Genomic DNA, 57,671 nt, shown 5'->3' with positions numbered 1-57,671 from the left:
GAACCCGACCCGCCCATCTGTGTGGATGACCAGCCGGTGCTGCTCGCCTCCACCGCCGACAAGATCGTCGCGCTGACCTCGCTGCTGCGGCGGGCGCGGATCACCGGGGACGTGACTGGTTTCTTCGCCCGCCGGCCGGTGCTGTGCGGGCTGCTGCCGCACTTCCGGGCCTTTCAGCGGGCGGCGCATCTGCGGGTGCCGGCGAGCATGTCGGCGCATCTGCACGCCGTCCTCGCCCGGCTCGAACAGGTCACCGCCGCCATCGGCGCATCGGGGCCACGGTGAACGCACCCAGGCTCGACGAGCGCCTCGTCGCGCAGCTGCGATGTGACCTGCTGACCGCCGCGCGGCGGGTACCGGCCGGGCGGCAGGGCATCGGGCAGTGGGAGCTGTCCGCTGTGGAGCGGCTGTTCTTCGCTGACGGCAGCAGCGTGGTCTGCAAGGTCGCCGTCGCGCCGTTCACCGGCGAGGCGAGCGTGCTGCGGGCGCTCAACGACCAGGAAGCCGCCGTTCCGGTGCTGCACGGTTACGCGATGCGCCCCCAGACGCTGGGCATGCTGATGGACGACCTCGACGCCCCGGTCCGGGCAGCGACCGCGGCGGAGGCCGCCGCCGCGGCCCGCTGGGTCCACACCGTTGCCGGCATCACCGGCCTGCCAACGTTCGACCAGGCGGGCCTGGCGCGGCTGCCCGGACAGGCACTCGACGCCCTTTACGCGCTGCGCCGGCAGGAACGCTTCCCCGACTCCAGGCCGATCGAGGAGTCGCTACAGCGGCTGGCCGCCGTCGCACAACGCCGGGCCGACGGCGCCGAACGGCCACCCTTCGGGCTGTGCCACGGCGAGTTCCACCGCAGCTCGCTGCACGTCAGCAGTACCGGATGCCGGCTCGTCGACTGGGCCAAAGCGTTCACCGGACCGGGCCTGCTCGACCTGGCGACCTGGTTCGGCACCCGCACACCACCCGAACCCCGACTGCTCACCCGACTCATCCGCGCCTACGTCGCCGCGGGCGGGCACCCAGACGCGGAAGCCGACCGGGACGGCCTGCCCGCCGCCCGGTGGGCGCTGGGCTGGCACCGGGTCTGGGCGGCCTGGTGGTTCCTGACCACCGCCGCCGCCAGCCACCACCGGCCCGACACCGACCGCCGTCACACCCAGGTCGTGCTCCGGCAGCTCCACGGGGCCACACAGCTGCTCGGAGCAGCACCACCTGCCAGCCCAGCCCGCCTACCAGTGGAAGCGGGAAGCCCATCGTGAAACGGCTCATCGTCGACACCCACGCCTCGTCCGCAAAGCGTTAGTGCAGATCACCGAGCGGTGGTACCAGGCCATCCCCGGCAATGTATCAACGTCAGCCATGCAGGCGAATGTGGACCTTGCCCGGATTCTTCATGCCGGCGTTGTCGATCTGGACTTCGACCTCGCGGCCGGCTGTGGAGCCGTCTCCGTGGAGGGGTACCACGATCTGTATCCGTTGGTCGCCTTCCTCGATGCTGATCGTGGCCTCGTCCCCGGCGCTTTCGGTCAGTTGTCGTTCGCGGTGTCGGCGCAGTGCCGTCCAGAACTGCACGACCACGACGGACACGGCCCCGGCGGTCGCTCCGTTCACGACGCCGCCGATGAGAAGGTCGGCTGCGAGGCCCCGGTTCCCGTTCGGGGCGTCGACCGCGGTCACCGGCCCGGGCAGGAAACCGTCCAGGTCGGCCGGGTCGAGTTGGCTGTTCTCGATCTCGAACTGCAGATAGTCGTCGGACATGCCTTCGCTTTCTCGGTGGTGATGGTCGGGTTGACCCGGCGTGTCGGCTAGGCGTGCATGATCCATGGGCCGGGTCCTTCACCGGCAGGTGTGCGGGCGTTGAGTGCCCGTGCGAGTGCGGCGTAGGTTCGTTCGGTCTTGGCCACCTCGCGGAGGGCGTCGACTACGAGTGGTCCCCAGGTCCGGTCGTGGATGGGGCGTATCGACGAGAGGACGAGGCTCGCGCCAGCGTCGAGCAGGCTGACCGCCAGGGGCGGTTCGGTCATGTTCCGTTCCGTGGGCCGCTGCTGCTTGCCGCACACGGCGAGTACCACGACGAGGCTCGGGTCGACCTGCAGCGTGGCGAGTTCGGACGGCAGGATCCAGCGTTCGTGCATCAGCAGGGCGGACATGCGGCCCAGCTCAGCGATCGGGTCGCCGTGCGTGGAGATCCATAGGAGGTCGGCGAACCGTGCCCCGGCCGCTAACCGCCCCCAGGCGCAGTCGGGGCCGATATGGGCTGCGGCGCCGAGCAGGCGGGCCACTTCCCGGGCCTCGTCTGCGGCGCCGGGCAGTCCCAGTCTCGTATCGCCGCTGCGGGGGTCGCCGAAGACCTGTACCCGCTCACCAAATGTCGCGGTCGCGGCGCGGAATCCCGGCCGTCGGCGGTGCCGCCGGACCACCACGGCACGCTGCGCCAGCGTCTGTCCGGTGGGGCCGGGGATGTTCTCGATCGGCATCGCCTCCCAGGGTGCCCGGAGCCGCAGCGCGATCTGTGTGGCGTCACCGGCGGTGTCGGCCAGCGCCGCCGCGAACTGGTCGGCCGTTGCCGAGCCGGCGGATCCGGGAGTGGACTCCGCCTCTTTCCGTGAGATGTCGACCCGGGTCATCTCGACCGCCACGGTGCCTGTGCGGTGGACGGTGATTAGATGTGCGGCCTCCGCGCCCTGCACGACGTCGATGATTTGCTGACGGTCGTGGTCGAACCAGTCGGCGGCTTCGGTTCGCAGCTTGTTCGTGTGTGTGACCAGGATGTCGGCGGCCTGTGGCCGCAGGGCGTACACCCGCCGGAGCGCGTCGGCGTCGGCGGTGGAGAGCCGGGACAACTGGTTGTCGAGGAATCGGCGCACGTCCGGGATCCCGGTGGCGGCGGCCAGGTTCCGTTCCTGAGCGAAGGACGCCATGGCCATCTGCAAATGGAGCGGCAGTCGCGTCACGGCGGCAAGATGCTCCTGTTGCCGGCGCTGGAACTCCTCACCTTGGGGCCGCAACGGCTGGGCCCGCACCGCGAACGGGAGGCGTCGGCCGTGTTCGGCCAGCGTCCGCACCGCCCAGCGGCGCAGTTTCCGTTCGGCTGCCTGATCGCCGAGCTCGGCGTCCGGACGCGAGGCCGCGAAACGCAACGCGAGCATGTGATCGGTCTTCGCGACCAGTTCGCGGAGCATTGTGCCGTTGACCGTTGCGCCGTTCGGAGCGGGATCGATGATCAGTTCCCGGTGCTCCCCGCGTCGGTCGCCGACTGCTAGATCGAGTGCGAACTCCACCCGGGCCCGGGTCGGGTTGTCAGAGGAGAGAACCCAGGCGGTGAGTGCCCATTCCGGGATGCCCCTGTTGCGGGACATGTAGCCGAGGAAGCCGTCGCGAGCGAGCATTCCGTACAGCATGCCCTTGATCTGGTCGAACCCTGCTCCATCCGCGGGCGAACGGGGAGCCACGCCGAGCAGGGCCTCCAACGCCGGAGCCTGCTCAGGCAACGGGCCTACCGAGTAGAGAAGCAGATCGCCCCAGCGATCCACTTCCGCCGGGTCGCTGCGGAGCAGTTGCGCCGTGGCCCGCCATCCTGCGGCGGAGTACCTCTCTCGAAGCGACCTGGTGTCGGCCCGCTCGTCCGGCGTCAGAGCGGAACCGTCCTGGTCGCCGATCAACTGGAAAACGGTATCCCGTTGGGCCTGCACCAGCTCGGATGCCGATGCCGTAAGGCTTGCGTCATACAGTTTGCAGGCGAGGTTCACCGCTCCATCACGGAAAAGGACGTAGCCGATATTGGCCTTGATGTCGGCGTCGAACAGCGGCATCGGTACCGCGTCGCGCCCCCATCGGGCCAGGTTGCGGGCGGCGAGGTACAGACCGCACTCCGACAGGCGCTTGGCGTAGACGGTGAGACGGGCACCGAGTTCCCGGACGCTGCCGGTCAGCAGGTCCGCACACAGAGCCAGATAGGTGTGCCACAGCACCAGTTCCGCCCGGCCCCCTAGGCTGTGGGCCAGATCAGCGGCTTCGCCGTGCAGTGGGGCAAGGGTCCAGAAGTCGTACGTCGGGACGGCCTCCGTCAACCTGCCGAGAATGTCGCGGGCCTCCGCTGGATCATTCCGCGCCCGCGCTTCCTGCACCGACGTCAGAAGAACCGACAGCACCTCCCGGGAATGCCCGCCCGTTTCCGTCTCGACAGAGCCGACCCCCGACGCGGAGACCGGCTCCGGTAATCCGGCACCGATCCGCGGGTCAACGCCCTCGGCCCCCACCATCGAGCCATCGCCCCCGAGCCCGGCGAACACGGAAACGTCCTCGGAGTCGGGCCGATGCCCGGGTTTGCCGCTGTATCCGAACAACCGGAACTGCCGCACGACCAGATCAAGCCGCAGCCGGAGAAAAGCCGGATCCGGTGTGGGATTCTCGCGCAACACCCGATCCACCACCGCAGCCGCCGCCCGGTAGTGCTCGTCGCTACGGTCGAAGTCGGCCAGTTCGAGATACGTGTTGCCGGTTGCGGCATGGTATGCCGCATTCATCAGATCCGGCAACGTCGGCGCCGACTCGCTCAACGTGTGCAGCAGCGCAAGTGCCTCCCGAAGGTTCCCGACCTCACGCGCGACCGACGACGCCTGGTAAAGACCGGTGGCCCTTTCGACCGGATCGTCGATATGAACAAGTACAGCCCGATAGTCACTCACGGGTCGGGGCGCAAGGTGCCACAGCTCCAGCGGAACGACAACGGCGAGAAGCAGCGCCAGCGCCTGCCCGACCTCGCGCCTGTCGCCGTCAGGGCAGTCACTGAACGGCACGGACCCACACACAACGACAGCGGCCTTCCCGACGGAAGCCGGATCGAAATCACCACTACCCACGCCAGCCCTGATGGACAGACTCAGGTCGGGCGGTGATTCCGCCTCGCCGAGGTCGACCGCGGCGATCAGATCAGCAAGGCTTCCGTACTCCTGATTACTTCCGGCCGCCACGGCAAGAACAGCCGAACCCACACGTTCTACCCGACCGGGAGACGTCATACACCGAGACTAGATTCGACAGCCGCCAAAGACGAACACCCGATCAGGCGGAAAATCTCGGCCATGGCGTAGCCGATGACCTCGCGGTTGAACAGGTCGATGGTGGCCATGTACAGCCAGCCCGGGCCGTGCAGGAGCGTCTGGACAGCCTTATTCGCTCGCTCGGGTGCCGGCGATGCGCACAACGGACACGTACGACTCATCGCTGAGGAGCGCGGCGGTAGCTGGTTAGAACGGCGGCGTGGCGTCGAGTCCCAGCACCTTACCCAAGGTGGTTGTGTCCCGTCGGTGTGCGTCTCTAGGCTGCCACGGTCCGCTGTGGATGCGAGGCGTTGAGCGGGGGCGGTGAAGTGTCGCTGACCGACAGCATTGGTGTCGACGTGCAGTCGATGACGGCGGGCGTGGCTCGGGCGCAGCAGGAGGCAGCAGCGGCCGACCATGGTGTCGAGCAGATCGCCGCTCGGGCGGTGGCCTCCGGTTTCGTCGGTATCACGGCGGGTCTGGCCCGGGTACGGCAGTCGATCGGGCAGGCCCGGTCCCGGCTGGCAGAGGCCACGGATGTTCTGGGTGAAGCGTCCCGGGCGGTGGGCTCGGTGGGGCGGCAGCCCTCACCGCAGGAGACCACCGCCGCCCTCACACCGGTGATCGCGGCGCTGACAACAGCCGAGGGCAGCGTGACGGCAGCGGCGTCCGCGGTCGACGACGCGCGGCGGATGGCCACGACGGCGCTGCAGGGCGGGCAGCCGGGCCCGACGCTGGCGCGCCTGCAGCAGATACTGCAGATCCTGGCCGCCGTCCGCGCCCGGGGGACTACGGCCCGGCAACATGTCGACGCGGCCCTGGCACAGGCCAGACAGGTCGGTGACCTGGGAAACTAGCGATGGGCGGCGGAAGCAACGACCGACCGCCCGCCGTATCCGCAGCAGCCGACGATGCGACACGACCCCAGCACGATCCCGGTGGCGACGCGGGTGGACCGAGCGGGAAACCGACGGCGGGTGTCCCACGGCCGGTCGGCCCCGACTGGGTTCCAGCCGATCCGGCGACCCTGCCCGAACGCGTACGGCACGCCGTCGACCATTTCCAGCCTCGCCCCGCCGGCGCGACCCGGCCCACCCTCGGCTTGTTCAACGGCGAGGAGATCTACTCAGGAGGCGGCGACAGGTCCCTGGCCGCCGACCTGGACCACGATCCGCTACGCGGACCACCAGTCACCTTCTACGACCACGCAGAGTCCAAAGCCGCCGCGAGAATGCGCCGCACCCACGCCCAAGAGGCCGACCTCGCGATCGACAATACCGTCTGCGGCAGCAACGACCGGGACCAGAGCTACCCCTGGACCTGCGACAAGATGCTTCCCGCCATCCTTCCGGCGGGTAGCCGCCTACGCGTGTGGGTCACTCGCGACGGCGGAACCACATGGTGGCACCGTGTCTATACCGGCACCGGAGAAAGGATCACCCCGTGACACTGCTGCTACGCGACTACCACGGTCACGCCTACGACGCGACCAGCCCCGCCGACGCCGGACACTGGTTCGACGAACAGATTCAGACGGTCATGCCCCACGGAGGATGTGGACAGACACTCACGATCGGCACCGACGACAAGCCGGTCCTCCGCATCGACATCGACATCGACGCCGACCGCGCAGCAGTGCAGTGGCTACCCGACGGCAGCCACGCCACCGAACACGAACCCGACACACCAATCACCGTCTACGAATCACCCGACACCGGCCTGATAGACATCTCCCCCGAACTCGCCCGAGTGACCACCGCAACAGCCCGAGCAGCCCTCCTCGAATACGCCGCCACACGCCAACGACCCACCACCATCGACTGGAGCCACTGAGACCGGTCCCCTTCATGACCCGCCGCGTTGCTGGACGAATTGGCACACCGACGGCGGTGCGTAGACGAGCAGCGTGGCCACGCCCGCACGGTAGTGTGACTGCCACCATACGGCGGGGTCCCTTACGTTCGGATTTCCCTCAGGTCAGCGGGAGGGCGATCCGGGGAGGCTGCGATGGCAGACCCACATGAGCTGAGCGAGATGTGGCGCACGCTCGGACAGCAGTTGGCCACCTTCCGCAAGGCAGCCGGTCATACCCAACACGAGCTGGCACCCATGATCAGCTACGGGCGCAGCACGATCGCGAACGTGGAGGTCGGCCGCCAGCATGCGCCCAGATCCTTCTGGGATCGCTGCGATCAGGTTCTGGGTACGGATGGGCACTTGACCAGGGCCTACGATCGTCTCCAGATGCTGCGGCATGCGCTCAGTCCCTCAGATCGCATGGCCCCTCACCATCAGGTGATGCCAGGTGGGCAGTTCGACATCGAGCCCCCGCAGGAGCCAGACATGCAACGTCGAGATCTTCTCACCGCCATCGTGGCGATCGCTTCCACCGGCGCCATTCCCGCACCCACCAGCCCGGGATCGCTTCTCGGTGATATGGATGTGCAAGGGATGGCGCGACGAACCGCGCGGCTACGGCGACTCGACAACTACCTCGGCGGCACGGATACTCTGCCGCTCTACGAGGCCGAGATCCGCAGCACCATCACCGCGCTACGCACTGGCACGTTCAGCGGCTCAACCGGCAGAGCGCTGCTGTCGCTGCTGGCAGAACAAGCCCAACTCGCAGGCTGGGCAGCCTTCGACGGAGGAAACGAGCACTACGCGGCCACGCTCTTTACCAGGAGTCGGTCGATCGCGATGGAGATCGGCAACCAACTGTTGGCCGCCAACGCGCTGGCCTTGCTGGCCTACCAACGGGCGAGCCTCGGCCAGCCTGGCCTATCCGCTGCCGAAGCGTCCCGACTGCCGGCAGATGCGAGATTCCATCCTACCGTCCGGGCGCTGCTGCTTGAGCGGCTGGCATTCACCTACGCCGTCGCAGGTCTCGAACGCCAGGCAGGCCATGCTCTCGACGAGGCACGCGAGGCCCTCGACCAACCCATCGATGGTCCTGCCCCTGACTGGGCGGCATGGGTTGACCGAGACGAACTCCGGATCATGACAGGCCGGGTCTGGTCCGAACTACGAAGGCCATTGCGCGCGGTACCAGAACTGGAAGAGACCTTGAACCGGTTCGACGATATGTACGCACGGGACAAAGCTCTGTACTCCACCTGGCTCGCGAGCGCATACCTCGACGCAGGGGAAGCCGAGCAAGCTGCCCATGTACTGATGCGGTCAAAGCGGCTATGCGAAGGGATCGCCTCCCCCCGCCCCACTGCCCGCATCAATGCCCTCCGACAGCGGCTCCTGCCCTACCGGGACGTCGTTCCGATCGCAGAAGCCCTCGCGTAGACGGTCATCGCCCCTCAGCGTCACCACCGGCGCCGATGACGCCCTGTACCCACTGCAGATAAGACGGCGCACCTGCGAGCACCTCTACCGCGACAATCTCCGGATTGGACCACTCGTGGTGTTCTCTCAGGTGGCACTCCAGCCGGGGATAGACCTCGGCACTGGTCCTGAGCACGACCTGCCATTCCTGGCCGGTGCCGAACGATCCCTCGTGCCAGAACACCGACTCGACCGGCCCAACGACCTGGCCACCCGCTGCCAGCCGCTCCCGCACCGCACCCTGCGCTAACCGCCGTGCGACCTCCAGGCTGCCGGCAGCCGTGTACACATACAGCACCCCACTCATGAAGCAAACACTACGCATCAGCAGCGGGGCGTCCGATCCTCGGCGCGTTAAGCGCAACGTCCGGCCGACCTTCCGTAAGGCGCGACTGCGACGGTAGCACCAGCCACGCACGGACAGGTACGACAACCGATGCTGACCGTGTCACCGGGGGGCTTAGCTGCCAGCAGCGCCGCCGGCCGGCCTACCGCCACCCCAGCCCCAGCCCCAGCCCCAGCCCCAGCCCCAGCGACGAGCTGATGTCACGCGGCCAAGGGCACTGTCGCGACGGTCCTCCATCGGTAGGTGCGGTCCTCTCGTCGGAGCGCGATCAGCGGCACCTGCCTGATTGTCACCTGCACCGGGGGCTGTTCACGGAGTTCGGCCAGCCGGGCGCGTATGGGTTCGGTTGATGCTGGTGCGCCGCTGTAGGCGATGGTGACGTGCGGCCGGAATCCCTGCGCAGGCTCGGGGACGCTGGGCCACACCGCGCCGACGGCGCCCCGAATGGTGGCGCGGAGGTGTTCCACGCGGTCCCAGGGCCGCACGAGCAGGCCGACTCCTTCGGCGTCGGCGTCGACCGGGCCGAGGGACAGTTCCAGCGGCGGCAGATTGGAGCCGCGTTGCCGGGTCTCGGCGACGATCGCCTCGATGTCGCCGTCGCTGACCTCGTCGGTGAAACCGAGTCCTTGCATGGTGAGGTGCAGGCCGTCGAGCGGCACCAAGTCCAATCCGGGCAGCGCCAGTTGGCGTTGTAGGTCGGTGACGAGGTGGTGGAGTTGGGGCTGGCTTTCGAAGGTGAGGTGCCACGTGTAGAACTGGCGGTCGGCTCGCCAGCCGGGGCGCCAGTACCAGTGGTTGGTGAGTTGGGGCAGGTCCTGGTAGGCGGTCCAGCGTTGGTGGAGGCTGGCCAGTTCCCGGCTACTCATGGCGGTGATGGTAGAGCGGGTGGTGTCGTGGCATCGAGCTGTGTGCGGTCGGCGAGCATGTCAGCGACGTGCCGCAGCTGCGGGTGGCGGGCGAAGGGCTGGGCGCTGGCGAGGAATTGGCGGGCGCGTTGGTGGACCGATTCGAACCGCTGGTCTGCGGTGAGGGTGAGCGCTTCCGCCGCCAGCGTGGCTGCCTGTTCGGGGTCGGGGTTGTCGGTGTGCAGGTGCGCGGTGGCCAGGTCGAGGCGGCTCAGTGCGCGCGGGCCAGCCAGCGCCGCTGCGTCGAAGGCGGTGATGGCGGTGGTGAGGTGGTCGGTGACGCCTGCGGTGCGGCCGAGGGCCAGGTAGGCGGTTGCCGTGTTGGCCGCGGTCCTGACCGGGCAGTACGGGCCGAGGGCGAGGCTCGCGCTGACCGGGCCACCAGGTGGCTGGCCGGGCAGCATGGTGAACGCGCGGTCGACGGCGCGGTCGACGCCATAGTGGTCGCCGAGCCGGGCGAGCGCGCGGGCTTCCCCGTTGATGGTGAGGCGGAGGCGGTGCGGGCTGGCGCTGGCGCGGCGCAAGCCGTCCTGGGCGTAGGCGAGCGCGTCGTGGTAGTCGCCGGTGTAGAACGCGATCAAGCTTTGCGTGGCGCGGGCCCATGCCTGCACGTCGGGTTGCTCGGCGGCGTCGGCGAGGTCGAACGCTTCGGCGGCGTAAGCGTGCGCCACCCGGAACGCACGCAGATCCAGGGCGAGGGCGCTGAGGATCCCGGACAGGTGCGCGGCGGCGGTGTAGAGCCGTGCCCGTTGCGGCGGATGCTGCCGGCCCGCCATGAGCTGGTCGACATAGGCGCGCAGTGGTCGCATGCGCGCCATGAGGACCGTCGGGGTGAGGCGTTCGTTGTCCGTGATCGCCTGCCGCACCTCGTGTTCCAGGTACGCCAGGCGGGCGTCATCGTCGGTGGCCGACTTCAATGTCATCCGGCGAGCATCGATACTCTCTTCGAGTTCCCAGAGAACAAAGCCACCATCCGCGCCGGGGGCGTCGGGGCTGGTGTGGGTGGGGGCCGCCGGCCGGGACCTGGGTGTGGTCCCTTGAATCGCCGACAGGCGGCGCCGCCGGCCCAGGTCGGCGATGTGGTCATACTCGGCGGCAAGCGCGCCCCCGGTCTGCAGCACCGTGTCGCAGCGGGACCAGAACGCGCGGTCGGGGTGCTGGTGGCCGGTCTCGGTGTTCGCCACCGTGCTGCGCCCGTACTGCACCAGCCGGGAGAAGCCGTGCTGCGTGTGACCGGCGGCCTTGCGTAACTGGGCGAGCCGACGGCCGAGCGCACGCCGGGCGGTCTTGATCTCGTCGCTGTCGGCCATCGCTGCTAACCCCCGATCACCTGCGTGCGTCACCGGTCACGATGCGCGCACACCATAGCTGCGACCGGTGACGTTCCCGACCGGCCGGAACGCTGCCAGGCGTTGGCGCGGCCGACGGGCGCGTCCCGGGCTCACGCGACCCTGCGCACTGTTTCATCGGCTGTCATTGTCGGGATCGATGGCAAGCGACAGCCGGATTGCGTTGTCAAAGTTTTGTCGGAGTTGGTGTCGGCATCTGCCGACAATGTCGGGGTACGACGCTGCGGGCGTGTCGACCCGGAGGCGGCATACCGTCCCTGCATGGCCTCCGAACGCTGCGACTTCACGCCCGAATAGCCAAGGGGCCATGAGCAAGCCGACAAAGACCTCGGGTTCCTCGACCGGAACGGCACACTGACCCGCGACCTGTGCGGCGTGCTGACCCACCACGTCCTGTTCCTGTTCAACCGGCTCGCCACTCGGCCACTGATACCTGGCTGCTGGCCCCGGCCGCCGAACACATCACCTTCCACCACCCGTCCAACTCCCACCCGCTGATCAACCTGCCGAGGCGACCGACAGCAGGGTAAAAGCGGTGAACACCTCCCAAGCCACACCTGACGCCGTCGACACAGCGGCATTGCGTGAACAACTTGTCTCCACTCTCAAAAAGCGCTTCGCTCGGGACGTGCCGTTCTCGAGGTGGCCTGGCGGCAGCCGGCGTCGCAGACCGGGGCGTGTGCGATGTACGGCGGGCGCAATCGATCCACGAGCTGACCGACGTTGGCCCTCAGGTCCCTCAGCGGCCGTGAGACTGGGCGGAAGTCACGCATTGCTGCACGTCATGTCGGCCTGGCGTGCCGCGCGGTCCTCCCCGGGATGCAACGTGTTGATCAACGCATGCCTCCGAGCGTCTGATGCATGCGCATCGACGGAACCACTATCCTACGGTCGTGACCTACACTGTGGCCGCCAGTCAGTCCTTCGCCGCCTTTGATCCGCTAGAGGTAAAGGGCAAGCTAGAAAACAGCCTGGCAGCGCGGCGCGCCTTGAGGCGCGAGATCGAGAACATCCTAAGCTCGTACGTCGGATGGTACGACCCTTTCTGCGAGCTAGTCCAAAATGGGCTAGACGCCTTGGAGAAGCGGGCACGCGATGAAGAACTAGCGGGAACAAGCGGCAGCTATTCACAACAGCTGCGCGTTATTGTTGATCTGGACGAGAATCAGCTGACAGTCTCCGACAACGGATGCGGCATGACCTATGATGAGTTCCAGCGCTTCCTAGCGCCGAACTTCTCATTCAAAGAGGAAGCCACATCGCGTGGCCATAAAGGTGTCGGAGCGACATACCTTGCCTACGGGTTCAACTATCTCCGAGTGCACACCCGAGGGCTCGGAAATGAATCTTGCGGACGAATTCTAGGCGGCCGCGCATGGCTTAGAGGTCCGGGAGACAGCGATGCTCCGCTCGTTGAACCCGATCCAAATCCCGACATCGATGACAAATTCGAAGAGATGGATCGAGGGACATCTGTAACCGTTCGCTTCGACGGGCAAACGCAGCCGAGGAAACTAAGTTGGCTGTCTGCAAGAAACGCCGAAACATGGCTTACGATCCTAAGAGTGAAGACTGGGATCGGCTCTGTAGAGCCGGCGTCGGATAAGAAGGTCGAAGTGGTTTGCATCGCCGGCGGGGAAATCTCGACTTCAACCACTGACAGCATTTCTTATCTCTGGTTACATGAGGAGAAGAGCAAATCCGCTCGCATCAGGGATGTAGAGCAGAAGGCATCCGAATTCTTCGAGAAATACGGGCCTTCAAAGCCGTTGCCAAACGCCTATCGGCAGCTTGACTTCATATATGACGAGTATGGCCCAATCGACTGCAAGAGTATTCTGACCCCCGAAGTGTTTACAGAGCACCAGGAGATCATTGAAACACACGAGCCGAGCATACGGGTTGAATATGGCTACACCACCAAGCTCTGGAAGGTGTTCAACGAGAAGTTGGGCGTCCGAGGCAACATGCAGGTGCTGAGAGCAGGAATTCAGCTTGCCGCCAACGGGATGCCCCAGGGCGACGTAATTCAGGTTCCGTTAACCAGGTATACCGGTCGACAAAATCAGGTCCACCTACTCATCCATTTTCAAAACTACACCCCGGACCTTGGCAGAAAGGGCTTCGCAAAACCGCTTGTTGATTTCGCCACCGACGTCGCCGTTGCCATTGTCCAAGGGCCAATCACGCGACTTCGTTCCAGCATGAAGCGCGACTCCGGCATCGCACCCGATCTCGATCGGGAGCTCAAGCTTGACGACTGGAAGGAGGAAATGATCAGACATGAAGCAGCTTCACCACTCCTTCTTTCTTCCAATCACTTCTTCGCCCCAACGAAGCGGATTAGCATCACCTCCACCCCTACGCGTGAACAGGATGCCATCGCCCTGTTCCACGAGATCATTTCTGGCGGAGTGGTGCGCGGCCTATCCATCATGTCGACGAACGAGCGGTTCAAGTACGACAGCCTCTTCCGGATCAATTTTCAGCACGATCGCGAATTACTTGAATTCGATGAGGAGAGCAATCCGCTGGGCATCGACGCCCAGGTGCTCGATGGACTTCACGGCAAGATCACGCAGCCCAAGGTATTGGAATACAAATATTCTGTCGACGGTCTAATCAACGACCTAGACGCACAGGAAAAGAATCTCAAGGACATTGATCTGTGCGTGGCATGGAAGATGGGCGAGCAGTGGCGGGAGAGATTTGCAGTTACTTCTCTCTTACTTCCGGAGAACGTATCCCAGCGTGAATACCACGGAGTGACCCACGTTCTTCAAGATCCTGATTCTGGCGCCCGTCACTGCGACCTCATTATCCTCGAAGAGCTCGTGTCACTTCTCATGGACGCGCCAGGAACGCACGAGGTGCAAAGAGCGAACTACGAGTAAGTGGCTCTTGAGACGGGACGTTCACCGGCTCTTCGATCAGGGGACATCGCTGTGCACTCGGGCACCCTTACGATCAGCCTCCGGGAGGAACTGGCCAGATACCCGGCCTACACGCCTCTGCAGGGCCGACTGCGCGCGATCAGGCTGGATCGCGGGCAGATCGGCTGGATGGAGAAGCACTGGCGGCAGCACCGGTCCGACTCCTGAACAACCGCCGCCCGCACAGGGTGGATCGAGGTAGACGGTGCCGGTGCACAGCTCTCCTCGCCTCGGGCCGTCCGAGACGCAGACAGGCCGCGGCCACCAACACTCAGGGCCTGTACTGCGACAGGTCCAGCAGATGCTTCGGTAAGGCGTCCACGAGTGCCGGCTCACCCACTCCCGAATACATGAAAGTGAGGTGGCGCCGCGCCCGGGTGACGAGTACGTAGAGGTTCATCCCCATGCTGTCGCTGGCGACGTCGCCGGGGACGGTCTGGAGTTCCGGGACCACCACCGAGTCGAATTCGAGGCCCTTCACGCTCTGCCAGGTGATCAGCTTTATCCCGGGGCCGTTAAAGGCGGGATCGGACAGAGTTCCGGCACTGCGTCCGCTGACGTAACCCTGCAGCGGATTGATGGTGCGATAGTTCAACTGGTGGTGGTAGTAGAACAGGTCCCTGCTGCGGTGGGACACCACGCCGATGGTCTCGTTCGGGTGCTGCTTCTCGTGCAGGAGGAGGTGGTCAGCCACGTCGGCCTTGTGCGGCACCCTGATCAGGCGAGGTGCAGGACCGTCCGGCAGCAGGTCCGTGCTGCTGCCGCCGGGGCAGAAGTGGTCGGCGAGGTCGCGGACTGGACGGCTGTTGCGCACGGTGCGTGGGAGCGCCACAGGCGGCTTGGTTCCTAGAGCGGCGACGATCTCTCGGAGGGTGCTCTGACGGGGCCCGATGCGTTGGTTCTCGTCGGCGAACACGGTCACGGACGAGGACAGGGCTCCGAGGGCGAGGTAGAAGTCGGCCGGCATGTCCTGACCTTCGTCGACGACGAGGTACGGCCGTTGCTCCATGACCGGTGGATCGCTGATGATCTTCTTCAGACAGGCCATCCAGTCGATGTCGTACCGGTCGAGCTTCGGCGGGCTCCGGCGGTAGTGCTTCTGCCAGAAGGCATGGAGCCATTTGTGGTAGGTGGTCGCGATATCAGCCGCTCCGATCTGTGCCACTGCGGCGCGCGTGTAGGCGGACAGCACCTTGCTGTACATGAGCATGACGGTCGGTCTGCCCGATCGGTGCAGGGCGGCTGCCCGGTAGATCGCCGTGATGGTCTTGCCGGCCCCGGGGCTACCGGTGACGAGGTGTGACTCCTCGAACGGCAGAGCGAGAACCTCCCGTTGAGCGGGACTAAGGTCCAGCAGCGGCGGCAGTAGCAGAGTCACGTTGTGGCCGCCTGCACGGCGATGAGCTCGGCGAGGGGGTCACGCATGAAGCCGTACTCGTCGTCGATCACGAGAGTCCGGTCCAGGAGCACGTTGCCCATGGTGCAACTGGTCTCGGGGACAAGCGCGCAGGCGTGGCAGGCCGCCATCGAGAGCCCGGCAGGGCCCTGGGCTTTCGACTCCCGGCACACCGGATCGAGTGAGCACCATCGGGCGGCGGCGAGAGTGGCGGCGATGGTGGTGACGAGCCTCTCTGCCTGGCCGGATCGGGCGAGCCCACCGAGAGTGCCTTCGGCATCGCCGGCAGCGGTGTAGATCAGTACTCCGGCCATCGGTGTGTCGGCATCCGGAGGGCTTGCATAGATGCGTTCGCGCAGCGACGAGGAGGGGTAGCCGGCGTCAAACGTCAGCTGCCGCATCAGAAGGTGGGCGATGGTGTGCAGAAGGATGAGTCGCGGTGTGGGTGTGCTCTCGATCCACCTGGCGTGCATGCTGCCGGCGAACCGCTTGTGGAGTGTGGCCGCGTTCCGCACCACCGGGGTCTGCAGTTCCCACCGCCGGAGGTTGTCCTCGTCGAAGACGATGAAGATGCCCTCGCCGTACACCTCTACGGCGGGTAGAGAGGCACTGCGTGTTCCGAGGTCGGCCGGAATACGGGCATCCATGGTGTGACGGCGGAAGCCCCGCAGGACCCGGACCTCGCGTAGGCGGTCGACCAGGACGATGTCGGAGATGGCCGATCTCATCTGGTCGACGACGGGATCCAAACGGCCGTGCCCTTGGGGTCCCGGGAACGGCGTGCGCCGGGTGATAAACCTGTCGTCCGGATGGCTTCGGACCCGGGGGTTGGTCAGTGCGTGCCACTCGCGCTCCGCCAGCTCCTCGGAGGTGCCCGAGCCGGCGTCGGCGCCGGTGACGCCGAGGCGGTCGTTCAGGATGGCGATGACCTGTTGCTCCTTCACATTCTCCTGCTCGGCGATCATCCGGATCAAGTGCCCACGGATGTCGCTCTCGGGGTCCTTGTGCAGTAGGAGGAAGTACTGGTTCTGCTCGACCCGCGCGGCCGTACCGCCCCAGGTGACCCAGTCAGAGTCAGGTGGAAGGTCGATCGCGGACGCGGTATCCGGGAAGTAGACGCTCGAGGCGCCCCTCTGCAGGACCACGGGTGTCTGATCGCAGGTCACCGCCTCGGTATCGCGCTGCCAGGGCTGCCGCCCCCGGCACCCGATGTTGATGCGTCCGAGTGCGCGGGGCGACGTGAGGTCCGCGAGGTTCCTGTCGGCCCGGCACGTGCGGCATCGGACCCGGAGTGACTCCAGTCCGCCACCCACGGTCGTCAGATGATCGAACTGCAGCTCGGCGCGTCCACACTGGCGTTGCTCCCGTCCCCGGCCGCCCCCGGAGTGGGCCCACTGCGCCCAGGGGACGTCGTCGAGGTGGCCGTTGCCGCAGACCGCGACAAACCTCATGGGTACCAGTTGAGGGCTGCGGCTGCAGTGCTGGCACCGGGGCATCATTCCTGGTCTTTCCCGGCCGACACTCCAGTGTGTCATTGAGCGGCACGTGCCGCAGAACAGCCACTGCGGGAACCGGTAGTAGGGCAACCTACCGTCACGCGGCGCCGGGGGAAGGCGTAATTCCTCGACACCGAAGTGGGCCGCGATGCGTGGTGCGGCGAGCGTCACGCGCCGCCCCTTCCACCGGGTGACGTCCTCCGCAACGAAGGATTCACCCAGCATGTCCACGATGGCTCCGACGCCGAACGGCGAGAGAGCCTGCATGCGTCGCAGCCGACGGTCCGTCACTGTCCCTCCCCCCGCACCAGCACTCGGGCGTCCGTGTCGACGTTGCGCATAGAGTCGAGTGTCGGCCATCCCGGCCCGGGCTTGTCGAATTGCCTCAACAGCTGGATACGTTCACGCCCACCGTCGGTATATCTGAGCCCTCCCAGCGGATGTGCCCGGTCGACGAGGCCGGCCCAGCGTTCCTCGAGCTGTTCCACGTGTCGGGCGACGTCGGCGGCCTCGTCCGGATCCGCTGCCTCCGCGCGTGCGATGAACTCCTCCACCAGGGCCCGCCAGGCGGGATCCTCCGGGTCGAAGGCAGCGGCCGCGCGGTCGTCACGCCAGATGTGCACATGACGGGCCAGGATCACAAGTCCCGCATGCAACGCGCGGGTGCGTGCCGGCACCGAGAACGGTGTCACGGAGGTGGGTTCGACAACCCGGTAGAGGGAGGTGTGGTACGGGATGAACGACTCGTAGTGTGAGCGGTCACGGGGTTTGGACGGCGAGTACAGGGTCACCACCAGGCCGGGGTGGCGACGCCCGACCCGGCTCGTGGCCTGGATGTACTCGGCGGTCGTCTTCGGCTGGCCGACGACCAGCATGAGGCCCAGTCGCGGGACGTCGACACCGACGGAGATCATGTTCGTGCTGGGCACGAACGACACCGCACCTGGCTGCCCGCGCTCCAGGAACAGCCGCTGAAGGTGACGGGGGATGTCCGCCGGAGGAAGGTTGCTGGTCAGTTCCATGATCTCGGCGTCGTCGAGGTCACGTCGGTCGTCCTCGGCGGGAGCGATGACGCCCAGCCGCGCGGGGATGTCGTCGTGCGCCAGGGTGACCGTCTTGCCGAGTTCCCGGAGACTGTTGTGATAGGCGACAAGGGTCCAGTAGGCATCCGCGGACTGCGGTCCGAGCGGTAGTTCGATGGGAGCGTTGAGCATCGCCGCCGAGAGGTGGACCATCGCGGTCAGAGGAGTGTGTCCCTGGGGCATGACTCCGGCGTAGAGCCGGCCGGGTCGATCATGGTCCGATCGGACGAAGTACGAGTCCTCCGCGTCGAGGCCAGAGGGCGGAAACAGGGCGATGGGGCGTCCGAAGACGCCGCGGGACTGGGCATCGGCGCGACGGATGGTGGCAGTGGAGGCGACGATCTTGGGGCGGGTGCCGTGGCGGGTCATAGCCACGTCGAAGGCAGCCTCGTAGAGCCCGACGATGGTGCCGAGCGGCCCGGAGATGAGGTGGAACTCGTCCTGGATTATCAGCGCCGGACCGGGATCGGCGCCGGCGCCGATGAACACGCCCGCCCGCGGTTCGCGGGTGAACCGGGCGAACTTGTCCACGGTGGCGACGAGCAGCGTCGGCGGATCCGCGTAGAGCGCGTCATCGACGGACGAGACAGGCAGCGATCTGTGGAAGTCGCAGTCGACGTTGGGGCAGTTGATCCGGAAGCTGTTGTTGTCAGCGTGCACTCCCCACGCGTCCTCCGGGGCATCGTCGGACGGAAGGATCTGGGTGCCGCACCAGGGACAGCGTTCGACCTGGAAGCTCTTGGTCGTCGGCTCGCGGTTCCTCACCGTCTGCAGCAGGTCGGCCGCCTCGGAGAAACTGTTCGGACTGTTGTTACCGCCGACCCAGATCCCGATCGAGACCGCCCGGCTCCCCAGTTCCTCGACGCGCTTCTGGCGGATCAGCTCACAGGCACAGATCAGGGTGGCTGCCCGTTGGAACTGCTGCGCGGTCAGTAGTCGCAGTGTGTAGCGGGTGATGACGGTGGTCCCGGCGCCGGCGTCCCCGAGCGTCAGGCGCCGGTGGAAGACGGTGAAGGCGACCAGTCCGAGATACGCCTCGGTCTTGCCACCACCAGTGGGAAACCAGATCAGGTCGACGAGTTCGCGATCATCATGCTCCGTGTTGACGATGGAGGGCAGGGACAGGAGGACGAAGGCCATCTGGAACGGTCGCCAGCGGCGCTGCGGGTCGTCGTACTCGGGCGCGGCGGGGAGACGGTCATTCCAGGCGCGGCCCGCGCCGGCGAATTCAGGCCCGCTCCGGACCATCTGCATCAGCATGGCCCTGTTCGCAAGGACGAAGGCACGCCGGGCGGTGGGATCCCGCTGGAGCAGCTCCACGCCCTCCCGCATCCGGGCCCGGGCGCGATCGACGCGTTCGAGGAGCCGGTCAGCCGCCGCAACGAGGGGCTGCGTGAGCTTGTCCCGGCGCGTGTGGTTGCTCCGGGCCCAGTTGTCGTAGCTGTCCACGAAGTTGTACAGCCTGCTGATGATTCGTTCCGTGTCCCGCTCGAGCCCGGTGAGGAGATTCAGGCTCAGTACCTCCTGGTCACCCGGCAGTTCGAACGCGACATCGGGGACGACGTGGCTGGGCACGAAGGTCGTCTGCACCGACGTGGCGAGGTCACCTTCCGCCTGCCAACTGGCGGCGGCGCCGTGACCCAGGGCGAACACAGGAACCTTGCGGTAGAGGAGAGCGAGTTCCTCTTCCTCAGGGTCCGAATGGAGTCGCAGCGTCGACGGATACGGGGTTATGGCGCCCTCGACCGGGCTGCACCGTAGCGTCACCTGCAACAGGCAGTCAGCGGGGTCGAGTTTACCCTGCTCCGACAGCTTCCGTTCATTGACGAGCGAGACCGTGACCAGTACGCCGTCGCCGAACTCCCGCCAGACGACCACAACGGAGGCGTCCCGGTCGAACAGGTGATGCTCGGTTCGCCGTCCCATTGACGGCGGCTCGACGTACAGGGCGGCGCTGCCGGTGGCAGCCAATGGCTGACGTCGCCACTTCTGCCGGTCCTCGCGGAGGTAGCGGGCGGCTGTCACCTCGATCCGGAGGGTCGACCTCTTGGAGATGACGAAGCTCAGTCCTACCGAGCTCGGCATCAGTTGCCCGGCCAGCGCCACGGGATCCTCGTCACTCTCGGCCTCGTCGTTCGATCCGACAGCTGGATTGTCGTCCGCGATGTCGTCATCGTGCGTATCGAGAGGTACTTCACCGGGAAAGAGAATGCCGGCCAGGTAACGGCGGTCGGGTCGCTCGGCGAGAACCTCGTCCTCGCCGTACCAGGGACCGACAAGCTGCCTGCGGAGGTAGTCCAGGACCGAAGCCCGGTCCTCGGAGCCACTCTGGGCGGGCGTCGTTGTCACCGGTCGTCCTCCTGCCGTTGCTCCTGCCCACCGGCAGCCATCCAGAGTCCCACTCTCGCGCGCGTCATTCCTACGTAGAGGTTGCGGATCCGGCCGGGATCGACCGGGCCGATGTCGGCCAGGAGAATGAACCGGCTTTCCAGTCCCTTGAAGTCCTCGACCCTGGCGAAGGCGATCCGTCCACGCGCAGGTTTCCGCAGCGTGTGCAGATCCAGCACGTCGATGCGGTGCCGCCAGCGGGCCGGCAGGTCAGCGAACAGGGAATCCGCCAGGGTCAGCGGTGACAACAGGATGATGTCCGTGTTCGGGATCCCGTTGTCGTGGAGCCGGTCGAGCTCGGCGGCGGCTGCCGCGGCCCGACGGGAGCGGTCCGGCTCCTCGACCACCACCACCGCGGGCCCTTCCCCGGCCGATGAGACACCGGTGTCCGCTCCGGTCATCTGCTGGGTCGACGTGACGATCTGCCGGGTGTTGCGGCAGTTGTCCTGCAGCCGTACCTGCGTGGGCCGTAGGGATCTGAGATATTCCAGTGCCTCGTCGTCGCAGGAGCCGACGAGGCCACGCTGGTTGTTGCTGTCGAGCAGCATGTACCAACTGCCATCGGCGAGGCCGCCAGCAAGCCTGCTGTCCAGGTACGACAGGTCGGCGAAGTTGATCAGGTCCTGTGCCTCGTCGACGACAACGGTATCGAAGGTCCCTTCACTGCCGGCCGCGAGGTTGGCGAAGGGCACGACATGGACGTCCTGCATTCCGGGTTGGTGCCGCACGAACCCGGCGACCACCTGGCTGCGGCAGGTGAACAGGGTCCGTTTGCCGCTCGCGGCCGATCTACGGGACACCTCGGCTGCGAGCATCGTCTTACCCGTGCCCGCGCCACCCTCGACCAGTAGCCGCGGGTTGTCTCCCACGTAGTCGAGCGTGCGGTACTGGCTCGCGGTCAGGGCGACGAGGTCGGCCTCCGCGTCGGTGACGATCTGGCGCAGCGTGGGAACGGCGTCGAAGTCCGGCCGCAGGGCCTGCAGTACCTCCCGCAGGAGAGGTTCCTCGAGCACGGCCCGACGTCCTCCGGGCTTGGCCCGCCAGTAGTCCGCCATTCGGCCCAGGCTGCGTTGCAAGCCATCGGTGCGGTCGAGCTGCCGACGGTCGATCAGGGTCTCCTCGTCCCACTCGACCGAGGTCTGCTCAGGCAGCCGGCAGTCCGGGCAGACGACGGCGAAACCGATGGGGATGTCACGCATCGTCTCGCGGCCGAGGCGGTCCTCGAGACGGCGCTGCAGGGTGAACATGGCGCCTGTCGCCTGCGCGAAAGGGCTCTCCCTCCGCCGTCGCTCCGTGCCGGTGCGGTCACGGTAGGTCCAGACACCGTTGGCGCAGCCGACGTAGCCGCCCTTGACCTCGATCACGTACACACCGCGTCGTCCCGCCACCACGAAGTCGATCTCGCTGACGCGCTTCCAACCGTGTTCGGGGAGATTGAGGCTATGCAGAGCGAAGCTCCATCCAGCATCCACGAGTTTGAGACGTCTGTAGATCTCGGCCTCGGCGGCACTCTTCATCGACGGGGAGATCGGCTCAGGAACCATCCGCACCCGCAGGATTGTGCACGATGACGGGGTCTCCCGCCGAGCCTCTCTGTTGTCGCCGAGGGCCACAATGGCCGATGTGACGTCTTCAGCCGATCAGGAGGTTGTCGACACGTGTGTGCAACTGCTAATGGCGCACGTACGGGACGGATCGGTCGGAGACTGGGAGGTCGACAGCGTTCTCGAGCTGGTCGGCGACCCCCGGGCGGCGGTACGGCAGCAGGTCGCCGAAAGGATGGTCGGGCTCGGTGTGGTCGTCGTTCCTCCGGACGGCGATGGACGTGGGGGCCGTGGGCCGGCGCGGGTGGTCGACCCGAACCATAGGGAACGCTGCATCGCCGACGCCCGGAGGCTGCTGCGCAGGGACAGGGCCACGTCGCGGCCCTGGGACCGAATCCTGACTGCGTCCGAGGAAGTCGGCCTGGCGCTCCTGCTGCGCGGGGAACAGTACCGGCCGCACGAAGAGGTTCCGCACGGCTACCGCGCAGGTCTCGACGTCTCGGACGAGCGGGCGCGGGCCTTCGACGCGATGGTGCTGCACAACCGGCGGCTCGTTGTTTCGGTCGCCGGCAGCTATCTGGGACACGGGTTGGAGAGTGAGGATCTGGACCAGCACGGCGTTGTCGGCCTGATGCGGGCGGTCGAGAGGTTCGATCCCACCCGCGGTCTCAAGTTCTCCACCTTCGCGGTCTGGTGGATCCGCCAGGCCGTGACGAGAGCGATCGCCAATGAGAGCCGGTTGATCCGTCTTCCGGTCCACAAATCGGATCAGGTACGTCGGGTGGTGGCGGGCCGGAACCGGCTGTTGGCCCGGTCGGGTACTGCGACCGTGTCGGAAATCTGTCACGAGCTCGGCTTGGAGCCGGGGACAGTACTCGAATGTCTCAGATTGCATGCCGGCGTAGTGTCGCTAGATCTGCTCATCGGGGACGGCAACGCGCCGCTGGCCGAGTTCGTAACCCCGGGCCAGGACACCCTGAGACCTGATGTGCTCACGCAACGTCAGGGGACGCTGACGCTTCTCCGCGCGTCACTGAGAGATCTGCCTGAACGCTCGGCGGCGATCCTGATCTGGCGGGCCGGCATCGGCACCGGTGTACCCCTGACTCTCGATGAGATCGGACGACGGCTGGGAGTCACCCGCGAGCGTGTCCGTCAATTGGAGAAGAAGGCACTGCCGCAACTACGCGAACGGATGAGAGCACGTCTGGACGGCGAAGCGCCAGGGAACGACGTCCTATTGCAATGATTGTCCAGATTTGCACGGACGCCGAGGCAGGACACGCCCACGACACCGGCTCGTCGTTCACGCACCGCCCCGTCCGACGAGCCGTCGGAGCTCGGACGGGTCACCACCGCCTGCCGCAAGCCATCCTTCTCGCCCTGCATACCAGGACAGAGCCGACGAACCTTCGCGATCGAGGTGGAGCGGAGCAAAAGGGCGGCCACCTTATCCTGAAGGCCCTCCGGGCCTGGGAACCGCCACCCCCCGGCGACGCGGGTTGGGGTAACTTGTCGGCAATGATGCGACGCCCCACCGCTCTCAACGCCGTCGTGTCGGCGCAGATGAGCCGGATGCCGCGGTCGCGAACGAAGCCTGAGATGTCGGTGCGACGTGAACTGCACCGGCGAGGGCTACGGTTCAGGGTGAACCATCCGGGCCTGCCCGGCCGGCCGGACATCGCTTTCACGCGGGCCCGGTTGGCAGTGTTCGTCGACGGCTGTTTCTGGCACCTGTGCCCTGAGCATGCGGTGCTGCCGAAGAACAACGCCACGTGGTGGCGGGAGAAACTGCAACGTAACGTGCAGCGTGACCGTGAGAAGGACGAGGCATTGGCAGCACTTGGCTGGCAGGTGCTGCACGTCTGGGAGCACGAGGATCCCGTGGCTGTGGCGGATATCGTCGAACAACTGTGGCGGGCACGGCGCCGATCCGGAACCACAGCGTGGCCGGTCAAGTGACGCAGGGTGGGTGTGGCATCCTGGTCCTCACGGACGACGTGAGCGGAGGTGCCAATGCCGGTTAGAGCGTGGTACGACGTGGCGCCCTCAGCCGCACGGCTGACCGGATCACTGCGGGACATCGGATACGAGTTCCCGGCAGCGGTGGCAGACATCGTCGACAACAGCGTTGCGGCGGGGGCCACCCGCATCGACGTCACCGTCGAGTTCGACGGGGAGGACTCCCGTGTCGTGATCGCCGACGACGGTCACGGCATGTCAGCTGGCCAGCTGACAGAGGCTCTCCGGTTCGGCACAAGACGTTCGTACCGTCGCGGCGAGCTGGGTCGGTACGGCCTCGGCCTCAAGACCGCGTCACTGTCCCAATGCCGGACGCTCACCGTGATCAGTCGCAGCAGCCGATCGGTTGCGCGGACGAGCGCGCGGCAGTTGGACCTCGACCTCGTGGAGGAGTGGGACCAGTGGGTCATTGTGGATCCATCCCCGCAGGATCCGGTGGTCCGCAGCGCACGGCAGTGGCTGGCCGAAGGTACCGGCACCGTGGTTGTCTGGCAGGCGCTCGATCGCGTACTGCCCGAGAAGCGCCCGTCGGGGGGCTGGGCCCGACGACGTCTGGAGTCCCTGGCGGCGCGGACGTCGGACCACCTCAGCATGGTTTTCCACCGATTTCTGGAGGGATCCGACGGACTCACGCCACTGGTGATCTCGGTAAATGGGCAGAAACTGCGCCCGTGGAACCCGTTTGCTCTGCAGGAGCCGCACACCTCTGAGCTGCCACGGCAGCAGTTCGAGATCGAAATGGCAGGCACAACGGGACTGGTTCAACTCAGACGGTTCGTTCTACCGCCTCGTGACTGCTTCACGTCAGCTGCAGAATTCGAACGGCACTCGGGCCCCTTGAACTGGAACCGGCAGCAGGGTCTGTACGTGTACCGGGCCAACCGACTGGTGCAGTGGGGCGGATGGGGTGGGATCCGCGGTATTGACGAGCACACCAAACTGGCCCGGGCAGCGCTGGATTTCGACAACGACCTCGATAGCGCATTCAACATCAACGTCGCCAAGATGCGCGTCAGTCTGCCGGCCCAGTTACGCCAGATCCTGGAAGCCCCGGTCAACGAACTCTGTGTCCTCGCCAACGACGCCTACCGCAGGACCTCACGGGGTTCGGCACGACCGTTCCCGACGGACGTGGATGCATCACCTGAGGTGCGTGCAGCCACCCAGGCGGCCGCCACCGCCGGCCTCGCTCTACGGATGGCCGCTATGCAGGCAGACCAGTGGGTGGCATGGCAACGCATCGAGGAGACCCTGCGTGCCCAGTCGCCGGAGATGGCGCAGCTCCTCGGACTGGACGGCTGACCCGGACCGACGCGGTCAGAACAGCTGAGGCCGGTCGATACGTGCCCCGACGCACTTCTTGACGAGCGGACATTCCTGGCACAACGGCTCCACCGGCCGGCACAGTGTGTTCGCGAGTTCGATCAGGCCCAAGTGGGCACCGCGAGCATCGCTGTCGATACCGATCATGCGGGCGACCTCCAACCGGCCGTCCGTGAGGCGGTTACGCCGGTCGACGGGATGACCGCTGAAGCGGGCGGCCACTCGCAACACACCCTTGGTTACGAGTACAGGCTCCTCCGATTCGTCCTCGGTGCCCGTCGGAACGACCAGAACGGCCAGGTCGGCGATGGACTCGTTGAGACCAGGGACCCGCCGTAAGGCGTCGTCGTCCCGCAGTACCCGAGGAGCATCAGCGAGTCGCTGGGCGAGCTCCACGACCGTCCCGGCCCGGTTCGCCCGGGAGATGAATCCACCGGTACGGCGTAGGTTCTCCTCCGCGGCCACCGTGTCCTGTGGCTGGCGCCATGTCCGTAGCAGGGTCCACACCTGGCGCATCACGTCCGGGTGGGCGCGGTCGAGCAGTATCTCCGCCTGGATGACCTGCCACCGTGTCTCCGCGCGCAGCCATGGAATGCCGCTGACCTGGCCGGAGGCGAACCAAGCTGCAAGCGTCGAGGCGACCTCCCGCGTCGAGACGTGTGCCGGTCGGGGGAGGTCGAGCGCGCCGCGCACGGCTCGGGACAGGTGTTCACCGAGCAGCGGGGGTACAGCGTTGCCGATCTGTTTGAACGCGGCCGACGGCGGGCCGGCGAAGCGGAACCAGTCGGGGAAGGTCTGCAGACGGGCCGCCTCACGAACGGTGATCGTGCGGTTCTGCCGCGGGTGGATGTACCAGTAGCCGTCCTTGGCGATGTGCGCCGTGATGGTCCGTGACAGGTCGTTCTCGTCCAGGCGTTTGTACTTGTCGTCGAAGATGTCGTCGCGGTACCGCTTGACTTCGTCCGGTAGATCGGAATACCGGGTCGTCGGATCCATCATCTCGAACGCACGCAGATCGTCGTCGCGTACCGGACGGGTGATGTGGTCGAAGACCCGGTGCGCATCCGGTTCAGGTACGCCCTCCCGCATGCGCTTCTGGAAGCCCGTCACGGGGACGTCGTACGGGGTCCAACCCTCGGCACCCCCTTCCGGGCGCCAGCCGCCCTCGACCTCCGGCAGGTCCCCGATCGCGTTCCACACGGTGACCCGCTCCGGCTGCTCCCCGGGCCAGTCGAAGGCGAGACCGTCCCGTAGGCCGACCAGGATGAGCCGTTGGCGGAACTGCGGGACGCCGTACCGGAAGGTGTCGACTGCCTTCTCCTCCACCGCGTAGCCGAGGGATTCGAGCTCGTGCACCATCGTCCGGAGGATGAACATCTCTTTGTCGAGAGCCATGTCCGTCACGTTCTCCATCAGCACTGCCGGCGGCCGGGCAAGCCGGATGACCTCGAGGAACGATCGCCAGAGGTCCCGCCGTTCGTCATAGGGATCGCGCAGACCGTGGCGCACCTTGTGGCGGATCATCGACCGGCCGGCCTTGGAGAACGGCTGACAGGGAGGCCCGCCGGCCAGCAACTCGACGCCTGCCTGCCGGACGAGTTCGGCGACCTCCCGGATGCGCGCGGGGTCACCCAGGTCCCAGTCCACGCTCAGACCACCGTGGTGGTGGCGGTGGGTCTCGACCGCCTCCGGGTAGTGGTCCACCGCGAGGACGACCCGGTAGCCGGCGTTCTGCATGCCGAGACTCAGACCGCCCGCCCCGCTAAACAGGTCGGCCGCCAACCGGTGCCCTCCCCTACGGGACGCCTCTGCGTACCGCAGCAGTTGATCGCCGTCGGTGACGGCGTCCGGATGGGGTGCCAGCTGCACGAAGGGCCCACGTACCAGTCTGACCTTGTACTTGCCGCGACGGGCGGTGGGATCGGGTGCGTTGGGCTCGGCGGCGCGGTCGGTCACGTGCACGAACGTTACCGGTGACGGCGCCCGCAGCCCAGCATGCCCCGGCGCCGGAATGCGGCCCTTTCCCTGGGTTGGACAGCGCGGAACCGACGACCGGTGGGGGATCAGATCGCTTCGGCGCGATCTTGCTGGCCGGCCGGACGACCGGACGGACCCGGGGGAGGGTGACCTGCGACACCCATGCTGTATACGTGGTTAACGGACAACGCTCCGCCGGGTGTCCCACTGAACCACCCCGATCGGCACCACGACGACGGAAGGGCACGGATGCACCGGATCAGCGACGAGGACCTCAACGACCTAGTCGAACAGATCGCCAGTGCCGTGTACGGCAACAGCACGATCCCGGCGATCCGTCGCCAGTTGGGCAGATTCGTTCCGGCCGATATCCTCGACGCCGCCATCACGGAGTACCAGGCCCGGGCCGGGCGCCCCCGTGACCTGCACGAGCCCCGCTCCCTGACGGATCCATCGACACAACTGGAACCGTGGTACATCCCCCGGTCCGACGACGTCTTCTGGCCGTCGGTGAGGCGTCGCCTGGAGGCCACGGGTCTCGACGACGACCCGATCAGACTCATCAACGACTCGTCGAGCAAGATCGTCTCGTTTGTTCCGCCGCCCGGGACGGAGCGGTTCAGCAGTCGCGGACTGGTTCTCGGACACGTCCAGAGCGGGAAGACGACCAACTTCATGTCCGTGGCGGCGAAGCTGTGCGACGCGCGCTACCGGTTGGTCGTGGTGCTGTCCGGCATCACCGACAACCTGCGGTCACAGACGCAACAGCGACTGGAACAGATTCTCGTCGGTGACGACCGCGGCCGTTGGCATCTGCTGACCGATGGCGAAACGGACTTCGACGACAGGCAGGCCCGCAATGCTGCAAACCTGCTCAGCAATCCCGACCAGCGGCTCCTCGCTGTGGTCAAGAAGAACCCTTACCGCCTCCGTAAACTGGCCCGTTTCCTGGAGGCCGCCGGCACCATCCTGCAGGACTGTCCCATCCTCGTCATCGACGACGAGGCCGACCAGGCGAGTATCGACGTGGGCAACAGGGGGCGGCAGTCGACCATCAACTCCCTGATCCGTCGCATCCTGAGCAAACCGAAGGTCGCCTACGTCGCCTACACCGCGACACCGTTCGCGAACCTGCTCGTGGATCCGACCGTGCCGGACGATCTCTACCCCGCCGATTTCATCGTCGACCTTCCCCCTTCCGACGATTATTTCGGTGCCGAGCGGATCTTCGGACGCGACCTGCTGACCTACGAGGCCGGGCCGGTCGACCGGGGCCTGGATGTCGTACGGACGGTCCCTGACGACGAGGTCCCCTCGGTCCGGCCACCCGGCGCCCGTGCCGGCTTCGGCGATTGGAGGCCGACCGTCACCGACAGCCTCGGCGACGCTGTCCGCTGGTTCATCCTGGCCACCGCCGCCCGCCGCTGCCGCGACGGGGCACCGGCCGATTCAACCATGCTCATCCACACGTCGATGCGCGCCATCGCACACCAGCGGACGGCCGAGGTCGTGCAGGCGTACCTGGAAACGCTCCGCGGCGGCTGGTCGACCGCCACCCTCCGGGACCTGTTCCGCCAGCAGTGGGAACGGGAGACGGGCCGCGTGCCCGCCGCCGATCTGGGACTTCCGCCCGTACCGTGGCCGCAGGTCTGTGACCGAATCCCCGACGTCATGGCCGACGTCCGCGTGGTGGTTGACAACTACCAGTCCGATGTCCGACTCAGCTACGGAGAGGAGCCGGTCACCGCCATCGCGATCGGGGGCAACACCCTTTCCCGTGGGTTGACCCTCGCCGGCCTGGTGTGCAGTTACTTCGTCCGGGCGGCCTCCGCCTATGACACGTTGTTGCAGATGGGTCGCTGGTTCGGCTACCGCCGCGGCTACGAGGACCTGCCCCGGATATGGATGACAGGCGAGCTCGCAGCATGGTTCGTGGACCTGGCGACCGTGGAGGCCGAGATCCGGCAGCAGATCCGCCGCTACGAGACGGAGCACAAGACGCCACGACAGTTGGCGGTGATGATCCGTAAACACCCGGCCATGGCAGTGACGTCGGCCGCCAAGATGCGCGCGGGCGTCACGGTCCGCTACAGCTTCGGTTCCCAGGTCATGCAGACGATCAAATTCCACCACCGCGACGAGGGGTGGCTGCGGCGCAACATCGACGCCGGCGACCGTCTCCTCACCACCGCCCGTAACCTGCCCGGGGTGCGGGAGATTCCCGTGCGGGCCGGCCGCACCGCACTGACCGAGGTGCCGGCCGCGAGAGTGATGGCCTTCCTGCGCGACTACCGCTTCCATGAGCGCAGCCCCAGCCTCCGCCCGGAAGCCCTGTGCGAGTACATCGCCAAGCAGAACGACTACGACGCGCTGCGCACCTGGAACATCGTCGTGATCGACCAGGGCAGCGACCGCCTGGGTGGAATGGAACTGGCGGGCCGGAAGTACCACATGATCAACCGCAGCCGACTCACTGTGCCGGAGGACTATGCCGACATCAAGGCACTGGTTTCAACCCTGGACCGCGTCGCCGACCTACCGGCCTCCATCAGGATCAGCGACATGATCGACGGAGACCCCACCGACCGGAGGTTACGGGAGCTGCGTGACGGGCAGCTGGGGGGCACAGGCCTCCTGTGTCTCTACCCCGTGAGCAGGAGGTCCACGGTCGAGCGCAACAGTGGCAAACGCGGCTATCCGAGAACAGAACTCGCGGCCGTGGAGGACATACTCGGTGTGGGTCTGTTCTTTCCCGAGGCCCGGGGACCCGAGGACCGTGACTACGTCTCGGTCGACCTGTCCAGCCTCGCGCCGGTCGACGAGGAGCTCGAGACCGTCGACATCGACGAGATCGACGCCGCCGACGAACGGGCGGGCGAAGCCATGACCGATGGTGCCGCGTCATGACAGGCGGCGCCGAGGAGATGTTCCGCCGCCTGGAGGCGACCGATCCGCCACGGGAGATGCGCGTGCTGGACAGTGCGGTCGAGGTGGCCGCCGGGCCGGTCGCTGTCGGCATCGACGCCTCCGGGCGCCGGCATCTGCTCATCCCGCTGACCGACCGGCACCCCACCGTGCAGGACACCACCAGCCGCGGCGTCACCGTCACCACCCGGAGCCTGGAGGACGACTCCGGTCACCCGGGACGGTACACGGATGTGGTCTGCCAGCTACCTGAGCTCAACGACATCTTCGCGGCATTCACCGATGACCTGAGCCGACAGTTGCAGCGCCGCCCCGGCGATCCCGGACGGGTCTGCCTGGAGCTCCTGCACCGGTGGCGCGAGCTGCTCTCTCCCGCACCCGGTCCGATACTCGGACCGGAGGCGCTGCTCGGCCTGCTCGCCGAGCTGCACTTCCTCGAAATGATCTGCGGGCTCGGTGGCCCTGAGCCGCTTCAGCTCTGGACCGGTCCCCACAAGGCACGCGCGGACTTCACCTCCGTCACCGCTGCCGTTGAGGTCAAGGCCACAATGCACCGCGACCGTCTGGTCGTCGGCGTACACGGCGCCGACCAACTGGAGGAACGTCCAGGCACCGATCTCTACCTGTATGTCGAGCAGTTCGAACGCGACAGCGCCGGCGACAGCGTCCCCGACGTCGTCGACAGGCTCCTCGGTACGGGACTGGACAGGCGTATCCTGCTGGACGCCCTGGCCACAGTCGGTTACCGCAGCGACGACGCCGATGCGTACCGCCAGGACCGGCACCGGGTGAAACGCGCCGCTGCGTACCACGTCAACAGCCCGGGTTTCCCCCGGGTGACGTCCGGGCAGCTCGATGCATCACTGCAGCAGCACCTGGTCCGCCTGAACTACAGCATCGATCTGTCAGCTTTCGATCGACATCTCACCGCCCCCTCCACGGCAGCCGCCGCGCTTATGGAACAGCCATGACGCGCATCGCCATGTACGCCGAGCCGCTCCCACCATCAGGTGGGATCGACGCGCGGTCGGTACGCCGGACACTCGGCACCTACTCCATGGACTTTTGGGAACTGTTCCTGCGCGAGACACTGCAGAACAGCTGGGACGCCGCTACAGGGGACCGACCCGCCGAGTTCTCCGTGGACGGCTGGCCCCTCGATGCCGGGCAACTGCAGAGCCTGCATCGTCTTCTACCCGGGGCCGACCTGGACACCTCGGACCTGAGGGTCCTGACGGTCACCGACACCGGTACGAGGGGGCTCACCGGTCCCACCCGGGCGGACCGGGTGGGTGAAGACGACCCGCGGAATTTCGTCGACCTCGTCCGGAACGTCGGCCGACACCCCGACAAGGGGTTCGCCGGCGGAACCTACGGCTACGGCAAGGCCGTGCTTTTCGAGGCGAGCAGCATCGACACCGTGGTGATATTCACCCGCATCAGGACCACCGCGGGTCTCCAGTGTCGACTGATCGGCATGTCCCTCACCGACCCGTACCGGGTCGGACGACGTCAGTACACCGGACGCCACTGGTGGGGAGTTCCACACAGCGACGTCGGTGTGGAGCCGATCACCGGCCCGATGGCGGAGCACATGGCCCGGGCCATCGGACTGACACGCCTGTCCGGGGACGCAACCGGCACCTCGATCATGGTCATCGCCCCCCGGATCGGAGAGGAGCACCTGTCCGACGTGGTCGCCGTGATGGCCGACACCGCCACGAGGTATGCGTGGCCCAATACCGTCGGGCAAGGGGGGTCACCTCCCGGGCTCACGTTGCGGTTCACCTGCGACGGGTCGCGGATCGATCTTCCGGACCCGGCGACCGATGCACGACTGCGGTACTTCGTCGAGGCGCACCGGCACTGCCGCTCGGTTTTCGACGGCGCAGCAGGAGACCACCCCTGGCCCTGGACGGTCGAGGAGATCGTCGGCAGCCGCCCGGAGCAACGTCTCGGCGTACTGGCGTGGCGAACGTACAGGGCGGCAGCCTCAGGCAGCCATGCCCGACCACCCGCGGAGATCGCCCTCATACGCCGACCGGGCCTCGTCGTGGAGTACCGCAACGTCACTCCGGATCCGTTCGGACACGCCATCAGCGGCGTGTTCATCGCCGATCCCGAACTCGACGAGGATTTCGCCCGCGCCGAACCACCGACGCACGACAGGTGGCAGCCGAGGCTGGCGCAACGGCAGCGGTACGCCCGAAACCCGGTCAGCCAGGCGCTCAACCGCATCGACCGGGTCTTCAGGGAACGCCGTGCGGGCAACGCGACGGCGCCCACCACCGAGGCCGCGACAGGGGTTTCACGACTGGCGAACGTCCTCGGCACACTCCTCGACACACAGGCGGGTGGCACGGACACCCGCATTCCGACCGGGTCGGACAACGCGGTGCCCCACCCACCGACCACCCCGTCGGGAGCACCGGCGACCCACGCCGGCACGCCGACAGCGGGCAACGGGGGCAACGGACGCCAGCAGGCGAACCACGGCCGGGGGCCGCGCTCCGCACCGGGTCCGGCACTGCGTTTCCATCCCCGGCCCCGCCAGACCCTGCTGGCCGATGGTGGCCGTGCCGTCGAGTTCGACATCGACATCACCGGAAGCTCCGGCGCATCACTGGCCCTCATCGCCCAGCCACTGGTCGCGGTGGCCGACGGAGCACCGGAGCCGGCCGACGAGACCACCCCGGTCGAAGTTCTGCACTGGCGTGACCGGGACAACGGCGACCTCACACCCGGTCCGCGGCTGAACCTGACCACCGTGACGTCGGAACACTGGACCGTCACTCTCACCCAACCGGCTGACGCAGCCGTCACCGTACGGGTACGCCAGGAGGAGGTGACACCGAGGTGAGCGCCCCCATCAGCGCGGGTTACCTGACCCCGGCCGAGGAGCGCATCCGGTCCGGGACCGTGACGGTCACCGGTCCGCAGGGCACGCCCTTCCCCGAAGGGGAGCCGGTGCCGGACTGGGACTACTTCACCGATCTCACCGCGAGCTGGCCCCTGCATGTCGACCTGCCCGGGGTACTGCAGGACTGCGGCCTGTCGCCCGCCGCAGCCGTGCACTGTCTCGTCACCTGGCACAGCAGCAGTACCAACCGCCGCGACAATTCCTCTCCGGCTAGGCTGGTTGACGGCGGGAACCGACTGACGGTTGCGATCCCGGGCACCGAGATCGGCGGAATTCTCACCCTGACCGCCCGGATGGTCCTGGCTGCACCTGACCCTGCACCGATCTCGCCGCTGGCAGCCCTCCGGCCCGGCGCCATCCTCTGGCAGGCCCGACGGCGCTTCACCCTGGAAGGCAGCGGCAGCCGGTTCCCCGTGGTGGCCACGAGCTTCGCCGAGAGTGGGCTGGCCGAGGGGCGCCGATCGCTGTGGTACCTCTCCTGCGCCCCGGATCTCGACGGCTCGGACACCGGCAGCATCCGGCTGTACCTGAACACGGACCACCCTGCTATCACCGCGATGCTCAGCCAACCGGAAGCGGAGGCCTCCAGGACCCTCGCCGAAGTGCTCCGGCACGATGTCGTCCGTCAGCTCATCCAGACGGCGCTACGCTGCGAGGACCTCCAGGACGAACACGACCAAGGCGAAGGCACACTGGGAGAGCTGTTCATCAACCTGATTCGCCGGTACTTCCCCGGCCGGTCGCTCTCCGACCTACGCAGTCAACACCGCAACGACCCGAGCGAACTGGAGGCGGTCATCCAAGGTCTCGACCGGGTCCTCGCATGAATCGGCTGTACGTCTACCCGCGGTTACCGGCACACATCGCGGAGCAGCTGCTGGCCCTCCACACCGGCCGGGACCTCGTCGAGCTGCGGCGACTGTCGGCCACCGCCGACCCCCGCACCACCTGGTACCCGACCGCGCCCTACCGCGCAGCAGAGGACGACCTCCGAGCCCTGCAGCAGACCGTCCGCGGGATCGCCATGGAGGCCAACTGGCCGGCACCTCTAAGCAAGACGAACGGCACGGCCTTCGACCGGCTGCTGGCGCCGGCCCTGTACCGGCAGATGGCCATCGTGCCCGCCGATGCCGCAAGCGAAGAGGTCTGGTCATTTCTCAGCTTGGTCCTCCTGCCGGACGTCGCGCTCTGGCGATGGCCCAACCTGCTACGTCGGCCCGGATACGAACGCATCATCGGCCGTCCCCGTAACGTGTTCCGACGCCTGTGGACCCGCGTCCACAGCCTGGGCGAGGACCTCGGTGCCCAACTCTACGAGGACGAGGCCGTCGCAATCCTCGAGCGCCCGACGCTCGGTGCGCATCCACGCGTTGCCCGCGCCATAGCCCACGGCCACCTGACCACAGCCGGAGAGGCCGGCGCCGCACGTACCGACATCCTGCGGATCACCGCCCGCAGACTCCGGCGACTGGCGGTAGTAGTCAGCCTCGAGTCGCTCGACGACACTCAACTGGCACAGCTGGTGGAGAGGTACACGAAGGAAGCCATCGACCAGTTGCGGCCAGTGACAATCACCAGCACGAACAGTCATCGAGTTCCTGCTCAAGCGGAGGCGAGGTCGGGAGCCAGCCCGTAACGGCAGTAGCAACGGTGGACGCTTTCGCCGGAGCCGAGAACCATGGGACGACCTGCAGCGAGAATCGTCTACCGAGCGGCACCGCGATAATCTGCTCGCTCAGCTGATCGTCGACCCGATCACGGGCGGACTGCTCGCCGCGGGCGTGCTGATAGTAGGCGGACCGGGAGACCTTCAACAGCTCACACGCGCGCTTGACGTTGTGCTTGCCGGCCTGCTCCGCCTCGATGAACGGATACACGTTCACCGGGTCTCCCTCGCGAAGAAAGCCGTGGCCCGCTTGAGGATGTCGACGTCCTGCTGCAACCGCCGGTTCTCCGGTCGGCGACAACCCGGTGTGAAATCGTTTCTCAGCCTGTTGCAGAACAGCGTCCTGACTGGATCAAGAACATATCGCGACGTAGACCCGTTCGGGTTCAGCGGGTTTCGTCGCGGGATCGTGGCTGGTTCACCTTCATCTCCACATCGACGGACATGACGTCCGCCGAGTCGAGGCCCAGACACCGTACGCCTGCTGCATGACCGATCGGCGACCCTATCCGTCCGACCTTTCCGAGGCCCGCTGGGCTTCTGATCGCTCCCTGCCTAACCGCTTGGCGACAGGCCCGCACCGACACCGGCGTCAGCGGCCGCGCCCCCGACCCACGACCCGCGCGACATCTTCAATGCCGTCCTGTATGCCAAACGGACCGGCATCGCCTGGCACTACCTGCCCCACGGCTTCCCGCCCCACGCCACGGTCTACGGCTACTTCGCCGCCTGGAGCAAGCAAGGCATCTTCACTGACCTGAACTACCAGCTCACCGGCCTCGTCCGCGCCATCACGGCCGCACCATCGAACCCACTACGTCCATCGGAGACGAATCCAAGGCGTGACGACCTCCGGCAACGTCCCACTGGCCATCCAGGGCACCGACGCCGGCAAGAAATCGTCGGCCGCGAACGCGGCATCATCACCGACACCTTCGGCCTGCTCCTCGCCGTCATCGTCACCGCCGCCAGCGCCAGCGACAGCGCCAGCGACAGCAACCTCCCCAAGCTGACCAAAACTGGGTCGACACCGGACTAGAAAAGGCGTCGTCGAACAGGGCGCGCCACGGCATCGACGTCGAGACCGGATCGGCTGGGTGGAGCGGCCCTACACGCCAGTCCGCCTACCAGCGGCGCATGCCTTGCCGCCGCAGGTATGGCAGCGTTACGCGCGACGAACCCCGGCTTCACCTGGCACACCCTGGGCGGGCTCCCTGGCCTTCTGGGACACCATCGGCGCCGGCATTCCCGGCGGCTATCGGCCGCGCTCTGTATGCGAGCACGTCACCGCGGGCGGCTAACGGCGCGCTCACCCACCCCGCTGGCGATCCGACGCCCAGCCCCGGCCGGTCGGCCGCTTTTCGGCGCAACTAAGGCTCGCCCTATCCCGGAGGGACTGACTCAGGCCAGCACGCCCACGGCGGTCAGGGTAAGCGCCGATCGAATTGCGCTGCTGATGCGCAATGTATCGATGCGGAACTCACACCCACCGGTGCACGCCCAGCTGCCCGGTACCACCAGCCTGTAGTATCAGCGCATGCGCACTCAAAGTGCGCACCGATGCGGAAAATCTGTGTCCGAGGGGGGACTTGAACCCCCACGCCCTATACGGGCACTAGCACCTCAAGCTAGCGCGTCTGCCATTCCGCCACCCGGACCTACTTGCCCAGCCTACCGCGTCAGCCTCGGTGATCTCATCACCCGCAGGCCGCCCGGTGGGCTGCACGGGGAGTTACTGTACACGCCACAGGTGGATCATGCACATCGGCATCGGGCCCCGTCCGGCGCTGGTCGCAACGCCCGGTAGCGGCCCCTCGGCAGGTGTGTGCGCCGGGTAGCGTCAAGGTGCCCGTACCCGGCAGCATGGGCCTCGTGCCCCATGCCTCTCCCCTGGCCGTCGCTCAGCAACGGGCCCTCGCGCTGCGTGGTGCGGGTAACCTCGCCGCCGCCCGTGACCTGCTGGCCGATGCGGTCGAGTCCACTCGGCCGCCGTTCAGCAAAGATCATCCGGACGTGCTCAGCACCGCTCATCTGCTGGCCAGGTTGCATCGGGAGGCGGACGATCCGAGCGCGGCCCGGCGGGTGCTGGAGGAGGCGTTCGCCGCCGGGGAGCGCCGTTGGCCGCATGCCGATCCGCTGATGCTGGCGTTGGCCTTCGAGCTGGCGTCCGTCGCGGACGAGCTGGGCAATCGCCACGAGGCGCGCCGCAATTACACCCGGGTGGCCGCCGCCGGCCCCGCCGTGCTCGGTGCCGACCACCCGGCCGTACGCATGGCACGGGAGTATCTCGGCGACGCCGCTCCCGCCCCTCAGCCCGCTGTCCCGACCGCCCCTCAGCCTGGTCCGGCCAGTCCGCCGGGCCGGGGAGCCTTGGACGAACCCACGGTCTCCCTGGCCGTGCTCTCCACGCTGTGGAAGCCGCACGAGGCGTCGACGGCAGCACCGGCGCGGCCCGCCTCCCCCTCGGCGTCACCGCCTGCCGGCGACCAGCCCACTTCCGGCGGCCCTGGAGCGGCGACCGTCCCTCCCGTGCCCGTTGCCCCCCTGGGGGCCGCTGTGCCGGCGCCACCGGTCGTTCCCGCCGCACCGCAGACCTTGGCCGAGCCGGGGCGGCCCGCCCCGCCACAGATCCCGCCGTTGTCCACCGTGCCTCCCGCAGCAGCGCCGCAGGTCACACCAACCCCTCCCACAGCAGTGCCGCAGATACCGCCACCCCCCACCGCGGTGCCGCAGATTCCGCCGCCTCCGACTGTCGCGCCGCAGATCCCGCCGCCGCCCGCCGTGCCGCCAACCGTGGTGCCGCAGGTTCCGCGGCCCACCCCACCAGTATCCGCTGCACCGCCTGGCCCACCGCGCGTACCGCCGTCGGTGGTGCCACCGTCAGCCACGGCACCATCTGCCCCGCCGCAGGTCCCAACGCCGCCCGGCGTTCCTGCGCCGCCGGTGGTACCGCAGGCCCGGACCGCTTTTCATGATCAGTCAGCCCGTCCGGTCGCGACTCCGGTCGACCGGGCCCGATCGGCGGGGGCGCCACCCGCCCCGGTGGTTGCGGCTACCGCCGCGACCAGGCCGACAAGCGGGGTGCCGGCCCCGTCGTCGCCGGCTCCGTCACACACCGCACCGTCGGTCACGCCGTCCAGCCCGTCTCCGACCGGACCGGCTCCGCGCCAGCCGATCGAGGACGAGGAACAGACCGGCGTACTGCGGCACTCCCCCGCCGCCGACGAAGCAACATCGACGGGCGCCAAGCCTGTCTCGACCGGGCATCCCGAGTGGGCCCGGCCCACCATCCGGGTGCAGCAGATCGGTCCCCTGTTGGAGGAGGAAGCGGCTCGGGCCGGCCGTACGCCTGAGTCTCCGGCACCGGCGGAGAGTGTGCCCTCACCGGTGAGCGCGTCCCCGGCCTGGTCATCGGCGGTGACCGAGCCGCCGGCCGAGGGGCAGCCGGTCAGCGCGCCACCAGCGCTGGGACAGCCCGCCGAGGCGGCCTGGAGCCAGGCCCAACCGATCAGCGCGCCACCCGTCAGCGCACCACCGGTCAGCGCACCACCCGTGAGCGCACCACCGGTCAGCGCACCACCCGTGAGTGCGCCACCGGTCAGCGCACCACCGGGCACTCCCCCGGTGGCTCCGCAGAGCACCCCACTGGTCAGCCCGACGGCCGGCCCGCACGACCTGACCGCACCGTTACCGCAACCCGGCCCGAACAGCACACCACCCGGCTGGGCGCCGCCGACCAGCGGACCACCCGGCTACCCACCGCCGACCAGCGGAGCGCCCACCGGCGGGCCGGGCGGCTACCCGGCGACCGGCGGAGCCGCCCACCCCGTACCCCCGCCGTACGGGCCGCTGAGCGGCGGCGGCTCGGCCGAGGGCCCGGGTGGCGGAGCCAACCCGTACGGACCCGGGGTCGGTGTCCAGCAGCATGACCCCCGGCTGGCGGGGCCGGGTCGTGGCGCCCAGCCGCACGGTTCACCGGGTGCGCCGCCGGCCTATCCGGGGCCCGCCGCGCCGCCGGCCTGGGGTCCGCCCGGTGCTCAGGTTCCGGGGATCGCCGCGCCGTACCAGGGGCCGTTGGCGATGCCGACGGCGGAGCCGGCGCCGGGTCGTAACCGGGTGGCGATCGGCGTGGCGGTGGTGGCGGTCCTGGTGGCCCTGGCCGCAGTGGTCGGGGTGGGTCTGCTGGTCCTGGACCGATGGGCTGCGCCTTCGTCGGGGCCTGCGTCGGCGCCGACATCGCCACCCGGTTCGGTTGGCCCGCCTCCGGGGGACCTGACGATGCGCGACGACACCACGACGATCACGTTGACCTGGACGGATCCGTCGGACGGGTTGGTGCCGTTCATGGTGGCCGGTGGGCGGACCGGGCAGTCGCTGGGCATGATGGCCACGGTGGACCCGGGTCGGACGAGCTACACGGTCAACGGGTTGAGCACCCGGGTGAACTACTGCTTCGCGGTGCTCGCCGTCTACGACACCGACCAGTTCGCCACTTCCGACCAGGTGTGCACGTCGCGGTAGGCCGACCCGTCGGGCTGAGGGGGCCGATCGGTCCCGGACGGACAGTCGTGGCGGGACACGCCGACGACACGCCACGCTGGGTGTCCACAGCCGGACGGTGCGGGTTCCCGGGGTCGGTGGGGTGACCATATGATGGCTCCCGGCTCAGGGGAGGGGTCGCCGTACGGGGGCGCCACCTGCCGAGACGACACGGGAGGCTGCCGGCTGTGGCGAGCATCGACGAGGCCGTTCCGGCCCGCACCCCACGATCCCGGTCCCGGGTACGCGGTGGTCTCGTCACCGTGGGTACGGTGGTGGCGCTGTTGGCGGCGATGGGGCTGACCGTGCTCGGCCTGGGTTCGGCGGACAACGCGGTGGCCAACTACGACGCGAGTTCGTGGTTGTGGAGCGCGGCGCGCAGCGAGTTGGCGCGGGTCAACGGGGTCACCGCCCGGGTGGACACCCGGATGGAGGTGCCGGCGGCGCGGCGGCATCCGATGCAGGTGACACAGACGGACCGGCTGCTGGTGCTGCGGGATCTGAACACGGGTCAGATAAGCGCGCTGGACCTGGCGACGTTGCAGATCACGGCGACCACGCCGACCACCCCCGGGCTCGGAGTGAGTGTGGCGTTGCACGAGGACGCCGCGTTCGTGGTGGACGCGGTCCAGGGTGTGGTGCGGCAGTTGGATCCGCGGTCGCTGGCCCCGGTTGGCGAGCCGGTCCGCTATCCGCCGGGGATCACCGGCGGCGCGTTCGACGGCGAGGGCCGTCTGTGGGTCGCGGTGCCGGCGGAGGGCACGGTCTCGGCGATCACCCCGGCGGTGCTGCCGTCGGAGGCGGCGGACTCACCGGTGGGTTCGCCGCAGGTGGAGACGTACGACGTGGCGGAGGCCAGCCACGAGTTGGTGGTCTCCACGTTGGATGACGGTGTGGCGGTGTTGGACCGCACGGCCGGAGCGTTGGTGACCGTCGTGGACGGTACGACCCGCCGCACGGCGTTGGCGTCGACGCTGACCGGGCCCGGCATCCTGCCGGTGCGTACCAGCGGGCCGGTGGTGCCGGTGACGGTGCCCGCGCAGCGGCAGGTGCACGCGATCGGCGACGGTGGCGAGGTGCGGTCGTTCACGGTGCCGGGCGACGGTGACCGGCTCGGCCCGGCGGTGGCCTGGGCCGGGCGGTTCTACTGCGCGGACGAGGCGGCGGGCACGGTGTACGCGTTCGACGCGACGGGCCAGCTGACCGACACGATCCGGGGCCGGTGGGGTGGCCCGCTGGAGTTGGAGGTGCGGGAGAACTACCTGTTCATCAACGCGCCGGACGCGGCGACCGCGCGGGTGGTCAACGACTCGCACCAGGTGCGGGAGGTCGACAAGTACGCCAACGACGTGCTCGGTGGTGATCCGCCGCCGGAGCCTCCGCCGCCACCTCCGCCGCCGCCGAAGAAGCCTCAGGTGAGCAAGCCGGGCGCGCCGCGTAACGTCACGGCGGCGGCCGGCGACGCGCAGGCCAGGGTGAGTTGGCGACCGGCGGCGGCCAACGGCGCCGAGATCATCCGGTACGTGGTGGAGGGTGCCGGGCAGCGGTTGGAGGTCGGCGCGAACCAGCGGTCGGTGGAGGTCACGGAGCTGACCAACGGTGAGACGTACCGCTTCTCGGTGCACGCGGTGAACGCGAAAGGCGCGGGTCCAGCTCGGAACAGCAACCCGGTGACGCCGACCGCGGACGTGCCGGACGCGCCGACCGAGGTGACCGCCGAGGCACGGGCGGACGGCACGGTGGTGGTGAGCTGGCCGGAGGCGAACGGTCAGGGCAACACGATCGCCAGGTACGCGGTGTCGGCGACCTCTGCGGGCACGAACGCCCCGGTCGGTGAGGCGACCGGCACCGAGTTGGTGGTGAAGGCCGGTGAGCTGGAGTACGGCACGCAGTACGCGTTCACGGTGGTCTCGGTCAACGACAAGGGCGCGGCGTCGGAGGCGTCGCCGGTGAGCAACACGGTGGTGCCGTTCACGGTTCCCGGTGAGCCGTTGGAGTTGCGGGCGAGCACGGTGGCCGACCAGCCGGGGACGGTGGCGGTGCAGTGGACGCCGGCGGTGGCCAACGGCCGGCCGGTGACCGGTTACGTGGTCGAGGTGGGTGACAAGCGCAGCGAGGTGACCGACACCCGGGCGACCGTCGGTGGCCTGGGTGACGGGCAGAACGTGACGGTGCGGGTCCGGGCGGTCAACGAGGCCGGCGAGGGCGCGCAGGCGACGACGACGGCGCGTACGGTGGCGGCGCCCCGGGTGACGGTGACCGGTTCGTCGGCGACCGCGACGGCGGCGACTGTGACGTTCACCGTGGACGCCGGCGGCGGCCAGGCCAGTTGTACGCTGTCCCGGTCGGGTCAGCCGGCGAAGAGTGGCCCGTGTTCGAGCATCACTATGAGCGGGTTGACTCCCGGCACCAGCTACACGTTCACGGTGACGGCGACCAACGCCGCCGGCAGCGGCACCGCCACCAGGGCTCAGCGGACCGACGCCCTGTACGGCATCGCCACCTGCGAGAACGGTCCCGACGGTGACCAGCGCACCTACTGCGACCGGGACCGCGACGGCCGCAACGGCAACGAGATCTTCTCGGTGCCCCGGCAGGACAACGACCGCCAGGTCGGCTGGGCGAAGCCCGGCACCCGGTTGAAGGCGTACTGCAAGGTGCGGGGCACGGACATCGACTCCTGGATCTACAACGACAACAAGCAGAGCACCTGGTGGGTGCAGGTCGAGTACAGCGGACGGAACTACATCCCCTGGGCCTGGCTCAACCTGGAGGGCGGGGACGACATAAGCGTCCTGCCCACCTGCTGATCCACCCCAGGCGAGGAGCACCACGGTGAACAGCCAGGAACCGCTCACCCAGCAGGAGGTGCAGGGCTTCGCCGCCTTGGCCGCCCGGCTGGCCGAGAACGTCAACACGGTGGTGCTCGGCAAACCGCAGGTGGTGCGGCTGGCGTTGACCGCGTTGTTCGCCCAGGGGCACGTGTTGCTGGAGGACGTGCCCGGGGTGGGCAAGACGACCCTGGCCCGGGCGATCGCGGCGACGGTGAAGGGGCAGTGGCGGCGGATCCAGTTCACGCCGGACCTGCTGCCCTCCGACGTGTCCGGGGTGACAATTTTCAACCAGGCCACCCGGGGCTTCGAGTTCCACCCGGGCCCGGTGTTCGCCAACATCGTCATCGCCGACGAGATCAACCGGGCGTCGCCGAAGACGCAGTCGGCGCTGCTGGAGGTGATGGAGGAGCGGACGGTCACCGTGGACGGGGTGCGGCATCCGGTGCCGCAGCCGTTCCTGGTGGTGGCCACCCAGAACCCGGTGGAGATGGACGGCACGTACCGGCTGCCCGAGGCCCAACTGGACCGGTTCCTGGTGAAGTTGTCGGTGGGGTATCCGGACGAGTCGGTGGAGGTGGAGGTGCTGCGCGGGGCGACGGTCCGCTCTCCCGAGGCGCTCGCGGCGGTGACCGACACCGCCACCGTCGGCGAGATGGTCCGGATGGCCCGGCGGGTGCACATCGCCGAGCCGTTGTACGCGTACGCGGTGCGGCTGGCGGCGGCCACGCGCACCCATCCGCAGGTCCGGGTCGGGGTCAGTCCACGCGGGGTGATCGCGTTGACCCGAGCGGCGTGCGCGTACGCGTTGATCGACGGCCGGGGCTGGATCATGCCGGAGGATCTGAAGACGCTCACCGAGCCGGTCTTCGCCCACCGGCTGCTGCTCACTCCTGACGCCCAGGTACGGGGGGTGACCACTGCGGACGTGCTGCGGCAGGCGGTCGCCTCGGTGCCGGTGCCGCTGCCGTCGGGCCAGCCGGCCCCGGCGCACCACTGACCGGCGAGGTCTGGCGTGGGGATCACCGCCCGGGGCATCGGTCTGCTCGTCGCGGCCGTGCTGCTGCTGGGGGCGGGTTTCCGGTTCGGGTACCCGGAGTTGACGCTGCTCGGCGCGGCGGCGAGCACCGCGCTGGCGGTCGCTCTGGTCGCCGCGGCCCGGCGGCCCCGGCTGCGGGTGGCCCGGCAGGCCGACCCGGATCGGGTGGCCCGGGGCGAGCCGGCCACGATGACGTTGACCGTACGCAATGCGGGACGGGTGGGGGCGGCGAGCATGCTGGCCACCGACCGCTGCGGTGGCCGGATGGTGCCGGTGCCGGTGCCGGTGCTGCGGCTGCGACCCGGCGCGGACACCACTGTCAGTTATCCGGTGCCGACGAGCCGACGCGGGGTGGTGCCGGTGGGGCCGTTGCGGGTGACCCGCCGCGACCCGCTCGGCCTGGTGGTGCTGGCCCGTTCCTACGGCGATGTGGTGCCGGTGTGGGTGCACCCGCGGATCCATCCGCTGCGGGCGGTGCCCACCGGCGCGGGACGCAGTCTCGACGGGCGGGTCGACGCGGTGCCGCACGGTTCGATCACCTTCGACTCGTTGCGGGAGTACGTCGTCGGCGACGAGCTTCGTCGCGTCCACTGGCGCACCAGCGCCCGGGTCGGTGAGCTGATGGTGCGGGAGAACGTGGACACCAGTCTGCCCCGGATCGTGGTCCTGCTCGACAACCGGTCCAGCGCGCATCCGGACCGGGTCGGCGGGGTAGCGGAGTCGTTCGAATCGGCCTGTGAGGCGGCGGCGTCGGTGGTCACCGCGGCGGTCCGCGAGGACCTGCCGGTGGTACTGCTGTTCGTCGCCGCCGAGGACACCTCCGCCGGATCGGGCGGCACCGGTCCGGGCCGGACGGCGACGGGCGGTGGTGGGGCGGGCGGCACCGGGCGGGACGGCGCGGCCCCGGGTGACGGAGACGGTTGGGGCGGTAGCGCGGCGGGTGGCGGTGTCGGCGGCGACGGGTCGGAGACCGGTCCGAGTGGACCGTTGGACCGGTTGGCGGCGGTGACGCTTACCGGGGAGGGCACGCTGCAGGCTGCGGTGGCACGGCTGCGCCGCGACCGGCTCGGCGACACGCTTGTCGTCCTCACCGGACCGGGAGCGACCGAGGATCTGGGGCACGTCGGGGCGCTGCGCGGCGCGTACCCGTCGGTGGTGGTCGGGATCTTCGGGGCGACGGAGCCGACGCCGCCGGGCGCGGCCGGCCTGGTCGTCGTCGACGCGGCCGACGGGGCGGGCTTCGCCGCCGAGTGGGACGGGGTGCGCCGGTGGTGAGGCTGCTGCGGGCGGTGGCGGTGCCGGCGACGCTTGTCGTGCTGGTCACGCTGGCCGGGGTGGTGCTCGGCCGGGTGTACGCGGGATCGCTGCTGACGATGCTTGTGGCTGGCGCGGCGGTCGGGTCGGTGCTTGTCAGCGTGGTGACCCGGCGGCTGCCGTCCTGGCAGGTGGCGCCGGTGTCGGTGCTGGCCATGCTCGGGTGGACGGCGGTCTGCCTGCGGGTGGCGGCCGCTGGCGCGCAGGTGCCGGGCGGGTTCGCCGAGGTGGCTGGCGACGCCGCCCGCAACGCCATTCCCCGGCTGCTGACCGCGATGATCCCGGTGGAGGCGACGCCGGACACGATCCTGCTGCCGGTGGTCGCCGCCTGGCTGGCCGGGTTGGCCGGGGCGGAGGTGGCCCTGCGGGCCGGGCGGGTGCTGCTGGGCTACCTGCCGCCGGTGCTGCTGCACGCTGGCGCGGTGTACGTGGTCGGACCGAACGCGGAGCCGGCGATCGGCGCGACCGTGGCGTTTGTGGTGACGGCCGCGCTCGGGTTGGCGGTGTCGTCCCGACCCGCGGACGGTGACCCCGCCGACGGGCTCGCCCCGGCGGTGCGGTCCGGGGTGCGGGCCCGGCTGGCGGTGGCCTCGGCCGCCGGTACGACGGTGGTGGTGGCGCTGGCGGCGCTGCTCGGCCCGGCGGTGGCCGCCCTGGTGGACACCCGGCCGGTGGATCCGCGGCGTTATGTGCAGCCGCCGCAGGTGGAGACGCTTGACGAGAACCCGCTGATCCGGATCTCCGGTTGGGCGTTGAATCCGGAACAGGAACTGTTCCAGGTGACGACCGACTCCCCCGGCGAGCCCGGGCCGACAGGGGGCGCGGCGACGGGCAGTGCCGCGGTGCGGATCCGGCTGGCCGTGCTCAGCGACTACGACGGGGTCACCTGGCGGGTGGGCGCGACCTACCGTAACGCCGGCCGGATCCTGCCCGCCGTCGAACCGGCGCCGTACGCCACCGTCGAAACCGTCCGCCAGGAGATCACCGTCGGTGACCTCAGTGGACGGCTGCTGCCCGCGGTACCCACCCCACGTGAGGTGAGCGGCGCCCGGGTCGCCTACGACCCGGGCACCGGCACGCTGATCCGTCCCGACGGACTCGCCCCCGGCCTGCGCTACACGGTGACGTCGGCCCGGGAGCGCCCCGACGCCAACCTGCTGGCCACCGCGAACACCCCGGCCGGGGACGCGGTGGCCCGGGTGCTGCACGTGCCCGACGGGGCACCGGAGCAGCTGCGGCGGCTGGCCACCCAACTGGCCGAGGAGAACGGCGCGCCGTACGCGCGGGCGGCGGCGATCGAGCAGTGGCTGGCCGAGCACTACCGGCTGGTCGCCGACGCGCCGAGTGGCCACGCCTACCCGAACCTGGCGTTCTTCCTGTTCGGGCCGCGCAATGGCGGTGGACAGCGCGGCACGTCCGAACAGTTCGCGGCGTCGTTCGCGGTGCTGGGCCGGCTCGCCGGGCTACCGACCCGGGTGGTGGTCGGGTTCGCCGCTCCCGGGTCGGGTCCGGTGCGGGCCGCCGACGCGTACGCCTGGCCGGAGGTGCTCTTCGACGGCCTCGGCTGGGTGGCGTTCGATCCGCTGCCCCGACCGGACGAGGAGCCCCGACCGGTGGAGGAGGACTTCCGCCCCCAGCCGGAGGATCCGCCCCCGTCGGAGCAGCCGGAGCCCACCCTGGAGCCGACCGCCTCGCCACCGGCGCAGGCCGCTCCCGCCGGCCCGGCGGACAGCGGGGGCGTACCGACGCCGGTGCTTGTCGGCGGCACCGGCGGCGGTCTGCTGCTCGTCGTCGTGGCGCTGCTGGCCACCCTCGCCGGTCTGCGCCGGGCACAGACCCGGGCCCGACTGCACCGGGGCGACCCCGGCCACCGCATCGCCGGCGCCTGGCGGGAGCTGACCGACACGCTGCGGTTGGCCGGCCGGCCGGTCGCCGCCGACCTGTCCGCCACCGAGGTCGCCGCCGTGGCCAGACAGACCCTGACCGAGGCCATCCGTCGCGTCGAGGACCGTCAGGTGTCGACGGCGGCACAGCTCGCCGTCGACGACCTCGCCACGCTGATCAACCAGGTCGGTTTCGCACCCGGCACGGCCACCGCCGAACAGGCCGAGGCCGCCGCCGAGGCCGCCACCACCTACAGCGGGACGCTGCGCGCCGCCCGTCCCCACTGGCGTCGCCTGCTCTGGTCGGTGCACCCGGGCCCCCTACGCTGGCCCCGCTAACTCCCACCCTCCTACCGTGATGCGGGTGGGGGCGGAGCGGTCGGCGATCAGGTGGCGGCACGCAACCGGCGGACGAGTTTGCGGAGGCCGGACTGCCAGCCGTCGGGGTCCTCGGCGCGGCGGCGAGCATATTCGGCCACCTCCGGGTGCGGCAGGATCAGGAACCGTTCCTCCGCCATCCCCGCCACCGCCGCCGCAGCCACCTCGTCCGGGCTGAGCACCGCGCCGGAGGCCGCGATGACCTGGGCACCGAGGTGCCCGGCGGCCAACCCGTCGGCCAGCATCGGCGTGTCGACCCCCTGCGGGCACAGCGCGCTGACCCGGATCCCCTGGTCCCGGTAGGTCACCGACAGCCACTCGGCGAACCCCACGGCGGCGTGCTTGGTGGTGGTGTACGCGGCGTCGCCGACGGCGGTCAGCACTCCCGCCGCCGAGCAGGTGTGCAGCAGGTAGCCGCTGCCCCTGGCGAGCATCGCCGGCAGCACCGCCCGGGCGGCGTACACGTGGGCGAGCACATTGACCCGCCAGGACCGGTCCCAGCCGGCGTCGTCGACCTCCACTCCCCCGCCGCTGCTCACTCCGGCGTTGGCGCAGAACACGTCGATGCGGCCGTAGCGGCGTTCGGTGTCGGCGACCAGTGCCCGTACCTGTTCCTCGTCGGTGACGTCGACGGCGACGCCCCGGGCCAGCGGGCCCACGGCGGCGGCGACCGCCTCGGTGGCGGCACCGTCCAGGTCGGCCAGGACCAGCGCGGCGGCTCCCTCGGCGGCAAACCGTCGGGCCAGCGCCGCACCGATTCCCCCGGCCCCGCCGGTGATCACCGCTACCCGGTCGGTGAGGTTCACGCCGACTCCTTCGCGTCGCGCCCGAGCCGGGCGACAAGGGTGGCCAGCGCCGCCGGGTCGGTGGCGGTGACCTCGGGGGTGGGCAGCAAGGCCAGCACCGGTACGTCCACCCCGGCGTCGACGTACCGACTCACCTGTGCCCGGCACTGCTCGGGCGAGCCGTGCAGGATCAACGCGTCGACCACCTCGTCCGGGATCGCGGCCAGGGCACCGCGCCGGTCGCCGGCCGCCCACGCCGCCCACATGTCCGCCAGCGCCTCCTGCCGACCGAGCCAGCGGTGGAACTCCGCGTACGCGGGCACGGTCAGATAGCTGGTGATCATCCGCCGGCCGAGGGTGCGGGCGTACCCGGCGTCCTCGGTGGGACAGACGAAGATCCGGGCGACCACCTCGAACTGTGGACGCCGCTGCCCCAGCTCGGTCACCGCTCGGGGCACGTCGGTGGCGGCGAGCCAGTTGAGGATGACTCCGTCGGCCTCGGCGGCGGCCAGCCGCAGCATGCCCGGACGCAGCGCGGCCAGCAGCAGCGGCGGCGGGACCGCCGGTGGCCGTTCCAGGGCGAACCGGCGGACGGCGAAGGTGTCGAAGGCGCCGTCGACGGTCTCCCCGCGCAGCGCCGCCCGCAGGAAACGCAGCACGTCGCGGGTGCGCCGGAACGGTTCGGTGAACTCCACGGCGTTCCAGTCGGAGACCACCACCGGCGACGACGCGCCGATGCCGAGGGCGAACCGGCCGGGGGCGACGTCGGCCAGCGCGGCGGCGCTCATCGCCAGCAGGCCGGGTCCACGGGTGAACGCCGGTGTGATCGCGGTGCCGAGCCGCAGTCCGGGCTGCCAGGCGGCGGCCAGCGCCAGCGGGGTGAACGCATCGGCCCCGTTGACCTCGGAGGACCACACGTCGGTGTAGCCGGCGTCGGCGAGGGCCGCGTACACCGCGGCGTGGTCAGCGAGCGGGATCCCGCCCAGTGGCACCGTCATTGCCCATCGCGTCGTCATCGGTCGATGGTGCCCGCCCCTGCCTCGTCGGGCAAGGTCATGGCGGCAGTCGCAGGGCCGTCACCAGCGTTAACCTTCCCAGCGTGACCTTCTCGCTCGTCGCCCGCTCCGACGACGGCCGGCTGCACGGCATCGTCGTGGCGAGCCGTTTCCTGGCCGCCGGCGCGCTCGTGCCGGGTGCCGCAGCCGATGTGGGGGCGATCGCCACCCAGGCGCACGTGAACCTGGCCTACCGGCCGCAGGGGCTGGCGCTGCTGCGGACCGGTGTGTCCGCCGCCGGCGTGGTCGCCGGCCTGGTCGCCGCCGATCCGGAACGCGATCACCGCCAGCTCGGGGTGGTCGCCGCCACCGGGCCGGGTGCCACCTGGACCGGCGCCCATTGCCGGGGCTGGGCCGGTGGGCAGGCCGGCGACGGCTGGGCGGCGCAGGGGAACATCCTCACCGGCCCGCAGGTCGTCGACGCGCTCCGCGACGCCTGGCTGGCCGGTGTCGACCTGCCGTTCGCGCAGCGGCTGCTCACGGCGCTGCGGGCCGGTGAGGCCGCTGGCGGCGACCGGCGCGGCCGGCAGAGCGCGGGGCTGCTCGTGGTGCGCCGTGGTGGCGGGTACGGCGGCACCGGCGACGTCATGATCGACCTGCGGGTCGACGACCATCCAGACCCGGTCACGGAACTCGACCGGCTGCTCGCGGTGCACACCCTGCTGTTCAGCCGGCCCGATCCGGCCACCCTGCTGGACCTGACCGGCGCGCTGGCCGCCGAGGTCGCCGGTCTGCTGACCGGGCTCGGGTACCCGGCCGATCCCGCGGAGCCCGAGGACGCGTTGGTCGCCTGGGCCGGGCTGGAGAACCTGGAGGAGCGGTTGGCACCCGGTCGGATCGACCCGGTGGTCCTGGCCCACCTGCGCGCCGCCGTTCCGCACGTGCCGGCGCCCCGCACCGCCGCCTGATCCGCCGGCTGCCGCGCGCAGCGGCGACGCGTGTCTGCTCCGGGCCCCCGGCGACGGCCCGGGCGGGCGAATGCGGATACGCGGGCCGGTCGCCGGTCAGCCGCCGAAGGCGAGCAGTCGGATGCCGGCGGTGTCGAGGGCGTGTTGTTCGGCCGGACTGCGCGGGCTGCGTCCGGTGGCCTTGCGGATCAGGGTCAGCCGGTCCCAGCCGAGGCCCACCGGCAGCGCCTGCCCGCCGATGAGCAGTTCGGCGATCACCTGGGCGGCGGTCGGGGTGAGCCACGGTGGTCGGTTCAGCGCCTCGGCCAGGTCGAGGCCGTGCACACCGACCTCCACCACCCGGGTACGCAGGAACTCCGTCACCGTCATCGCGTCGCCGTGCCGGGTGCGTACCACCCGGTCGGCGGGGTGGGCGTCGACCGCGGTGAGGGTGGCCCGCCAGGTCCGGTCGAAGTCCGCGTCGAGCAGCGCGCCGGTCCGCTCCGCCAGCCGTTCGACGCTGCCCGGGACAGCCTCAACCCGGGCGGCCCCGATCCGGGCGGCCTCGACCCGGGCGGCCTCGGTCCGGGCGGCTTCGATCCGGGCGGCTTCGATCCGGGCGGCGTCGACTTTCGGGACGAATTTCGCGGCGCCGAAGTATCCGGCGGCGTCGACCTGGGCAGGACCGGGTGCCGTGGCGGCCAGCATGTCGGCCAGCCGGCCGGCTCCGGTGCGTACGTGGGCCAGCAGGTCGGCCACCGTCCACGGGACGCAGCGGGTCGGGCGGTCGAGGTCCGAGCGGTCGAGGGTACGCAGCACCGAGCCGAGCCGCTCGCACTCGTCGCGGAAGGCCGACCGTACGACGCTCATCCGGTCAGCCCTTGTAGCGGGGCACGAGACGATGCACGGCGGTGAGCACCAGCGCCATCACCACCGCCATGGCGCCGGCGACGCCGGCGGCGCTGCCCGCGTAACCGACGAACAGCGGACGGCGGGGCAGCTCCGCCGCCGGGGTGGACCGCAGGCCCACCAGCCACCACAGGGCCAACCCGCAGCCGGCGATCGCGAGCAGCCCGCCCACGCCCAGCAGCAGGGCGGTGAGCCGGTGCGCGTCACCGGGCGCGACCTCCGCCCGTTCCCGCTGGGTGATCAGCAGCAGCAGGCCGGCCAGCGCCGCCCAGACGCCGACCACCAGGAACGCGGCGACCGCGTCGCTGGGCCGGTGCCAGCCCGCCGACAGGGTCGCCACCCCGGCGGTCGCGGCGTAGCCGGCGCCGATCACGGCGCCGACGGCCCGCACCTTGGGCGGGAGCACGAGCACCAGGGCCACCGCCACCGATCCGGCGACCGTGGTGTGCCCGCTGGGCAGGCTGTTGCCGACGTACGCCCGTTCCAGGTCGATGCCGTAGTCGGGGCGGCTCAGCCCGTACTTGAGCAGTTGGGTGGTGACGTTGGCGCCCGCGATCAGCAGGGTCGCCGCGACGGCCAGGGCGACCCGACCTCGGATCAGCGCGATGAACCCGATCATCACGGTGACTGCCAGCAGCGACACCACGGACATGGCGTTGAGGATCCGGTCGACCGGTTCCTCGATGTGGTCGCGGCCGATCCGGTTGCCGGTGAGGGCCACCGTGTCGATCCACTGGCCGATCTCCGTGTGCAGGGCGAATCGCCAGACGGCGATGAAGGCCGCCGTCTGAATGAGGGCCAGCACGACCAGCCAGACCGCAGTACCACCCCTGGGCGTCACGCGCACCCGCACAACTTAGCGGCACGCCACCGGCGTCCGGCCGGTGGCCCGTCCGTGGCGTGGAGATAGGTTGGCCGCAGGCGAAGGAGGGCGCGTGACCGGTACGTCGGAGCGGGACGTCGCCGTGGACGGGCGGCCCGAGTCGCTGGCCGATCTGCTCGGCGGGCGCCGCGGGGCCGTGGACGCCACCGTGCCGCCGGTCGCGTTCGCGGTGGGCTGGCTCGTGGCCGGACGGTCGGTCTGGGCCGGGGTGGTGGCGGCGCTGATCGCCGGCACGGTGGTGGCCGGCTGGCGGTTGCGCCGCGGTGACCGGCCCCGGTCGGTGCTGGTCGGGCTGCTCGCGGTCTGCGTGGCCGCGCTGGTGGCGGTGCGCACCGGGCGGGCGGAGGACTTCTTCCTCGTGCAGGTGCTGGCCAACGCCGCCAGCGCGCTGGCGTGGGCGGTGAGCATCCTCGTGCGCTGGCCGCTGCTGGGGGTGGTCGTCGGCACCGCGCTGGGGCAGCGCGGGCGCTGGCGCCGTGACCCGGCGCTGCTGCGGGCGTACGGGCGGGCCAGTTGGGTGTGGACGGGGACCTACCTGCTGCGGGTGGCGGTGTTCGTGCCGCTGTATCTCGGCGGTCACGTGCTCGCCCTGACCGCGGCCCGGGTGGGACTGACCTGGCCGCTGGTCGCGGCGGCGCTGGCGGCCAGTTGGGCCGTGCTGCGCCGGTCGTTGCCGGCCGGTCACCCCGGTCTGCGGCACCCGGTGACGCCGCAGACTGAGCCGGCCGCGAAGGCACCGGAAGACGGCGAGTCGAACGCGCCGGGGCAGGAACAATAAAGGAGAGGCCGCCACGGGGGGAGCGGCCTCTCCGGTGATGTACGTTACTCCGTCCCGGGCCGGGTTGTGATCCCGGGGCGGTCACTTTTTTTCGCTATGTGCGCGCCGTGCTCGGCGGGTCGGGGTGGTGGGGTGGGCCGACCGCTCCGCTGCGTCGGCCAGAGGGCCGACCCACCCCGGCCTGACCGTGGGTGTCAGGCCGTCTACCGGACCTGCCTCTACCCCCGAGGCCCGGCCGGTGCCTCCGGGTGGGTCACCGCCCACCCGGAGGAGTTCGTTCAGCCGTTGGGGAACAACTTCCCGTAGTCGGCGTAGGCCATGGCGACGTCCGCCTGGGCCCAGAAGCGGTGGTAACGGAACTCGGGCTCCGGCCCACCATCGAGGTACGCCTGCACCTTCGGCCACGCCGGGTCGTCCTTGTAGAACGACCGGATGTCGAGGAAGCTCTTCCCCGGCGCGATGGCGTCACCGTTGGGCATCTCACCGGTCCAGCCCGGCGGGATGTACAGGCCCTGCCCGGTGGAGGCGTCGTAGACGTCGTCGAAGCGCTCGTAGTCGCCACGCTTCTCCACCGTCGAGACACCCTGGTCGTCGGTGTGCGCGTGCAGCGCGTCCAGCAGCCCCTTGGCGGTTTCCTTCGCCTCGGTGTCGCCCGACTTCGCCGCGTACGCGATGAGGGTGCGGGCGTAGGCGGCGGCGACGCCGACGTCCTGGCCCCGGACCGTCACCTCGACGTGCAGGTTGTTGTTCGGCTGCGGGTTGTCCGGGTTCCAGTTGTTGGGCTGGCCGGTCCACTCCATGTCCGACGGGATGGACCAGTCCTCACCCAGCGTGGTGTGCTCGATCGCCCACGGAACCCACTTGTCCAGCAGCGCCTTGGCCTGGGCGTTGCCGCTGACCAGGTACAGCTCGGCGATGCGCTGCATCGACCAGGCCTGCATGCCGAACCACCGGTTCGACGGCGGGTCGTTGTAAACCGGGTCCTCGTCGTAGAACATGCCGTAGAAGGTGGCCGTGCCGGCCGGCGGCTGGCCGTAGTGCCCGCCCCAGCTGTTGGTCGCGCCACCGGCGATGCCGCCCTCGGCCGACTGGAGCCAGGTGTAGAGCTCCAACTGCCGTTCGAGGCTGTTGGTCCAGTCCGCCGCCGCGTTCGGCGAGCGCGGCTTGAGCTCGTCGACGTTTGTCAGCGCCCAGGCCGCGAACGGGTTCTGGTAGCCGAAGTGGCTGTGGCTGGAGCCGATCCGCCAGGACCAGTTCTGGCTGGTCTCGTACGCGCCGCCCCAGGCGTAGTACCAGGAGAGCAGGTAGTGGGCGGAGTCGCGGCCGGAGCCGGCCGGGCAGGTGCTGGCCCCGACGCAGTTGCCGATCCGCTTGAAGTACTTGTCGAACAGGGCGTACCGCAGGTAGTCACCCATCTTGGCGGCCTTGGCCACGGTGGCCGCGACGTCGGCCTCCTTGTTCTGCTCCTTGGCCCAGGTCAGCGCCCAGTACGCGGCCTGCACGGCGCGCGCGTCGGCGTCCGGAGCGTTTGTGTACTTCCACTGCTTGGCGGGGGCCTGCGACTCCTTGATGAACAGGTCCAGGTAGCCGTACTGACCGCCGTGGGCGAAGGTGTCGCAGGACGGCTGCGGCACGGTCTCCCACACCGACTCCTGGGTGCCCCGCTGGAAGGTGTTGATGTACGCGGGGCGGGTGGTGCCGTCGCCGCAGCGGCCGTAGCCGTAGACGTTGTCGACGTCCAGCAGCCAGTGCATGCCGTAGACGGAGCCGGTGTTGTAGGTCGACCGGAGCTCCGCGCGCAGCGGGTCCTGGCCGACCGGCACGTTCGAGTCCAGCTGCGACGGGTACTGGCTGGGCAGGTCGTGCTCGGCGGCGTAGGTGGCGTCACCGGCGGAGCCGGCGGTCGGCTGGTCGGCGTCGGACGGGATGATGTACCGCTCCATCACCGTCCAGGCGTCGTTGAACGGCTCCCAGTTCTGGGTCACCCGACCGTAGTAGGCCTCCAGCCACAGCCAGAAGCTGAACGCCTCGGAGGTGGTCTCGTGGCCGTGGTCCGGCGCCTCGACGATGAGCGTCTCGATGGAGTGGTACGGCACGCCCTCCGGGCTGAAGTAGCCCGCGTTCTTGATCTTGTTGTACTGGGTGAGGAAGCGCTGCACGTACTCGTCGTCCCCGCCGGGCACATCATTGTCGATCTCGGTGACGGTGACCGTCGCCGGGGTGTGGCCGGTGGCCGAGGCGGTGACGGTGGCGGTGCCGCCGACGGTGTCCTCGTCCTCCGCCGCCCGGACGGTCACGTCGACGCCGGTGTTCCAGTTCGACGTGGTCAGCGTCGCCGAGGTCGGCGTGACGGTGACGTCCGTGTCGCCGGTACGCGCCAGGCTCACCGCGACGTTCGCGGAGGGCGCCCGGCTCAACTTGAGGTTGAACGTCGAGCTGCCGCCCTCGGGGACGGTCACCGCGGTCGGCGTGGCGACCACGGCCGGCGAGGTGGAGGCGGCGACGGTGAACGACCGCTCGGCGATCGCGGACAGACCGCTGTTGTCGTACGCCCGGGCCTGAACCGTGTAGTCACCGGCCGGCAGGCTCTCCAGGGTGTACGCGTACGGCGCGCTGGTGTCGGTGTTGACCAGCAGCCCGTTGCGGTAGAACTCGACCCGGGCGACGGTGCCGTCGGGGTCGCTGGCGGTGGCGGTCAGCGGCACGGTCGCCGGGGCCGTGAACGGGCCGGCGGGCACCGACAGGCTGACCGTCGGGGGTTGCTGCGCCGTGCCACCGCAGGTGACCCCGTTGACCGAGAACGAGGTCGGCTTCGCGTTGGTGCCGGAGTAGGAGCCGTTGAAGCCGATGCTGGTGCTGCCGCCGGCCGGGATGTTGCCGTTCCAGGACTCGTTGACGGCGGTGACCTCGTTGCCGCTCTGGCTCCACCGGGCCGACCAGCCCTGGGTGACCCGTTGGTTGCCGGGGAAGGCGAACTTCAGGGTCCATCCGTTGATCGCGTCACCGGTGTTCCTGATGGTGACGTTGGCGGTGAAGCCGTTGCTCCAGTCATTTGTCGTATAAACCACGTCGCAGGCCGGTGCGGCCTGTGCGGCGGCGGCGGGGACTGTCGCCCCACCGATCGCCAGCGCCGCGGCGGCGAGCCACGCCAGGCGCCGGCGTCTAGCCAGGTTTCTCATCTGCGCGGTGTCTCCTCGGACCAGGCCGGTGGCGGTGGCGCACCGGCGGTGGCGCCTCGGGGACGACGGGTCCGCCGAGGTGCCAGTGGATGGTGGTCGCTGCGGCCCGGGTCGGGCCAGCGCGGCGGGGCGCCGTATGGGACGGCAGCTGCTCCCGCTGCTAGCAGGACGCCGTACCGGACGAGCCGGAAGCCCTCGGCGACCCGCGCTCACGCGTAACTTGGCTCCGCGCGGTCGATCGACAGTGTGCCATGGAAGCGCTCCCAACACCAGCAAGGGAACTTCCGGAAACACCGACTTGTTTCGATCTCATTTTGGGGCTTTCACAAAGCCGTGACGGGCGTTACAGTCGCAACAACGTCGATGGGAGCGCTTCCATCGACAGAGTTCCACCCGGAATATCGCTCGGGGTCGTGCCCACGGCTCCGGGGAACAGACCACAGGCCGACGGCGGGCCAGCCCGGACACCGCCGTCAGCCGTCACCCCACCACAGTGGAGGGAGGTGGATCCTCAGCCACTCGCGTGGCCCGGCTCCCGCGCGACACGCACAACTGGGACGCCAATCCGAACGTGCGTGTACCGCAACACGGTGGGGACGGGGGTTGCCCTCCCCCGTCCCCACACTAAACCCCCGTTCACGATGGGAAAAGAGGCCGACGGGTCAGACGCGCACCACCCGCGCGCCCCGCACGGCAGTCGACCCGCCCGCCGACCGCCATCCGCGACGCCCCGCCGACCGCCCGGGCGCGCACAAAGGTCCGCCCGCGGTACTCGGCGCACCCGGTCCCGCTCGCACCAACTGCCCGACCGGCACTGCGCCCTTCCCCACCCCACGTCATCCCGCCACCGAGGTCGTCCGCCCCACCCCTCGTGACGACTCGACCCGGCGGGGACCGCCTACCCTCTACCCTTTGTTGGGAGCGCTCCCGGGCTCAGGCGGTCGTCCCCATCCACGAGGAGAACCCATGTCGATACTCACCAGGCGGCACCTGCTGCGCCGCGCGGCGCTCTCCGCCACCGCCGCCACCCCGGTCAGCGCCGTCCTCGGCAGCACCGCCGCGGCCACCACGGCCACCGGTCTCGCCGGCTGCCAGCCCGGCGACCCGGCCGACGAGACGGCCACCGCGTCGAGCCCGAGCACCCGGCGGTCCTTCCCGCCCGACTTCGGTTGGGGCGCCGCGACCTCCGCGTACCAGATCGAGGGCGCCGCCAAGGAGGACGGCCGCGGCGAATCGATCTGGGACACGTTCAGCCGGGCGCCGGGACGCACCCGCAACGGCGACACCGGCGACGTGGCCGCCGACCACTACCAACGCTATGCCGAAGACCTCGATCTGATGCGCGACCTGGGGCTGCGCAGCTACCGGTTCTCCATCTCCTGGCCGCGCATCCAGCCCGACGGAACCGGCGCCGCCAACCAACGCGGCCTCGATTTCTACCGTCGTCTCGTCGACGGTCTGCACGAACGCGGGATCGCCCCGATGGCCACGCTGTTCCACTGGGACCTGCCGCAGAGCCTGCAGGACACCGGCGGCTGGGAGTCCCGCGACGTCGCCCAGCGCTTCGCCGACTACGCCGGCATCGTCTTCGACGCCCTCGGCGACCGGGTACCGGTCTGGCTGACCATCAACGAGCCGAAGACCGTGGTGCAGAACGGCTACCTCTTCGGCCATCACGCCCCCGGCCGGCAGGACCCCGACGCGGCGTACCTGGTCGCCCACCACCTCCAACTCGCCCACGGCCTCGCCGTCCGCGCCCTGCGCGCCACCGGCGGAAAGAGCCGCATCGGCCCCGCCTTCAACCTGCACCCCTGCTACCCCGCGGACGACTCGACCGCCGCCGCGGAGGCCGCCCGCCTCTACGACGGCTACGAGAACCGCCTCTACCTCGACTCCGCGTTGACCGGCAGCTACCCGGCCGACGTGCTGGCCGATCTCGGACCCGACAGCCGGATGGTCCGCGCCATCCGCGACGGTGACCTGGAGATCATCTCCACCCCGATCGACCTGCTCGCGGTGCAGTACTACACCCCGATCTACGTCACCGCGTCCGGCGGCACGGTACGCCGCTGGCCCACCTCCGAGGCGGACTGGCAGCAGATCTACCCCGAGGGGATGTACGACGTCCTGACCCGGGTCACCCGCGACTACGGGCCGATCCCCCTCACCGTCACCGAGAACGGCCTGCCCACCCCGGACGAACTCAGCGCCGACGGCACCGTCGACGACGACGGCCGCGTCACCTTCCTCCGCGACCACCTGACCGCCGCACATCGGGCGATCGCCGAAGGCGTGCCGCTGGAGAGCTTCCACGTCTGGTCCCTGCTCGACAACTTCGAATGGGCCGAGGGCTACGAGCAGCGCTGGGGGCTGATCTACGTCGACTACCCCACCCAGCGACGGGTGTTCAAGCGCAGCGCCCACTGGTACCGCCAGGTCATCGCGGACAACGCGGTCTGACGCGTCAGCGCGGCGGCGGCCCGACCCGGGGCCGCCGCCGCGGCACGTACGATCCCGACATGCCTGAGCACAACCGTCTGGGCCGGCCGTTCTGGGCCTTC

General features: G+C 69.2%; 40 protein-coding genes, 1 tRNA gene and 1 pseudogene (2 of these 42 cut by a window edge). 25 read left to right on the top strand and 17 right to left on the bottom strand.

Features of this window, described 5'->3' with window-relative positions:
* Nucleotides 1-285 carry the final stretch of an HD domain-containing protein gene (locus Vse01_RS18045; RefSeq protein WP_093407976.1) on the top strand. Its footprint begins 303 nt before the window's first position, so the window shows 285 of its 588 coding nt (coding positions 304-588); its start codon lies beyond the left edge, outside the window; it ends in the stop codon at nt 283-285.
* The gene (locus tag Vse01_RS18040) at nt 282-1,259 is read left to right on the top strand and encodes an aminoglycoside phosphotransferase family protein (RefSeq protein WP_093407979.1); all 978 of its coding nucleotides are present in this window, start codon (nt 282-284) and stop codon (nt 1,257-1,259) included. Before Vse01_RS18045 ends, Vse01_RS18040 begins: the two co-directional genes overlap by 4 nt.
* A 94-nt stretch (nt 1,260-1,353) precedes the next feature.
* Here Vse01_RS18040 and Vse01_RS18035 read toward each other — a convergent pair whose 3' ends face one another.
* Together Vse01_RS18035 and Vse01_RS18030 are read right to left on the bottom strand one after the other, a co-directional pair.
* Nucleotides 1,354-1,824: a DUF2062 domain-containing protein gene (locus tag Vse01_RS18035; protein WP_139233204.1), complete on the bottom strand. Its 471-nt coding sequence runs from the start codon at nt 1,822-1,824 to the stop codon at nt 1,354-1,356.
* Complete coding sequence (locus tag Vse01_RS18030) at nt 1,806-5,021, bottom strand: CHAT domain-containing protein (protein ID WP_093407984.1); 3,216 nt, start codon at nt 5,019-5,021, stop codon at nt 1,806-1,808. The genes Vse01_RS18035 and Vse01_RS18030 overlap by 19 nt, the downstream gene beginning before the upstream one ends.
* A 350-nt stretch (nt 5,022-5,371) precedes the next feature.
* Here Vse01_RS18030 and Vse01_RS18025 point away from each other — a divergent pair, with 350 nt between their 5' ends.
* From Vse01_RS18025 to Vse01_RS18010, 4 genes are all read left to right on the top strand, one after another.
* A complete protein-coding gene (locus Vse01_RS18025; RefSeq protein WP_093407986.1) occupies nt 5,372-5,899 on the top strand; it encodes a DUF6244 family protein in 528 nt (175 codons plus the stop codon).
* 245 nt (nt 5,900-6,144) lie between these two features.
* A complete protein-coding gene (locus Vse01_RS18020) occupies nt 6,145-6,489 on the top strand; it encodes a DddA-like double-stranded DNA deaminase toxin (RefSeq protein WP_170863532.1) in 345 nt (114 codons plus the stop codon).
* Nucleotides 6,486-6,875, top strand: a complete 390-nt coding sequence (locus tag Vse01_RS18015) for an Imm1 family immunity protein (protein WP_170863533.1) — start codon at nt 6,486-6,488, stop codon at nt 6,873-6,875. The genes Vse01_RS18020 and Vse01_RS18015 overlap by 4 nt, the downstream gene beginning before the upstream one ends.
* A gap of 174 nt (nt 6,876-7,049) precedes the next feature.
* On the top strand, nt 7,050-8,339 hold the full coding sequence (locus Vse01_RS18010) for a helix-turn-helix domain-containing protein (protein WP_093407994.1): 1,290 nt from the start codon (nt 7,050-7,052) through the stop codon (nt 8,337-8,339).
* A gap of 4 nt (nt 8,340-8,343) precedes the next feature.
* Here Vse01_RS18010 and cutA read toward each other — a convergent pair whose 3' ends face one another.
* The 3 genes from cutA to Vse01_RS17995 form a co-directional block, all read right to left on the bottom strand.
* The gene (gene cutA, locus Vse01_RS18005) at nt 8,344-8,685 is read right to left on the bottom strand and encodes a divalent-cation tolerance protein CutA (protein WP_093407996.1); all 342 of its coding nucleotides are present in this window, start codon (nt 8,683-8,685) and stop codon (nt 8,344-8,346) included.
* Nucleotides 8,686-8,924: 239 nt separating this feature from the next.
* Entirely contained in the window at nt 8,925-9,590 is a 666-nt protein-coding gene (locus Vse01_RS18000; protein ID WP_093407998.1) for a 2'-5' RNA ligase family protein, read from the bottom strand.
* A complete protein-coding gene (locus tag Vse01_RS17995) occupies nt 9,587-10,939 on the bottom strand; it encodes a helix-turn-helix domain-containing protein (protein WP_093408001.1) in 1,353 nt (450 codons plus the stop codon). Before Vse01_RS17995 ends, Vse01_RS18000 begins: the two co-directional genes overlap by 4 nt.
* A gap of 932 nt (nt 10,940-11,871) precedes the next feature.
* On the opposite strand from Vse01_RS17995, the gene Vse01_RS17990 reads away from it, so the two are divergent.
* On the top strand, nt 11,872-13,872 hold the full coding sequence (locus tag Vse01_RS17990) for an ATP-binding protein (protein WP_170863534.1): 2,001 nt from the start codon (nt 11,872-11,874) through the stop codon (nt 13,870-13,872).
* A gap of 310 nt (nt 13,873-14,182) precedes the next feature.
* On the opposite strand, the gene Vse01_RS17985 is transcribed toward Vse01_RS17990, so the two are convergent.
* The 4 genes from Vse01_RS17985 to Vse01_RS17970 are packed head-to-tail and all read right to left on the bottom strand — an operon-like array spanning nt 14,183 to nt 21,790.
* Nucleotides 14,183-15,289, bottom strand: coding sequence for an AAA family ATPase (locus tag Vse01_RS17985; protein ID WP_093408006.1), 1,107 nt, complete (start codon nt 15,287-15,289; stop codon nt 14,183-14,185).
* Nucleotides 15,286-17,070: an MrfA Zn-binding domain-containing protein gene (gene drmB / locus Vse01_RS17980; protein ID WP_275415506.1), complete on the bottom strand. Its 1,785-nt coding sequence runs from the start codon at nt 17,068-17,070 to the stop codon at nt 15,286-15,288. The genes Vse01_RS17985 and drmB overlap by 4 nt, the downstream gene beginning before the upstream one ends.
* 20 nt (nt 17,071-17,090) lie before the next feature.
* The gene (locus Vse01_RS17975) at nt 17,091-20,234 is read right to left on the bottom strand and encodes a helicase-related protein (RefSeq protein ID WP_093408011.1); all 3,144 of its coding nucleotides are present in this window, start codon (nt 20,232-20,234) and stop codon (nt 17,091-17,093) included.
* The gene (locus tag Vse01_RS17970) at nt 20,231-21,790 is read right to left on the bottom strand and encodes a nuclease-related domain-containing DEAD/DEAH box helicase (RefSeq protein ID WP_170863535.1); all 1,560 of its coding nucleotides are present in this window, start codon (nt 21,788-21,790) and stop codon (nt 20,231-20,233) included. The genes Vse01_RS17975 and Vse01_RS17970 overlap by 4 nt, the downstream gene beginning before the upstream one ends.
* Nucleotides 21,791-21,887: 97 nt before the next feature.
* Between Vse01_RS17970 and Vse01_RS17965 the strand changes: the two genes are divergently transcribed.
* From Vse01_RS17965 to Vse01_RS17955, 3 genes are all read left to right on the top strand, one after another.
* A complete protein-coding gene (locus tag Vse01_RS17965; protein WP_093408016.1) occupies nt 21,888-23,066 on the top strand; it encodes a sigma-70 family RNA polymerase sigma factor in 1,179 nt (392 codons plus the stop codon).
* A gap of 272 nt (nt 23,067-23,338) precedes the next feature.
* Complete coding sequence (locus Vse01_RS17960) at nt 23,339-23,779, top strand: very short patch repair endonuclease (protein ID WP_093408018.1); 441 nt, start codon at nt 23,339-23,341, stop codon at nt 23,777-23,779.
* A gap of 78 nt (nt 23,780-23,857) precedes the next feature.
* Nucleotides 23,858-25,141 (top strand): ATP-binding protein, encoded by a 1,284-nt coding sequence (locus tag Vse01_RS17955; protein WP_232511357.1) that lies wholly within the window; start codon nt 23,858-23,860, stop codon nt 25,139-25,141.
* A gap of 15 nt (nt 25,142-25,156) precedes the next feature.
* Here Vse01_RS17955 and Vse01_RS17950 read toward each other — a convergent pair whose 3' ends face one another.
* A complete protein-coding gene (locus Vse01_RS17950) occupies nt 25,157-27,118 on the bottom strand; it encodes a DNA cytosine methyltransferase (RefSeq protein ID WP_093408139.1) in 1,962 nt (653 codons plus the stop codon).
* Nucleotides 27,119-27,388: 270 nt separating this feature from the next.
* Here Vse01_RS17950 and Vse01_RS17945 point away from each other — a divergent pair, with 270 nt between their 5' ends.
* From Vse01_RS17945 to Vse01_RS17925, 5 genes are read left to right on the top strand one after another with little or no spacing between them, the layout of a single operon-like run.
* Nucleotides 27,389-30,046 carry a Z1 domain-containing protein gene (locus tag Vse01_RS17945; RefSeq protein ID WP_093408023.1) on the top strand — a complete coding sequence of 886 codons (2,658 nt, stop codon included), beginning with the start codon at nt 27,389-27,391 and terminating at the stop codon, nt 30,044-30,046.
* Entirely contained in the window at nt 30,043-31,035 is a 993-nt protein-coding gene (locus Vse01_RS17940) for a PD-(D/E)XK motif protein (RefSeq protein WP_093408026.1), read from the top strand. The genes Vse01_RS17945 and Vse01_RS17940 overlap by 4 nt, the downstream gene beginning before the upstream one ends.
* Nucleotides 31,032-32,924: a hypothetical protein gene (locus Vse01_RS17935; RefSeq protein ID WP_093408028.1), complete on the top strand. Its 1,893-nt coding sequence runs from the start codon at nt 31,032-31,034 to the stop codon at nt 32,922-32,924. The genes Vse01_RS17940 and Vse01_RS17935 overlap by 4 nt, the downstream gene beginning before the upstream one ends.
* Entirely contained in the window at nt 32,921-33,811 is an 891-nt protein-coding gene (locus Vse01_RS17930) for a hypothetical protein (RefSeq protein WP_093408031.1), read from the top strand. The genes Vse01_RS17935 and Vse01_RS17930 overlap by 4 nt, the downstream gene beginning before the upstream one ends.
* Nucleotides 33,808-34,620, top strand: a complete 813-nt coding sequence (locus Vse01_RS17925) for a DUF6339 family protein (RefSeq protein ID WP_093408033.1) — start codon at nt 33,808-33,810, stop codon at nt 34,618-34,620. The genes Vse01_RS17930 and Vse01_RS17925 overlap by 4 nt, the downstream gene beginning before the upstream one ends.
* Here Vse01_RS17925 and Vse01_RS17920 read toward each other — a convergent pair.
* On the bottom strand, nt 34,556-34,867 hold the full coding sequence (locus tag Vse01_RS17920; RefSeq protein ID WP_139233205.1) for a hypothetical protein: 312 nt from the start codon (nt 34,865-34,867) through the stop codon (nt 34,556-34,558). The two genes, Vse01_RS17925 and Vse01_RS17920, sit on opposite strands and share 65 nt — an antisense overlap.
* Before the next feature lie 271 nt (nt 34,868-35,138).
* Between Vse01_RS17920 and Vse01_RS17915 the strand changes: the two are divergent.
* Nucleotides 35,139-35,733: pseudogene (locus tag Vse01_RS17915) on the top strand (transposase); the annotation flags it as partial.
* 491 nt (nt 35,734-36,224) lie between these two features.
* Here Vse01_RS17915 and Vse01_RS17910 read toward each other — a convergent pair.
* Nucleotides 36,225-36,308: transfer RNA gene (locus Vse01_RS17910), tRNA-Leu, on the bottom strand.
* A gap of 214 nt (nt 36,309-36,522) precedes the next feature.
* Between Vse01_RS17910 and Vse01_RS29375 the strand changes: the two genes are divergently transcribed.
* The 5 genes from Vse01_RS29375 to Vse01_RS17880 all read left to right on the top strand — a co-directional run bounded on the left by Vse01_RS29375 (nt 36,523) and on the right by Vse01_RS17880 (nt 46,595).
* Nucleotides 36,523-39,171 (top strand): tetratricopeptide repeat protein, encoded by a 2,649-nt coding sequence (locus Vse01_RS29375; protein WP_232511358.1) that lies wholly within the window; start codon nt 36,523-36,525, stop codon nt 39,169-39,171.
* A gap of 215 nt (nt 39,172-39,386) precedes the next feature.
* Complete coding sequence (locus Vse01_RS17895) at nt 39,387-41,999, top strand: fibronectin type III domain-containing protein (protein WP_373870683.1); 2,613 nt, start codon at nt 39,387-39,389, stop codon at nt 41,997-41,999.
* Between the two features lie 25 nt (nt 42,000-42,024).
* Nucleotides 42,025-43,020 carry an AAA family ATPase gene (locus tag Vse01_RS17890; protein WP_093408037.1) on the top strand — a complete coding sequence of 332 codons (996 nt, stop codon included), beginning with the start codon at nt 42,025-42,027 and terminating at the stop codon, nt 43,018-43,020.
* A 15-nt stretch (nt 43,021-43,035) separates the two neighbouring features.
* Nucleotides 43,036-44,334, top strand: coding sequence for a DUF58 domain-containing protein (locus tag Vse01_RS17885; RefSeq protein ID WP_093408039.1), 1,299 nt, complete (start codon nt 43,036-43,038; stop codon nt 44,332-44,334).
* Nucleotides 44,310-46,595, top strand: coding sequence for a transglutaminaseTgpA domain-containing protein (locus Vse01_RS17880; RefSeq protein ID WP_093408041.1), 2,286 nt, complete (start codon nt 44,310-44,312; stop codon nt 46,593-46,595). The genes Vse01_RS17885 and Vse01_RS17880 overlap by 25 nt, the downstream gene beginning before the upstream one ends.
* Before the next feature lie 47 nt (nt 46,596-46,642).
* Here the strand turns inward: Vse01_RS17880 and Vse01_RS17875 are convergent, their stop codons facing one another.
* The gene (locus Vse01_RS17875; protein WP_093408043.1) at nt 46,643-47,440 is read right to left on the bottom strand and encodes an SDR family oxidoreductase; all 798 of its coding nucleotides are present in this window, start codon (nt 47,438-47,440) and stop codon (nt 46,643-46,645) included.
* A complete protein-coding gene (locus Vse01_RS17870) occupies nt 47,437-48,417 on the bottom strand; it encodes an LLM class F420-dependent oxidoreductase (RefSeq protein ID WP_093408046.1) in 981 nt (326 codons plus the stop codon). Before Vse01_RS17870 ends, Vse01_RS17875 begins: the two co-directional genes overlap by 4 nt.
* Before the next feature lie 101 nt (nt 48,418-48,518).
* Here Vse01_RS17870 and Vse01_RS17865 point away from each other — a divergent pair, with 101 nt between their 5' ends.
* Nucleotides 48,519-49,382, top strand: coding sequence for a DUF1028 domain-containing protein (locus Vse01_RS17865; protein WP_093408048.1), 864 nt, complete (start codon nt 48,519-48,521; stop codon nt 49,380-49,382).
* A 96-nt stretch (nt 49,383-49,478) separates the two neighbouring features.
* Here Vse01_RS17865 and Vse01_RS17860 read toward each other — a convergent pair whose 3' ends face one another.
* Both Vse01_RS17860 and Vse01_RS17855 read right to left on the bottom strand, forming a co-directional pair.
* Complete coding sequence (locus tag Vse01_RS17860) at nt 49,479-50,231, bottom strand: maleylpyruvate isomerase N-terminal domain-containing protein (RefSeq protein ID WP_093408051.1); 753 nt, start codon at nt 50,229-50,231, stop codon at nt 49,479-49,481.
* Nucleotides 50,232-50,235: 4 nt separating this feature from the next.
* The gene (locus tag Vse01_RS17855; protein ID WP_093408054.1) at nt 50,236-51,123 is read right to left on the bottom strand and encodes a phosphatase PAP2 family protein; all 888 of its coding nucleotides are present in this window, start codon (nt 51,121-51,123) and stop codon (nt 50,236-50,238) included.
* Between the two features lie 82 nt (nt 51,124-51,205).
* Between Vse01_RS17855 and Vse01_RS17850 the strand changes: the two genes are divergently transcribed.
* Nucleotides 51,206-51,931 carry a DUF3159 domain-containing protein gene (locus Vse01_RS17850; protein ID WP_093408056.1) on the top strand — a complete coding sequence of 242 codons (726 nt, stop codon included), beginning with the start codon at nt 51,206-51,208 and terminating at the stop codon, nt 51,929-51,931.
* Nucleotides 51,932-52,209: 278 nt separating this feature from the next.
* Here the strand turns inward: Vse01_RS17850 and Vse01_RS17845 are convergent, their stop codons facing one another.
* Nucleotides 52,210-55,110: a glycoside hydrolase family 48 protein gene (locus Vse01_RS17845; RefSeq protein WP_093408059.1), complete on the bottom strand. Its 2,901-nt coding sequence runs from the start codon at nt 55,108-55,110 to the stop codon at nt 52,210-52,212.
* A gap of 966 nt (nt 55,111-56,076) precedes the next feature.
* On the opposite strand from Vse01_RS17845, the gene Vse01_RS17840 reads away from it, so the two are divergent.
* A complete protein-coding gene (locus Vse01_RS17840; RefSeq protein ID WP_232511360.1) occupies nt 56,077-57,570 on the top strand; it encodes a GH1 family beta-glucosidase in 1,494 nt (497 codons plus the stop codon).
* 59 nt (nt 57,571-57,629) lie between these two features.
* Nucleotides 57,630-57,671: the 5' portion of an MFS transporter gene (locus Vse01_RS17835; protein WP_093408061.1), read on the top strand. Its footprint extends 1,194 nt past the window's final position; 42 of the gene's 1,236 nt are visible here — the first part of the coding sequence; its start codon is at nt 57,630-57,632; its stop codon lies beyond the right edge, outside the window.

Source organism: Micromonospora sediminimaris (assembly GCF_016863575.1).
Taxonomy (GTDB): domain Bacteria; phylum Actinomycetota; class Actinomycetes; order Mycobacteriales; family Micromonosporaceae; genus Micromonospora; species Micromonospora sediminimaris.
This window is presented reverse-complemented; position numbering and strand designations above follow the sequence as displayed.

What these genes read in the sequence shown, in the direction of transcription:
- Vse01_RS18035 (WP_139233204.1), bottom strand. Translation starts at nt 1,824, where the DNA reads ATGGATCATGCACGCCTAGCCGACACGCCGGGTCAACCCGACCATCAC.
- Vse01_RS18030 (WP_093407984.1), bottom strand. Translation starts at nt 5,021, where the DNA reads ATGACGTCTCCCGGTCGGGTAGAACGTGTGGGTTCGGCTGTTCTTGCC.
- Vse01_RS18010 (WP_093407994.1), top strand. Translation starts at nt 7,050, where the DNA reads ATGGCAGACCCACATGAGCTGAGCGAGATGTGGCGCACGCTCGGACAG.
- cutA (WP_093407996.1), bottom strand. Translation starts at nt 8,685, where the DNA reads ATGAGTGGGGTGCTGTATGTGTACACGGCTGCCGGCAGCCTGGAGGTC.
- Vse01_RS18000 (WP_093407998.1), bottom strand. Translation starts at nt 9,590, where the DNA reads ATGAGTAGCCGGGAACTGGCCAGCCTCCACCAACGCTGGACCGCCTAC.
- Vse01_RS17995 (WP_093408001.1), bottom strand. Translation starts at nt 10,939, where the DNA reads ATGGCCGACAGCGACGAGATCAAGACCGCCCGGCGTGCGCTCGGCCGT.
- drmB (WP_275415506.1), bottom strand. Translation starts at nt 17,070, where the DNA reads ATGCAGGCTCTCTCGCCGTTCGGCGTCGGAGCCATCGTGGACATGCTG.
- Vse01_RS17970 (WP_170863535.1), bottom strand. Translation starts at nt 21,790, where the DNA reads ATGAAGAGTGCCGCCGAGGCCGAGATCTACAGACGTCTCAAACTCGTG.
- Vse01_RS17965 (WP_093408016.1), top strand. Translation starts at nt 21,888, where the DNA reads ATGGCCGATGTGACGTCTTCAGCCGATCAGGAGGTTGTCGACACGTGT.
- Vse01_RS17960 (WP_093408018.1), top strand. Translation starts at nt 23,339, where the DNA reads ATGATGCGACGCCCCACCGCTCTCAACGCCGTCGTGTCGGCGCAGATG.
- Vse01_RS17945 (WP_093408023.1), top strand. Translation starts at nt 27,389, where the DNA reads ATGCACCGGATCAGCGACGAGGACCTCAACGACCTAGTCGAACAGATC.
- Vse01_RS17940 (WP_093408026.1), top strand. Translation starts at nt 30,043, where the DNA reads ATGACAGGCGGCGCCGAGGAGATGTTCCGCCGCCTGGAGGCGACCGAT.
- Vse01_RS17935 (WP_093408028.1), top strand. Translation starts at nt 31,032, where the DNA reads ATGACGCGCATCGCCATGTACGCCGAGCCGCTCCCACCATCAGGTGGG.
- Vse01_RS17925 (WP_093408033.1), top strand. Translation starts at nt 33,808, where the DNA reads ATGAATCGGCTGTACGTCTACCCGCGGTTACCGGCACACATCGCGGAG.
- Vse01_RS17870 (WP_093408046.1), bottom strand. Translation starts at nt 48,417, where the DNA reads ATGACGGTGCCACTGGGCGGGATCCCGCTCGCTGACCACGCCGCGGTG.
- Vse01_RS17860 (WP_093408051.1), bottom strand. Translation starts at nt 50,231, where the DNA reads ATGAGCGTCGTACGGTCGGCCTTCCGCGACGAGTGCGAGCGGCTCGGC.
- Vse01_RS17845 (WP_093408059.1), bottom strand. Translation starts at nt 55,110, where the DNA reads ATGAGAAACCTGGCTAGACGCCGGCGCCTGGCGTGGCTCGCCGCCGCG.
- Vse01_RS17840 (WP_232511360.1), top strand. Translation starts at nt 56,077, where the DNA reads ATGTCGATACTCACCAGGCGGCACCTGCTGCGCCGCGCGGCGCTCTCC.